The organism is Pseudomonas amygdali (genome assembly GCF_002699855.1).
GTDB lineage: Bacteria > Pseudomonadota > Gammaproteobacteria > Pseudomonadales > Pseudomonadaceae > Aquipseudomonas > Aquipseudomonas amygdali.
In genome coordinates this window covers 1-41271 of sequence record NZ_LKBW01000264.1, presented here as the reverse complement: position 1 = coordinate 41271, position 41271 = coordinate 1, and the positions used below count along the sequence as shown (strand labels likewise).

At 58.2% G+C, this 41271-nt stretch carries 35 protein-coding genes and 6 pseudogenes; 15 read left to right on the top strand and 26 right to left on the bottom strand.

The window, feature by feature from the left end; genetic code table 11:
- Both AO277_RS29230 and AO277_RS16875 read right to left on the bottom strand, forming a co-directional pair.
- A partial coding sequence (locus AO277_RS29230; protein ID WP_257214237.1) for an ABC transporter substrate-binding protein occupies window positions 1-262 on the bottom strand: 262 nt, incomplete at its 3' end.
- Window positions 262-1086 carry a dioxygenase gene (locus tag AO277_RS16875; RefSeq protein ID WP_044318375.1) on the bottom strand — a complete coding sequence of 275 codons (825 nt, stop codon included), beginning with the start codon at window positions 1084-1086 and terminating at the stop codon, window positions 262-264. The genes AO277_RS29230 and AO277_RS16875, both read right to left, overlap by 1 nt.
- A 174-nt stretch (window positions 1087-1260) precedes the next feature.
- On the opposite strand from AO277_RS16875, the gene AO277_RS16870 reads away from it, so the two are divergent.
- From AO277_RS16870 to AO277_RS16820, 12 genes and pseudogenes are all read left to right on the top strand, one after another.
- Window positions 1261-2175: a LysR family transcriptional regulator gene (locus AO277_RS16870; RefSeq protein ID WP_044318376.1), complete on the top strand. Its 915-nt coding sequence runs from the start codon at window positions 1261-1263 to the stop codon at window positions 2173-2175.
- An 11-nt stretch (window positions 2176-2186) separates the two neighbouring features.
- Window positions 2187-2429, top strand: a pseudogene (locus AO277_RS16865) (transposase); the annotation flags it as partial.
- A complete protein-coding gene (locus AO277_RS28800) occupies window positions 2425-2529 on the top strand; it encodes a carbohydrate porin (RefSeq protein WP_223282955.1) in 105 nt (34 codons plus the stop codon). The pseudogene AO277_RS16865 and the gene AO277_RS28800, both read left to right, overlap by 5 nt.
- Window positions 2530-2704: 175 nt before the next feature.
- A complete protein-coding gene (locus AO277_RS16860) occupies window positions 2705-4138 on the top strand; it encodes a sugar porter family MFS transporter (protein ID WP_044318397.1) in 1434 nt (477 codons plus the stop codon).
- 63 nt (window positions 4139-4201) lie between these two features.
- On the top strand, window positions 4202-5098 hold the full coding sequence (locus AO277_RS16855; RefSeq protein WP_044318377.1) for an intradiol ring-cleavage dioxygenase: 897 nt from the start codon (window positions 4202-4204) through the stop codon (window positions 5096-5098).
- Between the two features lie 44 nt (window positions 5099-5142).
- Complete coding sequence (locus AO277_RS16850) at window positions 5143-6015, top strand: sugar phosphate isomerase/epimerase family protein (protein ID WP_044318398.1); 873 nt, start codon at window positions 5143-5145, stop codon at window positions 6013-6015.
- 58 nt (window positions 6016-6073) lie between these two features.
- Window positions 6074-7069, top strand: coding sequence for an inositol 2-dehydrogenase (gene iolG, locus AO277_RS16845; RefSeq protein WP_031598260.1), 996 nt, complete (start codon window positions 6074-6076; stop codon window positions 7067-7069).
- A 36-nt stretch (window positions 7070-7105) separates the two neighbouring features.
- A complete protein-coding gene (locus AO277_RS16840; protein ID WP_044318378.1) occupies window positions 7106-8197 on the top strand; it encodes a Gfo/Idh/MocA family protein in 1092 nt (363 codons plus the stop codon).
- Window positions 8198-8301: 104 nt separating this feature from the next.
- The gene (locus AO277_RS16835; RefSeq protein WP_044318379.1) at window positions 8302-9372 is read left to right on the top strand and encodes a substrate-binding domain-containing protein; all 1071 of its coding nucleotides are present in this window, start codon (window positions 8302-8304) and stop codon (window positions 9370-9372) included.
- 53 nt (window positions 9373-9425) lie between these two features.
- Window positions 9426-10961 (top strand): multiple monosaccharide ABC transporter ATP-binding protein, encoded by a 1536-nt coding sequence (gene mmsA / locus AO277_RS16830; RefSeq protein WP_044318380.1) that lies wholly within the window; start codon window positions 9426-9428, stop codon window positions 10959-10961.
- On the top strand, window positions 10958-12148 hold the full coding sequence (mmsB, locus tag AO277_RS16825; RefSeq protein WP_044318381.1) for a multiple monosaccharide ABC transporter permease: 1191 nt from the start codon (window positions 10958-10960) through the stop codon (window positions 12146-12148). The genes mmsA and mmsB overlap by 4 nt, the downstream gene beginning before the upstream one ends.
- Before the next feature lie 36 nt (window positions 12149-12184).
- Window positions 12185-12487 (top strand): Dabb family protein, encoded by a 303-nt coding sequence (locus AO277_RS16820; protein ID WP_044318382.1) that lies wholly within the window; start codon window positions 12185-12187, stop codon window positions 12485-12487.
- Between the two features lie 504 nt (window positions 12488-12991).
- Here AO277_RS16820 and AO277_RS16815 read toward each other — a convergent pair.
- Window positions 12992-13084: pseudogene (locus AO277_RS16815) on the bottom strand (transposase domain-containing protein); the annotation flags it as partial.
- 100 nt (window positions 13085-13184) lie between these two features.
- Here AO277_RS16815 and AO277_RS16810 point away from each other — a divergent pair.
- Window positions 13185-13517 (top strand): annotated as a pseudogene (locus AO277_RS16810) (IS66 family transposase); the annotation flags it as partial.
- A 441-nt stretch (window positions 13518-13958) separates the two neighbouring features.
- Here the strand turns inward: AO277_RS16810 and AO277_RS16805 are convergent.
- From AO277_RS16805 to AO277_RS16785, 4 genes are all read right to left on the bottom strand, one after another.
- Window positions 13959-14765 (bottom strand): isocitrate lyase/PEP mutase family protein, encoded by an 807-nt coding sequence (locus AO277_RS16805; RefSeq protein WP_044318384.1) that lies wholly within the window; start codon window positions 14763-14765, stop codon window positions 13959-13961.
- A 97-nt stretch (window positions 14766-14862) separates the two neighbouring features.
- Complete coding sequence (locus AO277_RS16795) at window positions 14863-15588, bottom strand: NAD-dependent epimerase/dehydratase family protein (protein ID WP_044318385.1); 726 nt, start codon at window positions 15586-15588, stop codon at window positions 14863-14865.
- Between the two features lie 186 nt (window positions 15589-15774).
- On the bottom strand, window positions 15775-16671 hold the full coding sequence (locus AO277_RS16790; protein ID WP_010217114.1) for an EamA family transporter: 897 nt from the start codon (window positions 16669-16671) through the stop codon (window positions 15775-15777).
- Window positions 16672-16805: 134 nt separating this feature from the next.
- Window positions 16806-18062, bottom strand: coding sequence for an MFS transporter (locus AO277_RS16785; RefSeq protein WP_031597028.1), 1257 nt, complete (start codon window positions 18060-18062; stop codon window positions 16806-16808).
- Between the two features lie 149 nt (window positions 18063-18211).
- Between AO277_RS16785 and AO277_RS16780 the strand changes: the two genes are divergently transcribed.
- Window positions 18212-18679: a winged helix-turn-helix transcriptional regulator gene (locus AO277_RS16780; protein ID WP_031597027.1), complete on the top strand. Its 468-nt coding sequence runs from the start codon at window positions 18212-18214 to the stop codon at window positions 18677-18679.
- A gap of 87 nt (window positions 18680-18766) precedes the next feature.
- Here AO277_RS16780 and AO277_RS16775 read toward each other — a convergent pair whose 3' ends face one another.
- The 6 genes from AO277_RS16775 to AO277_RS16750 all read right to left on the bottom strand — a co-directional run bounded on the left by AO277_RS16775 (window position 18767) and on the right by AO277_RS16750 (window position 25608).
- A complete protein-coding gene (locus AO277_RS16775) occupies window positions 18767-19759 on the bottom strand; it encodes a LacI family DNA-binding transcriptional regulator (protein ID WP_044318386.1) in 993 nt (330 codons plus the stop codon).
- A gap of 67 nt (window positions 19760-19826) precedes the next feature.
- Window positions 19827-21341, bottom strand: coding sequence for a glycoside hydrolase family 32 protein (locus tag AO277_RS16770; protein WP_044318387.1), 1515 nt, complete (start codon window positions 21339-21341; stop codon window positions 19827-19829).
- Entirely contained in the window at window positions 21338-22483 is a 1146-nt protein-coding gene (locus AO277_RS16765) for an ABC transporter ATP-binding protein (RefSeq protein WP_269459977.1), read from the bottom strand. Before AO277_RS16765 ends, AO277_RS16770 begins: the two co-directional genes overlap by 4 nt.
- Before the next feature lie 27 nt (window positions 22484-22510).
- Window positions 22511-23353 (bottom strand): carbohydrate ABC transporter permease, encoded by an 843-nt coding sequence (locus tag AO277_RS16760; protein ID WP_003430791.1) that lies wholly within the window; start codon window positions 23351-23353, stop codon window positions 22511-22513.
- On the bottom strand, window positions 23350-24312 hold the full coding sequence (locus AO277_RS16755; protein WP_044318388.1) for a carbohydrate ABC transporter permease: 963 nt from the start codon (window positions 24310-24312) through the stop codon (window positions 23350-23352). The genes AO277_RS16760 and AO277_RS16755 overlap by 4 nt, the downstream gene beginning before the upstream one ends.
- 21 nt (window positions 24313-24333) lie before the next feature.
- The gene (locus AO277_RS16750) at window positions 24334-25608 is read right to left on the bottom strand and encodes an ABC transporter substrate-binding protein (RefSeq protein WP_044318389.1); all 1275 of its coding nucleotides are present in this window, start codon (window positions 25606-25608) and stop codon (window positions 24334-24336) included.
- A gap of 167 nt (window positions 25609-25775) precedes the next feature.
- On the opposite strand from AO277_RS16750, the gene AO277_RS16745 reads away from it, so the two are divergent.
- Window positions 25776-27353, top strand: a complete 1578-nt coding sequence (locus AO277_RS16745) for a carbohydrate porin (protein WP_042930958.1) — start codon at window positions 25776-25778, stop codon at window positions 27351-27353.
- A 54-nt stretch (window positions 27354-27407) separates the two neighbouring features.
- On the opposite strand, the gene AO277_RS16740 is transcribed toward AO277_RS16745, so the two are convergent.
- The 13 genes and pseudogenes from AO277_RS16740 to AO277_RS16680 all read right to left on the bottom strand — a co-directional run.
- Complete coding sequence (locus tag AO277_RS16740; protein WP_052834981.1) at window positions 27408-28412, bottom strand: SdiA-regulated domain-containing protein; 1005 nt, start codon at window positions 28410-28412, stop codon at window positions 27408-27410.
- A 41-nt stretch (window positions 28413-28453) separates the two neighbouring features.
- Window positions 28454-29983 carry an ArnT family glycosyltransferase gene (locus AO277_RS16735; RefSeq protein ID WP_044318390.1) on the bottom strand — a complete coding sequence of 510 codons (1530 nt, stop codon included), beginning with the start codon at window positions 29981-29983 and terminating at the stop codon, window positions 28454-28456.
- Window positions 29980-30264 carry a lipid-A-disaccharide synthase N-terminal domain-containing protein gene (locus tag AO277_RS16730; protein WP_044318391.1) on the bottom strand — a complete coding sequence of 95 codons (285 nt, stop codon included), beginning with the start codon at window positions 30262-30264 and terminating at the stop codon, window positions 29980-29982. Before AO277_RS16730 ends, AO277_RS16735 begins: the two co-directional genes overlap by 4 nt.
- Window positions 30261-31004, bottom strand: coding sequence for a glycosyltransferase family 2 protein (locus tag AO277_RS16725; protein ID WP_044318392.1), 744 nt, complete (start codon window positions 31002-31004; stop codon window positions 30261-30263). Before AO277_RS16725 ends, AO277_RS16730 begins: the two co-directional genes overlap by 4 nt.
- 11 nt (window positions 31005-31015) lie before the next feature.
- A pseudogene (locus AO277_RS16720) lies at window positions 31016-32019 on the bottom strand (NAD-dependent epimerase).
- Window positions 32016-33344: pseudogene (locus AO277_RS16715) on the bottom strand (UDP-glucose dehydrogenase family protein). Before AO277_RS16715 ends, AO277_RS16720 begins: the two co-directional pseudogenes overlap by 4 nt.
- Window positions 33345-33521: 177 nt before the next feature.
- Complete coding sequence (locus AO277_RS16710; RefSeq protein WP_044318393.1) at window positions 33522-34550, bottom strand: FecCD family ABC transporter permease; 1029 nt, start codon at window positions 34548-34550, stop codon at window positions 33522-33524.
- Window positions 34547-35506: an ABC transporter substrate-binding protein gene (locus AO277_RS16705; RefSeq protein WP_044318394.1), complete on the bottom strand. Its 960-nt coding sequence runs from the start codon at window positions 35504-35506 to the stop codon at window positions 34547-34549. Before AO277_RS16705 ends, AO277_RS16710 begins: the two co-directional genes overlap by 4 nt.
- 1 nt (window position 35507) lies before the next feature.
- The gene (locus AO277_RS16700) at window positions 35508-36287 is read right to left on the bottom strand and encodes an ABC transporter ATP-binding protein (RefSeq protein ID WP_044318395.1); all 780 of its coding nucleotides are present in this window, start codon (window positions 36285-36287) and stop codon (window positions 35508-35510) included.
- Window positions 36287-38431: a TonB-dependent receptor gene (locus tag AO277_RS16695; protein ID WP_236691224.1), complete on the bottom strand. Its 2145-nt coding sequence runs from the start codon at window positions 38429-38431 to the stop codon at window positions 36287-36289. The genes AO277_RS16700 and AO277_RS16695 overlap by 1 nt, the downstream gene beginning before the upstream one ends.
- A gap of 529 nt (window positions 38432-38960) precedes the next feature.
- Window positions 38961-39374, bottom strand: coding sequence for a VOC family protein (locus AO277_RS16690; protein WP_004660647.1), 414 nt, complete (start codon window positions 39372-39374; stop codon window positions 38961-38963).
- 174 nt (window positions 39375-39548) lie between these two features.
- The gene (locus AO277_RS16685; RefSeq protein ID WP_002555975.1) at window positions 39549-40493 is read right to left on the bottom strand and encodes a N5-glutamine methyltransferase family protein; all 945 of its coding nucleotides are present in this window, start codon (window positions 40491-40493) and stop codon (window positions 39549-39551) included.
- Window positions 40490-41271 (bottom strand): annotated as a pseudogene (locus AO277_RS16680) (iron-containing redox enzyme family protein); the annotation flags it as partial. The pseudogene AO277_RS16680 and the gene AO277_RS16685, both read right to left, overlap by 4 nt.

The window sequence follows — 41271 nt, the reverse complement described above, 5'->3', positions numbered from 1 at the left end:
CCGAGCTGGTAAAACAAGGGCCTGCCTGACGGCAGGCCCTAACCAGCCCGAACACAAAAAAACTGATACTCCCATTTTTTCCAGCCAGATAGCGCGCCAAGGCGTCCTGCACGCAGTTGGAATGTACGTACACAAGTGCGCACGGACGGGCGAATGCGTCTTGGTCGGCCTGCTGCATCGCGGCGTATCGCTGAGCCTGCAGGGAGCGGATGTGCGCCAAGGTAGATGCTTGCTGGATCATGGTTTCCTCGTGCACGACCATCAGGCGGGGGCCAGTACAAAATCGAAGTTCAGGATGTGAAACGGCTCTGCGCCAAGCATGCCGTCGGGCAAGCACCCCGGCGGCTGCAGCTGCCATTGAGCTATCAGCGATGCGCGCACGCCGAACAGCGCGTCGGTAGCTAGGTGCGGATCGCCTTCGCAAAATATCAGGGTGGTCAGCTCTCTAAAGCCCGTTGCATTGATCACGAATTCCAGATACGCCGGGCGCCAGGCCGGTCGATCCAATGCAGTGAGCAAAATATTGACCGGCCCCTGTTGTGCTACCTGATGGCTTTGCGGAAGCACCGTGCAAAAGCAAAACTGCCCGTTCGCATCGGCCTGCAGCAAGGCGGGACGCGTGCAATGGGTGCGGGAAGGCAACACCTGCAAGGTGGCGTAGGGGATGACCATGGCCTTCGTGTCGCGCACCGTGCCTTGCACCCAGCCATTGGCGCCTGTGTAGGCAACGTGCAGATCGACTCCCAGGTCATGGACATGCGCTTGGCCGTCTGATCGTTCTTCGGACACTGCAGGCTCGGTGCAGACTGGCGAACGTTTGCGATTTTGAGCGAGCACCATGGCCGGCAGGCCGAGTATGTGGGACAGCAGGGCATACTCGCGATGATTCGGCGAACCGGCCTGGCCCACTTGCTCAAGAAAGTCGATCCCGCGTTGCCACTCCTGCTCGGTCAGCTTGATGTCCCGAGCAAATCCGTGCAGGTGCTGTACCAGGCAGGTCATCACCTCGCTGAGCCGGGCGTCCGAAGCACTGCGACGGGTTGCCAGTACCGCCTGGGTAATAGTGGTTTCATCCAGATTGCGCACCGTGGCTCCCGAGCTTCTGCTGCCTGTGCAGGTGTTGTTGAGCAGGTGATCGATCAGGCACCGGCTATTTTCAGCATATAGCGCCGCACGTTATAGTTCCGAAGAGTGCAAAAAAAGTCTGGATATGGAATTCTTTATTTCACCTATGAAAAAATAAAAAAAACGGAGCAACCCATGGATCGCTTGACCGAGTTGGAGCTGTTTATTCTCACAGCCGAAGTCGGAACATTGAGCAAAGCGGCGGAAATATTGGGTCTGTCCAATGCAGCTGCCAGTCGCCATTTGGTGGCGCTGGAGCAACGGCTCAATGTGCGTTTGATCGAACGTAACACCCGGCGCCTGGCACTCACTCACTCCGGGCATCAGTTCTACACCAGTTGCAAAAGTCTGCTCGGTGAGCTCAAGGAGGCGGAGGCGTCGCTCAGTGAATCGCTGGTGCAGCCTGTAGGTACACTGACTATCACCTCGTCGATTTCGTTTTGCATGTTACACATAGCCCCCCTGATCCCGGCATTTCGCAAGCTGTATCCCCACATCAACATCAAGGTGCTGGGCGAGAATCGCTACTTCGATATCATCGACAGTGAGGTCGACCTGGCCATTCGTACCAAAGAGTACGAACCCGACTCCAATATCACTATTCGCCGCTTAGCTGAGACACGCCGGGTGCTGGCCGCTTCGCCAGGCTATCTCAAGCGCAAGGGCATCCCGCGCACCGTCGCCGACCTCGCCGAGCACGACCTGCTTATCTACAGTCACGCCAACAAGCCGCGGGTAATGCGCTTCACCCAAGGTGAGAACGAGGTGGCGTACAAAGTCGAACCAATTCTGGAAACTAACGATGGGCAAATTGTACGTGCGGCCGCATTGGCGGGCGGCGGTATTCTTGTGCAACCCAAGTACATTATTAACGCCGATCTTGTGGCCGGGCGGCTTATTCCGGTAATTGACGATTGGGACTTGCCGCGCCTGACAATTAACATGGCGTTTCAAAGTCGACGTTACATGCCCACTAAACTTCGGGTATTTATTGACTTTTTGTTAGCGGACTTCAACGAACATCAATATGAAGATCACTGGACGCGTTGAGGCAGATTCAGGATCGTCTGGTACTCCACGGAATCCTTTGGATTTTGTGCTCGGGTGCTGCCTGGCGTGATCTGCCGGAACGCTTTGGGCCTTGGTCGACGGTGTATCAGCGTTTTCGTGACTGGCGCGATAACGGCACATTCGACCGGATACTGGAACGCTTGCACATTCGACTCATCCAGGAAGGACTGATCGACCTGGACACCTGGATGATTGGCTCCACGGCGGTGCGTGCAACCCGAGCCGCAATTGGCTGACCGCGCGCCCAACCTGCAATTGGTTGAAAAAACCGGCGGTGTGCGTGACATCGATACAGCCGTAATTGCCGGCTTGAAGGTTCAGGCCACGTTCTAGGCTCGGGCGGTTGCGCGGTGAAGGGCTTGCCATTTGCCGTAATACGGCGGCGCTGAAGTCGGAAGTTTTCCAGCAGGCGGAAAACACATTTGCCATTCAGGCATTCTTTTTCCGATTCGATGCCAGTAGTCTCACTCCCACTGAGCGTACCAATAATTTCAATAAGGTTGACCTCATGTCTGACTCCCCGGCCACAGGTAATGCTTCATCGCGAATTCTCTGGCGAATTGCTGCTATCACCACCATGGGCTCCCTAGGCTTCGGCTACGACACTGGTGTCATTTCCGGCGCCTTGCCGTTCATGACCCTAGAGCCGGCTCGGGGTGGCCTGGGCCTGACCCCCATGTCCGAAGGTCTGGTGGCCTCAGCGCTGATTTTCGGTGGGGCGTTTGGGGCCTTGTTTGCGGGGCAACTGTCTGATCGCTACGGCCGCCTCAGTGTGCTCAAAGCGCTGGCGCTGCTATTCGCTATTGGCGCTTTGGGTACCGCTTGTTCTCCTGATCTCACCACTATGCTCATCACTCGTTTCATTCTTGGCATCGCCGTGGGCGGTGCCTCGTCGACCGTACCGGTGTTGATCGCCGAACTGGCAGCGCCCGAGCATCGCGGACGGCTTGTGTGCCACAGCGAGCTGATGATCGTGTCCGGGCAGTGCCTTGCGTACGTTGCCAGTGCGGTTTTGGCGCATCTGTTTGACAGTCCAATCATCTGGCGTTACATGCTGGCCATTGCCCTGATCCCCGCGCTGCTGCTGTACGTGGGCATGTACTTCGTCCCGGTCTCGCCTCGCTGGCTGGTCAGCAAGGGCCGTATTGACGACGCCAAGGCGACGCTGAGCGGCATCCGCGACACGCAGCGCGAGGTCGACCGCGAGATGAAAGAAATCATCGCCCAGCACAAGCTCGAAAAAAAGCACTCCGGTGTCTGGAGCAAGCTTAAGGAGCCTTGGATGCTCAAGCTGTTGGTCATGGGTATCGGCCTGGGTTTTGTCATTCAGTTTACCGGGGTCAACGCGTTCATGTACTACACGCCGATGATTCTCAAGGAAACCGGCATGGGCACCAATGCCGCCCTGATCGCTACCATCGGCAACGGTGTGGTGGCGGTGATCGCCACCTTGATCGGGATGTGGATCATCAATCGCATGGGGCGCCGCACCATGCTCCTACTGGGCCTGACAGTAGTGGTGTGCGCGCAAGTGTTTCTAGGTGTTGTGCTCAACTTCATGCCGCACTCACTGATGCAGAGCTACCTAGCGTTGTCGGGTGTGTTGGTGTTCCTGTTATTTATGCAGATGTGCATCGGACCGGTGTACTGGCTGCTGATGTCCGAGCTGTTCCCCACCCATGCCCGCGGCCTGATGAATGGGATTGCCGTAGGTATTTTCTGGATTTTCAACGCCATCGTCGCGCTGCTTTTCCCGATTTTGCTCGGTGTGATGGGCGGCATGACCTTCTTCTTGTTCGCCGTGATCAACATCGGCTCCATTGTGTTCTGCACCTTGTGGTTGCCTGAAACCAAGGGGCTGAGCTTGGAACAGATCGAGGAAATGATGGAGCAACGCTTGGGCGGTAGCCACCGAAAGCAGGTTCCGGCCCGTGCGTACTGAGAGACACCGATGGGCCATGCCGACGCGCCGGCCTGCAAGTATAAATAACAAGGAGTATATGGGATGACAGCACATCTGGATCCTGAAACGCCGATTGGCGGCCTGTTCGAAGAAGAGCGCTCGGCCGAGATCGTCAATGCCCGTATCACCGAGCACGCCAGCCCGAGGCTCAAGGAAGTAATGTCGGTACTGACGCGGCACCTGCATGAGGCCATTAAGGAAATCGAGCCCTCCCATGATGAGTGGTTTGCAGCCATCGAATTTTTAACCAGGACCGGCCAGATGTGCACCGACTGGCGCCAGGAATACATCCTGTTGTCTGACGTATTGGGCGCGACCATGCTGGTCGATGCCATCAATCACCGTCGGCCTAAGGGCGCCACGCCCAACACCATCTTGGGCCCGTTCTATGTTGCCAATGCGCCGCACTACGAGAACGGCGCCAACATCTGCAAGGACGGCAAAGGTGAGCCTACATTGGTCAGTGGTCGGGTGATGGATACCGCAGGCAATCCGATTGCCGGTGCGACCTTGGACATCTGGCAAACCAACGATGATGGCTTCTACGACGTCCAGCAGAAAGGCGTACAACCTGACTACAACCTACGCGGCTTGTTCACCAGCGACGCCAACGGATTCTACGCTTTTCGCACGGTCAAGCCCCGGCACTATCCGATTCCGGCCGACGGCCCGGTCGGCAAATTGCTTGGCAGTTTGGGGCGCCATCCCAATAGGGCGGCGCACCTGCACTTTATCGTTACGGCGCCCGGCTATGACCAGGTGATCACTCACATCTTCACCCCTGACTGCCCGTACCTGCACGAAGATACTGTGTTCGGGGTAAAGAAAGAGCTGATCGCGCAGTTTACCGCCGAGACCGATGCCGCCAAGGCCCGGCGCTATGACCTGCCAGTACCTTTTTTTGCCGTTGACTGGGACTTTGTGCTGACGTCTGCCTAATGTTCGATTACCCGCTTATTTAACCTGACTTATAAGTGATCGTCATGCCTAATAATAATGTAGAACTGCTGGCTGCTTATTGGACCCTAGCGGGCAACACCTACCCAGGTGCCCCCAGCGAAATCAGCCCGTTTTCGCTGCAGGCTCGTGTCGAAGCGGCCGCTAACGCAGGCTGGCGCGGCATGGGGTTTGTGCACGCGGACCTGCTGCACAACGTCGCGAAGCTGGGCTTGGCGACCATGCGCAGCTTGTTTAAAGACAATGGCATCAAGTTCCTGGAAGTCGAGTTTCTGACCGATTGGCACTTGCAGGGCGCGCCCCGCGCCGCCTCCAACCATGTGCGTGACGAGTTGCTGGAGATCGCTGGTGAGCTGGGCGCCCACAATATGAAAGTAGCTGGCGGCTTGTTTGAAGAGGGTCCCCCCGACATCGCTCTGATGCGTGACAGCTTCGCAACGCTGTGCGACCGCGCCCAGCCCTACGGCGTCAATGTGGCCATTGAGTTTCTGCCTTTTTCCAGCGTTAACACCATTGACCGGGCGATTGCCGTTACCGAAGGCGTTCGCACCAATGGCGGCCTGCTGGTTGACACTTGGCATGTGGCGCGTGGCGGCATGAGCTTCGACGAAATTGCCAAGTTGCCGGTGGAGTTAGTCAAGTCCATCGAGTTGGACGACGCCAACCATGCCATCGTCGAGTCGTTGTTCAATGATTCCACGCATCATCGCAAGTTTTGCGGCGACGGCCAGTTAGACGTGCCCGAGTTTATTCAGCAAATCGTTAACGTCGGTTATCGCGGGCCCTGGGGCGTGGAGTTGATCAGCGCCGAATGCCGCAAGTTGCCATTGGCGTTGGCGGCACAACGTGCCTTCGACACTACCATGTCGCAGTTTGAACGCATTAAGTTTCCTTCGTAACTTGCATCCCCTCTTGGCTGATTACAACAACTAATAATTGCATGCTGGAGAATTGGACATGGTAGGTATCGCAGTGCTTGGCGCGGGGCGTATTGGTAAAATCCACGCGGCCAACGTGGCCTTGAGCAAGTTTGCCACCTTGGTCGCAGTCGCGGACCCTTTTGCCGATGCCGCAGCGCGCTTGGCGGGGGAGTTAGGGGCCGAAGCCATGACCGACTGCGAGGCGGCCATCGACCGCCCCGACGTGGCCGCCATTGTTATTGGCACCCCGACCCACACGCATATCAACCTGATGCTGCGCGCCGTGCGCCAAGGCAAGGCAGTGCTGTGTGAGAAACCCATCGATCTGGACATGGCCAAGAGCGTTGCGGCGGTCGAGGAAGTCGAGCGCCTCAATGGCCGAGTGATGCTGGCGTTCAACCGCCGTTTCGAAAACACCTTTGCCCAAATGCGCGCTGCCATCGACGCTGGCGACATTGGCGAGGTGCGCCAGGTCATCATCAGCAGCCGTGACCCGGGCCTGGCTCCCGAAGACTACATTATGAGCTCAGGCGGCATCTTTCGCGACATGACCATCCATGATCTGGACATCGGTCGCTGGCTGTTGGGCGAAGAGCTGGTCGAGCTGTCGGCTGTCGGTAGTCGCCTCATCGACGCACCGCTGATGCAGCGCCATGACGACTACGACACCGCCATGGTGCAGATGCAGACCGCGTCAGGAAAGCAGTGCCACATCAACAACAGCCGCCACTGTGTGTATGGCTATGACCAGCGCATCGAGGTGTTCGGCTCCAAGGGCATGCTGCAAATGGATAACCTGCGCCCCACCACCATTCGTCGCTGGAGCGAAGACGTCACGGACGCCCGAGAGCCGTTGCTCAACTTTTTCCTGGAGCGTTATCAGCAGGCCTACAAAGCCGAACTCGATGCCTACATCGATGCCTTGGCCCATGGCAAGCCCATGCCAACCACGGTGCAGGACGGCCTTCAGGCTCTACGCCTGGCCGACGCGGCGGTTGAGTCGGTCAAGACCGGTCGCGCGGTACGGCTGTAATCGGCTCCACCCTCGACAGAACATCAGGAGAGCATCATGTCCTACAAACTTGAAAGTGGTACTAAAATCGGCGTCGCCTGCCTTGGCATCACCCATCCACATACATCTGGAAGAGTCAAAGCCTTCCAGCGTATTACCGATGCACATTTTCTTGGGGCCTACGATGAAAGCCCTTTGCTGGCGCCTTTCTGTGATGCGCTGGGCTTGGAGGCCCGGAGCAAGGAAGAGATTCTGGCCGACCCCAATGTGCACGTGGTGCTAGTACACCCCAAGAGCTATCTGATGGCCGACTGGGCCATCGAGGCGCTCAAGGCCGGCAAGGCGGTGCTGTGTGAGAAACCGGCCGGGCGTGGCAGCCACGACACCCAGCGAATCGTGGACGCGGTGCAAAGCACTGGCGGCCTGTTCCAGGTGGGTTACTGCTGGCGGTACGCACCGTCAGTGGAAAAAATGCAGCAGGTGTTGCAGAACGGTGAGATCGGCAAAGTGTTACAGGTGCGTGCCCATGCCGGCTGCTCCCACGACGAGGCCGACAGCAACCATATGAAACAGCCCGGTGATCGCGGCGGGGCGTTCTACGTGATTGGTTGCCACACTATCGACAGGATTCTCCTGCACTTCGGCAAGCCCAACTCGGTGAATGCACGTATCACCAAATTTGCCGGACAGATGAGCGATTCGGCGCGCGAGGATGCGGTCGGCGCGGTGCTCAACTATGACGACAAACTAGTCACCATCGACTTTATGTCGTGGGACCCGACGCCCTGGACCGAGAGCTGGGACATCACTGCCTATGGTACCAACGGCACTCTGCACTCCACGCCGATGCCGGCTTCGTACAAGCTTTATCACGATGGCAAGAACGGTCATCCCCAGGGCTGGACGCACTGGAGCGAGAACAGCTTCCCGGAGATCTGGGCGGTGCGCAAGACCGTCTACTCGCCAGAAGTCGCGGAGATTGGCAACCCGGTATACTTCGACCGGGAGGCGGCCGCGTTCGTCAAAGCGCTGCGCACTGGCGAGCCGTCGAATGTACCGGCTACCCAAGCGCACAACATCAACGTGATCCTCGAAGCACTGTTCGAGTCCGCTGATGCCAACGGCCAGGAAGTTCGCTTGGCCTGGTAACCACCTGCAGTCCTGACGGGTATCAACTTCTCTCTGACCCTAGCAAGGATTGGTCGGGATGTTGCGGCCCCGAGAAATGACAACAACAAAAAACCGGGGACATCATGCACAAAATCATCAAGCTGATCGCAACCGTGGCATTAGGGCTGGCCGTGGCGGCTTGCTCCAAACAAGACGCCAATACCAAAGGCACCATAGGTATCGCGCTGCCCTCTAAGACCGAGGCACGGTGGGTTTCGGACGGTAGCAGTATCGTTGACTCTCTAAAAAAACTCGGTTACGATACCGACCTTCAGTACGCCCAGTACGAAGCACCGACTCAGCTCTCGCAAATCGAAAACATGATGGTCAAGGGCGTGAAAGCGCTGATCATTGCGCCGATCGACGGCACGACCATGGCTGACGTGCTCAAACAGGCCAGAGATAAAGGTATCAAGGTCATTTCCTATGATCGCCTGATCCGTAACTCCAAGGACTTTGATTACTACGTCACTTTCGATAACTACCGCACGGGCGTGCTGCAGGGGCAGTCTATTGTCGACTCGCTGACGCTCAAGCAGGGTAAAGGCCCGTTCAATCTGGAAATTTTCGCGGGCTCCACCGACGACAATAACGCGCACGTGGTGTACGCCGGGGTGATGTCGCAGCTCAAGCCCTTTATCGACAGTGGCAAACTGGTGGTTCGCAGTGGTCAGATTGACATGGACAAGACCGCCACACCCAACTGGGATGGTGCCTTGGCTCAGTCGCGAATGGACAACCTGTTGAGCGCCTTCTATGGCAACGCGCACCTGGATGCGGTGCTGGCGATGAATGACCAGATCGCCAATGGCGTGGTTTCCTCGCTGCTCAGTGTGGGCTATGGCAGCGGCACCTCGGCCATGCCGATTGTGACAGGCCAGGACGCTGAAGTGTCCAGCGTCAAGTCGATCATCGCGGGCAATCAGTCCTCGACTATCTTCAAAGACACCCGTGCGCTGGCGTGTACGGCGGCACAGATGGTCGACGCCGAGCTAACGGGCAAGGCAGTAACGGTCAATGACTCCAAGTCCTACAACAACGGCTCAATGATCGTGCCCACCCAATTGCTCACCCCTCAGCTGGTGGATCGCAGCAACTGGCAAAAAATTCTTGTCGACGACGCTCACTTCTACACCCTGGAACAGTTGCGCTAGTTAAGTGTACAGAGCACGGTCGCTGACGACCGTGGTCGGGCGGGAGAACGATCATGACTAAAACAATTCTCGACATGCGCAACATCCAGAAGAGTTTCGGTGAGGTCAAAGCGCTGACCTGCGTGAGCCTCAAGGTGGATGAAGGCGACATCCATGCCATCTGTGGCGAAAACGGCGCAGGCAAGTCAACCTTGATGAAAATTCTCAGCGGCGTGTATCCGCACGGCAGCTTCGAGGGTGAGGTGCTCTTCGACGGTCAGGCGCGCACCTTCTACAATCTGCGCGACAGCGAGGCCCTGGGCATTTGCATCATTCACCAAGAGCTGGCCCTGGTGCCAATGTTGTCGGTGACCGAAAACCTTTTTCTGGGCAACGAGATAGCCACCCGCGGCGTGATCGACTGGGACAGGGCGCATCGGCGCGCCCGCGAACTGCTCAACCGCGTGGGGCTGAAAGTGCCGTCCCAGACGCTTGTGGCTAGCCTGAGTATCGGCCAGCAACAAATGGTCGAGATCGCCAAGGCGCTGGCCAAAGATGTGCGCCTGCTGATTCTTGACGAGCCCACAGCCAGCCTGAATGAACAGGACAGCGACACCCTGCTGGCACTGATGCTGGAGCTCAAGGGACGCGGCATCACCTCCATCATTATTTCGCACAAACTCAACGAGATCGGACGGGTAGCGGACGAAATCACGGTGATTCGCGACGGCAGGACGGTGGATGTCATCGACTGCCGTGCCGAACCCATCGACGAAACACGGGTGATCCGCTCCATGGTCGGGCGGGAGTTGTCGGACCGCTATCCCACACGAGTGCCAAATATCGGCGAGGTGTTGTTCGAGGTCGAAGGCTGGTCGGTCGGGGACCCCGACCAGCCCGGCCGTGATCGTATCCGCGATGTTCGTTTCCATGTACGGCGTGGCGAGGTCGTCGGCATTGCCGGGCTCATGGGGGCCGGCCGTACCGAACTGGCCATGAGCGTGTTCGGCCGCTCCTACGGTACTCACTTTCGCGGCACGGCGCGTTTGGAAGGCAGGGAAGTCGATGTGCGCACCGTGCGCAAGGCCATTGACCTTGGGCTGGCCTACGCCACCGAAGACCGCAAGGACGCCGGCTTGGTGTTGGGTGACAGCATTACCCGCAATACCAGCATGGCGAACTTGGCGGCTGTCTCCAAACGTTGGGTGATGAATGGTCTGGCCGAAACCGCCGTGGCCCAGGACTTTCGTTCGCGCCTGCACATTCGCAGTCCCAACGTTGAACAATCCGTGGAGACGCTCTCGGGCGGGAACCAACAGAAGGTCGTCTTAGGCAAATGGTTGTTCTCCGACCCCAAAGTGCTGATTCTCGATGAGCCCACCCGGGGTATAGATGTAGGCGCCAAATATGAAATCTATGCCGTGGTCAATCAAGTGGTCAGCGAGGGCAGGTGCGTTGTCATGATTTCTTCAGAAATGGCAGAACTGCTCGGCACCTGCGACCGCATCTATGTGTTGAATGAAGGCCGTTTCGTGGGCGAGTTTACGATTGCCGAGGCGTCCCAGGAAAAAATAATGCAAGCAATCATGAAAAACGAGGTGATCCAGTGAGCGAAGTCAGTTTGCCTCACTCATCCCAACCTGCGGCGATGGCCTCTTTCAAACGCGGCGCCCGTGAGTACGGACTGCTGGCGTCTTTGATCGTCATCATGATCTTCTTCCAGGTGGCTACCGACGGCGCCTTGATGCAGCCGTTAAACCTGACCAACCTACTGTTGCAAAACAGCTACATCGTGGTTATGGCGCTCGGCATGCTGATGGTGATTGTGTGCGGACACATCGACCTATCGGTCGGCTCGGTGGTGGGCGTGATCGGCTCCATTGCTGCGGTACTGATGGTGCAGTACAACATGGATTTCTTCAGCGTGACCGTCATCTGTCTGATTGCCGGTGGCCTGATCGGGGCTGCCCAAGGCTACTGGGTGGCCGTTTGGCGTATGCCGTCTTTTATCGTGACGTTGGCCGGAATGCTAATTTTCCGTGGAGCCACCATCGCTATTTCTCAAGGGCAATCCATTGGGCCGTTTCCACCGAGCTTTACCGCGCTGAGCTCGGGCTTTATTCCAGAGCTACTAGCCAATGACAGTTTGCGCCTGACATCGCTGCTGCTGGGCGCGGCGGTGGCCGCACTGTTCTGCGTCGTTGAATACCGTAGCCGCCGACGCACGGTACGTAGCGGTAGCGTGGTCGCGCCGTTGGCTGTGTTTGTGCTCAAGAATGGTGTAGTGACTGCTCTCATTCTGTACTTCTGCTACCTACTGTCGACCTACCGCGGCATTCCGACGGTTATGGTGATCATGAGCGTGCTGATTGGCGTCTACACCTTTGTAATGAACCGTACTGTCATCGGGCGCTGGGTCTACGCGGTGGGCGGCAACCTGAAGGCCTCCAAACTCTCGGGCATCAATGCCTCGCAGGTGACCTTCTTTGCCTTCGTCAACATGGGCGTGCTGGCTGCCGTGGCCGGACTGATCTTCGTCGCACGCCTCAACAGCGCGCCCCCCCGGGGGGGCACCGGTTTTGAACTGGACGTAATCGCTGCCGTGTTCATCGGCGGTGCATCGGCGTCGGGCGGTGTAGGCAAGGTGGTCGGTGTAGTGATCGGCGCCTTCATCATGGGCGTGCTCAACAACGGTATGTCGATCATGGGCATCGGCATCGACTACCAGCAAATGATTAAGGGCGCCGTGTTGCTCGCAGCGGTTTTCGTCGACGTCTATCAAAAAAACAAGGGTTGATATGCCAAGCCTGGACAGCACCGCAAGGAGGCCTCAATGATCAAGCACATCGTAATGTGGAATCTGGCGGGAGAAACCCCGCAAGCAAATCGTAAGGCCTGCATGTTTCTCAATGCTTGTTTCGAGGGCCTCGCAGGCCGGATTCCAGGCCTGATTAAAATCGAGGTGGGGGTGGACATTAGCCGTATTGATTACGCCTGTGATGTCGTGCTCTACACCGAGTTCGAGTCCGAACAGGCATTGGCCAATTACGCTGTACACCCGGAGCACTTGCGGGTGAAGCAAGAGCTGGGAGCGCTGCGGGTGGCGCGTCACCAAGTGGATTATGTGGTGCCATGAGGCAGTTGAGCGACCTTACTGAGCGGTGAGGTCTACGCCATTGGGCCGGAACGCATTTGGAATGCCTTTGACTGCCGCGGCGAACCGTGCATCGAGGATATGCGGGTGCGTAGCGCACGTGTTAGCCGGTAATATATCCCAAGAGCTTTCTAGGCACAGTGAATGGGTGACTGTTGCTCAAGGCATGTGTTGTTCGTGCCGCTACCGCCTGGTTGCGTGTGCCACGAATAGCTGGCGAGTCCACGGGCAACGGGTCGGCATAAATGCACCTCCGATTCTGGAGAGACCCGCTACCTACTCTTGTAGACGCTTTATCCAAGTAAATCTCATTCGTATTTCTGCAACTCCAGTAGTTGCCTTAGCAGTCCTTCCTGACGTCTCTTCAGGTTTCCGGCAAGCGCTGCAAGCTTGGCCTCACCGAATGCAACCGCATCAGCCTTCCTTGGAAAAAGCCCGTCAAAGGTATCCGTCCGGGCATCCCTTCTCGCGTAATTAAACCGGTTTTCAGTTATGCGGCAGTAACTGACCAATCTCACTCGCCCGATGCGTCGGCAGGCGCGTGAGAACATCTTTCATATACGCATACGGGTCATGGCCGCATCTGGTTGTAGGGTAGTCAGACGCAGTTGCTCGTGTCCAACCCCTAAGAACCTTGCATGGGAGTTTTCCAGCACACGGCTCAAGCTTCTGCAAAGGCACCCCTAGCCGCGCCGGAGAGCACGCTCGCAACTTCCTGAATGACTGGCCGGGCAAGCTGGTCTGCGATGATTTTGGCGATTACAAAGCCAGCTTCGAACTAGGCGTGACCGAGATTGGCTGCGTGGCTCATGCGCGGCGCAAGTTCTTCGAACTACACGCTACGAATAAAAGCAAGCTTGCTGAGCAAGCACTGCGTTACATCCAGTTGTTGTACGAAATCGAGAGCGAAGTCCGCGACCTGGAACTGGATTTACGGCGCCGAATACGGCAAGAAAAAGCCGTCTCGATCATGGACATGCTGCAAGCCTGGATGAGCGCCCAGCGCGATCTGGCGGCGACTAACTAGCCACCGTTGCTGACAAAACTACGTGAAAGCCGCGTCGTTACTGGCTGAGACAGTTTTAATTCTCTATCGTATCCGTCCGGATCGGCATTTTAGGTGGTCGCGACAGTTTTGCGATTCCTCTCAACGTGGCTGCAGGCCGCGAAAACCGTGACGCTCCCGCGAAAGTTTTAATTCTCTAAAATCAGTGTTTTTGTGAATTAAAACTTTCGCACGCCGCCGCTTTTCCCCCACGTGTTTCCCTTAAGCCACGAACATCGCTGGCTTAGGTCCCTGAAAAGCACCGGTCCGGAGTGTTCTGCATCCGCGGTGATGTTCATTAAATGGCCTATCACCGCGCCGCGTTACCTAAGTAGGGATGTCGCTGAAGACGTCATGGCCCCATGCTCCTGAGCACTTTTCGCTCAATCTGCCCATGTGCCTGTCGCTTTATCCACGCTCCGCCATCAAGCCATTCAACTTCCCATACGTAAAACCCGTGAGCGCCTGCGTATCCAGCTGTCCGCGCTCGATGAAAGAGCGGGCCAGCCCTTCCATCGCGCCGTACAGGAACTCCGCAATACTTGAACCGGCGCTCAAGCGTCTAACGCCTAGGAGCTGCAATTCTTCGGGTGCCGACAGCCCGTCGCGGGCAAGTAGGTTCACCGGTAGTGTGGAGGCGTTGCACAGTGTGGAAATCTCGGCGGGCGTGACTATACCTGCGGCGAAAAGGCCGTTGGCTCCTGCTTGTGCATAAAGCGCTGCACGCCGGATGATTTCATCGAGACGCTGGGAGGCGGGCACCAGGCTTTTCAGGTAGACGTCACTGCGTGCATTGATGAATAGGTTAACGCCGTGTTTGTTGGCGACTTCTCGGGCAACTTCGATTTTGCGCACAAGTACCTCCGGTGGTGCGGTACCGTCTTCGATGTTGATACCCACCGCACCTGAAGTGACAACTGCTTCGACAACCCTGACAACGTGCTGGAGGTCGTCGGAGTAACCGGCCTCAATGTCTACGGTCAGGGGGACGTGCAGTATTCGCGTCATGGATTCAACGCTGGCCGCCAGCCGCGTAAGGGGGAGCTGGTTGCCATCGGCGTAACCATGCGCCCATGCCATGCCCGCACTGCTGGTGGCGATCGCGGTGGCACCCAATGACTCTACGACTCTTGCGCCGCCTGCATCGCTGACATTGGCCAGGATCAAAAGGCCATTCTTGTGCAACTCATGAAAAACATTGTCCAGTGGTTTCATAACACTTCCTGTCTGAAAGTTGCCATCTGTTGACCTTGGCAGGCAAGCAACTGGAGATAGAAAGCCTGCCTTCGTACGGAATAGCTGCGTTGGCGCGTCAAGCCTCTTCGGTAGGCGACCACCCCAGTACGCGCTTGGCTTTTTCGTTGCTGACGGTCGGGCTGTCCTGGGTGATATTGAAAACACCACTTTGCTCTGTTTGCAACGCCAGCAGTGCTGCGCGGGCAGCGGCTTGTACGTGTACAGGGCTGGTGCCGGTCGGCTCGTCAGTGCCAGTGTCGGGCCCGTATAACTGGCCATAGCGCAAGATGGTTCCGTTCAATGCAGGCTCGCTCAGCACTTGCTGTTCCAAGGCCGCCACACCACCCACGCTGACGCCGCGACTGCCTTGTGCCTCCACGTCCAGAGGACAGGTTTCCAGATAAGGGGTTTCGCCTGGACGGTAGGCCCAGGCGATGCTTTGAGCTATCAGACGCGTAGCGCCAGCAGCCCGAGCGGCGGCTACCAGATTACGCGTTCCTTCTGTACGGATACGCGCGTTGTTCTCGACCGCTTTTGCCATCAATTCGGGACTCAGGCCACGAGGCAGATCTGTCAGTTGATGAATAACAGCCCATGGCTGTATGCGCACCAACTCTTGGTTTAAACGCTCGGCGTCATAGACATCGACCACCACTGCCGTAGCACCCGTGGCCTCAATGTCCTTCACTTTTTCGGCGCGACGGGTAGCGCCATATACGCTGTAGTCCGCAGCTACCAAGAGCTTGAGCAGGGCTTTGCCGATTACACCGGATGCGCCGGCTACGAAAACTTTACGCGACATTGCACTCATATCCTTGAGGTTTCATTGGGACGGAAGCAGGCCGGCGGCCAAGACTTCGCTCAAGCATCTTAGCCGCTGCGCTTGAATCCCCCAGGGGCCAAAAAGCATAAAACAGACCATGCCAAGAGTGCTGTGTCAGAACCGCTTTCTTGTCGTGTTCGAGTTGTTAAATCTTGCCCCTTGGGCTCACATTGAAGTGCGTGCACGACGCGCGAACATAGCATTGAACATACGCTGACCGTAGAGGCCGACTGCTAGGCCGAGTACGATCAACACCACCGCTAGTACTTTGCTCACCGGCACATTTTCGTTGAACACGAATACCGAGCCGAGCATGCCGAAGATAGGCACCAGCAGAGACAGCGGCGCCACTGTGGAAACCGGATAGGTTTTGAGCAGCGAGTTCCATATCCAGTAAGCGAACAGCGTGTTGGGATAGACCTGAAACAGGATCGACAACACGGCAGTCGTATTCACCTGACTGACAAACGCGGTGTAGCCGGCGCTGCCGTTCACCGCGTAATCGAGGGCGAACAGCGGAATCGGTGCAAACGCGCTGGACCAGACCAGAAAGCCGAAGACATCCTTGGTGCTGGCTTTCTTGTTGATGATGTTGGCAACGCTCCAGGACGCTGCGCCCATCAGCACCAGTAACACGCCGGTGAGGCTCACCGAACCGTCACTGATCTTGATGATGCACAACAGCCCCGCGAGGGCGATCAACATGCCCAGCACCTGGAAGCGGGTCAGCGCTTCCTTGAACACCCAACCGCCGAGCAGGATGGTGAAGAACGCGCTGAACTGCAGCACAAAGGACGCGATGCCCGCCGACAGCCCTGCCTTGATACCCAGGTTGACCACGCCCCACAGACCAATGCCGAACACCAGGCCATAGCCGATGATGTAGCGCCACGGCACGTCGGGTTTACGGATGAAGAAAATCGCCGGTAATGCACAGAGACTGAAGCGTATACCCGCCAGGATGAGCGGATCGACGGTGGCCAGTCCCAGTTTGATCACCGAGAAATTCACACCCCAGATTGCCGTTATCAATACAGCCAACACTACGTGCAGTGGTTTCATGGATTATTTGCCTTGGTGAAGGTGGTCGTCCCCGACGCGGCAGCCCAGCGGGATGATGTTCTTGCCACCGGCTTCCCACTGTTTCATGCCATCCGTTAACTGACGATCGCGAGAAGTTTATTAAGGGTTGAACGTTATGTGGACGTCAGTTCCAGGTAGGTCCAGTACAGCAGGGCAACTGCGCTGATGGCGGCACCCAAACTACAAACGGCGACCCAGCCAAAGTGTGCATATGTATAAGTCGCAGCGATGGCACCCAGACCACTGCCTACCGAGTAGAAACACATGTAAGCACCCACCAGTCGGCTTTGCGCATCGGGGCGTGCGGCAAAGATCAGGCTCTGATTGGTGACATGGACGGCTTGCACGGCGAAATCCAGTAACACCACACCCACCACCATGGCGAGTAATGAGTGTTCAACGAACGCCGTAGGCAACCAGGACAAGGTCAACAGTGCCAGCGCGACGCCCGTGGTGCGATTGCCGAGCCCTTGGTCGGCGAGCCGTCCGGCCCGTGCCGCTGCCAGCGCACCGGCCACACCGGCGAGTCCGAACAAACCAATCTGGGTGTGTGACAGCGACAACGGGGGGGCGCTGAGCGGCAGTACCATCGACGTCCATAACACACTGAATGCGGCGAAGATCAGCAGGGCGAAGGTGCCCCGGACACGCAATGCACGTTCGGTCAGGTACAACTGGAACACCGATCGCAGCAATTGCCAGTAGCCGCCTTTAGCTGGTGGCGTTGTGGAGGCAGGCATGGCGCGCATCAGCACCAGTGCCATGCCGGTCATCAGGGCGGCCGAGACAAAATAAACGCCGCGCCAGCCGGCCAGATCAGCCACTGCACCGGAGACGAAGCGGGCCAGCAGAATTCCCAGCACCACGCCAATGGTCACGGTGCCGACGGCTTCGCCACGCTGCTCGGGACTCGCCAGCGAAGCGGCGTAGGCAACCACCACCTGCACCACGACTGCCATCAGGCCCACGAGCACCATCGAGCCGAGCAACATGCCCCAATCCTGCGACAGACCAACTGCGCACAGGGCCAGAGCCGACAGCAGCATTTGTGTAAGGATAAGTTTCTTGCGATTGAGCAAATCACCCAGCGGAACGATGAACAACAATCCGACCGCATAACCCGCTTGCGTCGCGGTCACTACGATACCAATCGTGCCCGGCGAAACCGACAGGCTGGCAGCCATCGATTCCAGCAAAGGCTGGGCGAAGTAGACGTTTGCGACCGCCATGGCGCAGGTAATTGCAAAAAGAAAAGTTTGATAGCGACTAAGCTTGGGGGTGTCCCGGGGTTGGGGAGCTTGCGTGTACCCACCGCTGGATTTTTCGGCTTCGATTTCCATCTTTACCGGGGCACGAGACTTGAACGGCATCGCTCCATCCTTGGAATATGTGGTTGCAATAGAAAACCTTGTGTGAACTTTTAACAAACGAGGTTGTTAAATGCAACCACATGTGTAAAACATTTTCGTCTGACGTTAGAACTTTTTACATTTCCTGCTACCTCGCCTCCAGGAGCCCCATGGCCAAACAGCAATTATTGGCGCAGAGCGAATGCCCTGTCGCCCGCACGCTTGAAGCAATCGGAGATCGCTGGGTTTTAATGATCATCCGCGACGCGTTCGACGACGTTCGCCGCTTCAGTGAATTTCAGAAACGTCTTGGTCTCGCCAAGAACATCCTCACGGTCAAGCTCAAAATGCTCGTGGAGTTGGGCGTATTCGACATTCAGCCGGCCTCCGACGGCAGTGCCTACAAAGAATATGTGCTGACTGATATGGGCCGCGCGGTGTTCCCCATCGTCGTCAGCATGCGCCAGTGGGGGGAGCGCTACTTGTTCAACGCAGGGGAGAGCTACTCGGTGCTGCTCGACAATGAATTGTCGGAGTCAGTAGAAACCATCGCCGTACGTTCCAAGGCGGGCAAGGTGCTGACTCCGGCCGATTGTCATCGTCGGGTCGTCAAGCGCTGGGTTGACGCGAGTCGATAGCAACCGATCGCTGATCAAGTTGCTCTGTGATGATGTTGGCGGTTACAAAGCCAGCTTCGAACTGACGTTACCGAAACCGCAAGCCCTTCATAACGATTCCCTGACCACAAGCGGGCAATCTACCGGCTGGGCACCCGAGACTTCGAGGCCATCGATCAAGTACCGGGCGGCATTGCGACCGATCTCGTAATACGGCAGTTGCACCGTGGTCAGCGCGGGGATGAACAGTTCGGAAATGCCGATCATATTGTCATAGCCCAGCACGGCGACATCACCGGGGATTCTCAGGCCACGGCCCAGCAGCAGTTGGTAGGCACAAAAGGCTATGCGGTCATTGCCGCAGATCAGAATATCGAACTGCGGACGGCCATCAATCATGTGCCGTTCAAGGATGGCTGCGGTTTCCCCATAGGCGTCATGCTCGGAGAGGTCGTATTGCAAGAGTTCGCCGGTAGCCAGGCCGAATGCCTGGCAGGCACGCTGCATACCCGCCTGGCGAATTTTCCAGGCCAGGCTCTTTTTTGGCAGATTGATAAACAAAGGACGTCGGTAGCCCTGGCTGAACGCATGGTGCAAGGCGCGATACTGCCCTGTTTCGTCGTCCGGCACATAACTGACGAGGCTGCTGTCATCGGCTACGCAGTTGGCGAGCACCAGCGGTTTGCTTTTCAAGCGCTGGGGAATAGTCACTTCGCGCAACCCCATGGCGCTGAAGATCAACCCGTCAGGTCGGTGGGACAGCATCAGGTCGACGTTCTGGTCAGTGGGCGGGTTGCTTAGCAGGTTGAGGATAAATACGTTCCAGCCTGCCTGCTGTGCGGTCTGCTCGATGGACAGCAGCAGCTCTACCGCGAACGGCGTTGTCGCGGTGTCCAGCGCAAACACTCCGATGGTTCGTGTCTGCAAGTTGTCGCCGCGAATCCTGCGCGCTGACAGGCTGGGTACGAATTGAAGCTCGTCAATCGCGCTACGGACTCGCTGATACGTCTCGGGGCTCAGTTTTTCCGGATTATTGAGCGCCCGGGATACCGTCATCAGGGACACACCGGCCAATCGTGCAACGTCTTTAACTGAGGTCATGCAAGGCGGGGCCTGTCAGGTTGACTGATAATTATCATGCTACAGAGGCCTGATTTTTTTCGCGACTTCAATGATTTACCTGTAAGCATCCCGAAGAGAGTTCCCATGCGTTGGCAATGCACACCCGGCCTCCGGTTCCGTTGGCAATAAGCTTGACCCCCAGGCTGTCGGTCTTTGGATAAAGGCGACTACTGAAGCTGAAGCTGCCGTTTTGGTCAAACACCTCAATGGACGAGCGATCCAGGAAGACTCGCAGCTCAAGCCGGTCCTGTTGTGGATCTATTGCTACGCTGCGTTGACCGCTGACGTGGCTGCCCGACTGATCGCGGTCCAGTATCAAACGTTTTAGCGACGCATCGTAGTAAAGCAGAGTTTGCTCCTTGCCATCTGAACTGCAACGCAACGCCACTCCCAAGTGACCTTCGATGCAGTCGAGCAGGTCCAGGTGCACGTGGATTTCCAGCAGATCGCCGTGTACGTCATTCAGCCACTGAGTGCCCGCTTCGCTCCACCAGGGAGTGCCTGGCAATGACGCATTGCGCAGCGCTGTCAGTTCGCGTGCGGGGTGCACGCAAAGGCGATCGTCGCGCAGTTCGAGTTCGCGTGGCAGGCCGAGCATTCCGCGCCAGTGATGGGTTGCTGTGGGGGTCGGGCTTTCCCACATATCGAGCCACGCCCACACCAGACGTCTGCCATCGGCAGCCACGAGGGTCTGCGCAGCATAAAAGTCATGGCCGTTATCCAGTTCGATAAAAGGCCCGCCGTTGAACTGCCACTGGCTGTCGATTTGGCCCACTCGGTAGCCGGTATGAAACTTGTTCAGTCGCTCGTAGCCCTGGGCTGGCATGCCTTGGGGGGAGTAAAGCACTACATCGCGTCCATCAAGGCGAAACAGGTCAGGGCATTCCCACATATAACCATCGCCTTCGTTGCCGCTGGATACATAGCTCACGAATTCCCACGCGTGCAGGTCCACAGACCGATACAACGGCAGCAACGGCCTGTCGACCAGACGCGCACCGGCAATCAGGTACCAGTGGTCATCCTGCTGCCAGACCTTCGGATCACGGAAATGAATGATCGTGTCTTGCGGCGGGCTGTCGATGACGGCACCGTGTTTGACGAAGTTGATGCCGTCGAGACTGGTGGCCAGGCACTGCACCTGACGGATCAAAAGCTCGTCGCCTACCTCACCCAGCCAGGTGTGCCCGGTGTAGATCAGTGCCAGGGTGTCGCCACACACCACTGCGCTGCCGGAAAAACAACCGTCCCGGTCGAAGTCATCACCGGGTGCCAGGGCAATGGGCAGGTGCTGCCAATGGACCAGATCGGCACTCTTTGCATGGCCCCAGTACATCGGGCCCCATTTCGCGTCGAACGGGTGGTGCTGATAGAACACGTGATATTCGCCACGAAAGAACACCACCCCGTTAGGGTCGTTCATCCAGCCCGCAGGCGGGGCCAGGTGATAACCGGGTCGATAATCGTGGATTACCTGCGCCAGGCTATCCCTCAATGCATGGTGCGCGCGCTCAAGGGCGGTGGATATTGGACCGTTCATGGCATTCACAGAAAAACTCATAGGGAACCCGCTTGTACGAAGTGCGGCGTGGTGTCGTGTGTCAGGTGTTGGTCGGCGTCAGAGTGGCGTTTCAAGGCCAGGCCATCGGCGTCGAACACGTGCAGATTTTCGGTATCGAACTGCAGCGCGACCCGGTCGTCCACCTGCCATCCGGCTTTTGCCTCGCACCGGCAGATCAAGGGTTCGTTCTCGTCTGTAGCCAGATGCACATAGACCTCGCTACCCAGGTATTCGACACTGGTCACGGTGACGCCAGTGCCACTGTTCGCTGCACTTAGAGATATGTGTTCCGGACGGACACCCAGGGTCAATTGCGCGTCGTCGGCCAGGTTCGAGCTGTCGAAGGGCAGGGATGTCATGCCCAGTGCCGGGATATCGATCAGGCTGTTGCGGCTTGGTGCGTGCAAGCGGACTGGCAGAAAATTCATTCTTGGCGAGCCCAGAAAACCGGCGACGAAGAGGCTGGCGGGGCGCTCATAGAGTTCGCGTGGTGAGCCGACCTGTTCGACCTGACCGCCGTTGAGCACGACAATCTTGTCCGCCAGGGTCATCGCCTCGACCTGATCGTGGGTGACGTAGATCATCGTCGAGCCCAGCCGCTTGTGGAGCCGGGCGATTTCGTTGCGCATCTGGACCCGCAGCGAGGCGTCCAGGTTGGAAAGCGGTTCATCGAACAACAGGATGTCCGGTTCCCGCGCCATGGCTCTGCCCATGGCCACGCGCTGACGCTGCCCGCCGGACAATTCCCGGGGCTTGCGCTGCAGCAGTTTGTCCAGTTGCAGGATCTGCGCGGTTTTCAGCACGCGTTCGCGCAGGCTGCTTTTTTCCGTCTTGGCCAGCTTGAGGCCGAAACTGATGTTGTCGTAGACGCTCATGTGCGGGTACAGGGCGTAGGACTGAAAGACCATACCAACACCACGCTCGCGCGGTTCCAGGTCATTGACCCGTCGTCCGTCGATCAGCAGGTCGCCTGCACAGATCGAATCCAGTCCGGCGATCAAGCGCAGCAGCGTCGACTTTCCGCAGCCCGAAGGGCCGACGAACACAACGAACTCACCCGCAGCGATCTCCAGGCTGACATCGCGCAGAATGCGCGTGCCGCCCAATTGCTTGTTGATGTTGGCTAGCTTCAATTTCATCACGATGCTGTTCCTTGTCAGTTGTGTGCATCAACCTTTCAACGCGCCGGCAGTGAGGCCGGAAACGATGCGGCGCTGGAAGATCAGCACCAGAATCACCAGTGGGACGGTCACCAGCACCGACGCCGCCATCAACAGGCCCCAAGGCAATTCGTGGGAGCTGCCACCCGAAATCAGGGCGATGGCGACCGGGACCGTTCGTTGCGCGTCTGTCAGGGTGAAGGTCAGGGCAAACAGGAACTCGTTCCACGCGGCAATAAAAGCCAGCAGGCCGGTTGTGACCAGCGCGGGCCACAGCAGCGGCAACAGCACACGGGTGAGCGTGACCCAGGGCGATGCGCCATCCATGATTGCCGCTTCTTCCAGCTCATGCGGCAGTTGCCCCATGAACGTGGTCAGCACCCAGACGGTGAAGGGCAGGGTAAAAATCGTGTAGCTCAGGATCAGTGCCCATGAGGTGTTGTACAGACCCAGTGCGCGGATGACTTCAAACAGCCCCGACAGCACCGCGACCTGAGGAAACATCGAGACGCCGAGCACCATCATCAGCACCGTGCCGCGGCCTCGGAACTTGACCCTGCCCAGGGCGTAGGACGCCGTCAGGCCCAGGAACAGCGCCAGCACTACCACACTCAGCGCAACCACCAGCGAGTTGGCGATGGCCTGCAGGAATGACGCCTGACTGAGGACCGCTGCGTAATTGGAGAAGTCGGCTTCGGTGATCCAGTAGCTCACTTCAAACAAGGCACTGGACGGTTTCAGCGAGGTCAGGATGGCGTAATAGAAAGGGAAGATCGCGTACAGCAGCACGACCCCGACCAGGCCCCAGAAGGCCAGGCGCAGCAGCGCTTTCTTCAGTGGGCGCAGGTTCATGAGCGCACCTCCAGCTGGCGACGTCCGAGGTACAGATAAAGCATGGCAATCACTGCCACGACCAGAAACAGCAGGGTGGAGGCGGCGCTGCCGTAGCCGACGTCCTGGAACTCCACCAGGTGCTGGCGGGCATAGACCGACATGCTCATGGTGCTCGAAGAGTTGGAGGTCAGGACGTAGATGACGTCGAAGACCCGCAACGAATCGAGAATGCGAAAGATCGCGGCGACCAACAAGGCGGGCATCAGCAACGGCAGGGTGACTCGCCAGAACACCCGCACCGGATGAATGCCGTCGACCCGGGCGGCTTCGTAGCAATCGCTTGGCAGCATCTGCAGTGCCGCGAGCATCAGCAGGGTGACAAAGGGCACGGTCTTCCAGACGTCGACGATGATCACTGCCCACATCGACAGGTCCGCATCTGCCGTCCAGGCCAGCCGCGCGTCGATCAGGCCCAGGCTCAGCATCATATGGTTGATGATGCCGAACTGGTCATTGAGCATCCACGACCAGATCTTCGCCGAGACGATGGTCGGAATCGCCCAAGGGATCAGAATCAACGCACGGACCAGCGCGCGGCCGGTGAACTTGACGTTCAACAGCAACGCCACCATCAGTCCCAGGACCATTTCCAGCCCGACCGACACCACGGTGAAATGCAGGGTGTTGCGCACCGCGTTCCACCATTGCGGATCGACCAGCACGCCAGACCAGATGACGCCGTCGTAGAGCAGATAATTGCTCAGGCCCACGAATGAGCCACTGCCGGTATCCGACAGATCGGCATCGGTCAGGCTGAACCAGAATGTGCGCAGCAACGGCCAGGCCGCCACCAGGACCAGGCACACGAGCATCGGCGTCAGAAACAGCCAGGCGGCGCGTAGCCTGCGACGTTGTACAGGCGTTTCCCGGGTGACGAGTTCGTCGTCTCCGGGGAAGTCGGTAGAAGAGACGGGCATGTTGATTTCCTTACGTGTGGCTTACCAGTTCCGGCGTTTGATGCGGGTCAGTTCGCGTTCCAGTTCGACCAGTGCCTGATCGACCGGAATATCGCCCGCCAGCACGCTATGCACCCGATCGAAGAATGCGTTGGAGACGCGTGGGTAGCCGTTGGCCGTGATCGCGGCGGGGCGCATGACCCCATTGCTGAGGATGCTGTGCAGCTGCGGGTAGTAAGGCATCGCCGCGAGCAACTCGGGGTCGGCATACAGGGACTCGATGACCGGGTTGTAGGCACCTGCCAGGGCACGCTGTTTTTGCTGCTGGGCGCTGGTCAGGTAGGCAACCAGTTCTGCCGCCAGTTTGGGGTTGCGGCTGTAGCGCGAAACCGCCAGGCCCCAGCCTCCGAGCGTTGAAGCGTGGGTGCCGTTTGCGCCGCCACTGGGCAGGGGCGCGACGCCGACCTTGTCTTTTATCGCGCTGTCCTTGCTTTGCACCAAGGCCCAGACGTAAGGCCAGTTGCGCATGAACAGCGCATTTCCCGACTGGAATACGCCACGGCCTTCTTCCTCGGTGTAGTTAAGTACGCCGGGCGGTGAGATCTCGCCGATCCAGCTTTTTGCCAGGGTCAGCGCGACTCGTGAGGCCTGGCTGTTGACCACGATGTCTCCGCGCGGGTTGACCAGTCCGCCGTCCGGCTGGCTGCTGATCCATTCCAGGGCGTTGCACGTCAGGCCTTCATAGGCGCGCCCCTGGAACACGTAGCCCCACATAGTGGCATTCCCCGCATCGCGTTCGGCTTTTTGCACTTTTTTGGCGGTAGCGGTCATGTCCTCCCAGGTCTGGGGGACCGGCTGCTGGTACTTGTCGAGCAGATCCTTGCGGTAATACAGCAGCCCCGAGTCGGTAAACCAGGGCATCGACACCAGCCGGCCGTCGACGGTGGCGTTGTCCACCTGTGCCTGGAAATAGCCTTGTGTCGCATTTGCCGGAAGCAGTTCGCGCAGATCCGTCAGGTGTTTGGCGAGCATCCCCGGCCACACCATGTCGATTTGAATGATGTCGATGTCGGTGGACTTGGCACTGAGGATCTGCTGGTAGAACGACAGGCGTTCGGTTGCCGAGTTAGGCGTGGAAACCACTTGAACGTTGTTGCCGGTCTGTTTTGACCAGCTATCGACTGCATCCTTGCACAGTTGCAATTCAGCGCCGACGGCCCCGCACGAGATCGTTAGATCAGATGCGTTCGACAGCGTAGAAAACCCGGCAGACAGGGTGAGCAGCGCGGCGGGAAGAAGAGATTTCAGCTGTTTCATAGAGCCCTCTTTATTTTTGTTTTTATAAAAGTTAACGTTAACATCATCAATGTAACAGCGTATTTTCGATGTGGCACCCTTTTTTCTCCGATTTGCACAATTTTGTGCTGAAGGAAAAGGGCTCGGCCAACGTCACGAAAACAATAAAAACAAAACAGGAAGTCCACATGCAGAACGCATCAAGATGGCTACTCGCAGGGGTACTCGGCACCTCGACAACCGTCTCTCAGGCCGCGACTCTGGAAGAGCGGATGGCCGCATTCGAAGCCCGTGCCAGCGCTGCGGAAAAACGTGCAGCCGCAGCCGAACAGCAAACCCAGGCGCTCGCCAGGGAGCTTCAGCAACTCAAACTCTCGACCCCCGTTGCGCAGCCTGCCGCACCCACTTCTGCGTCCACCGTTGCGGCCAGTTCACAGCCGGCTCTGGATGATCGCGTGGCAAAACTCGAAGCCCGCCAGCAAAGCATGGAGAAGCCAGGCAGTGCCGGACACCTCACCGACGGGTTCAGCTTCAAGGGCTACGCTCGCTCCGGTCTGTTGATCAACGACGGTTTGGGCGGCGGTCGCGGTGGGCCTTATACAACCCCCGCAGGTTCAGTCGGTGGTGCGGTCGGGCGCCTGGGTAACGAAGACGACACCTACATGCGCTTCGATCTGTCGAAAGAGATCTACGCGCAGAACGGCACGCGCTCCAAGTTCACCGTCTCCATCGCCGACGGCGTTGAAAGCTATAACGACTGGACGGCCACCGAAAGCAGCCTGAACGTGCGTCAGGTATTTACCGAACTCGACCACATTGCCGCCTTCAAGGGGAATTCAGTGTTCGAAAACGCCACGCTGTGGGCCGGCAAGCGCTTCGACAGGGATAATTTCGATATCCACTGGCTGGACTCGGACGTGGTCTTTCTGGCCGGGACCGGTGGCGGTATCTACGATGTGCAGATGACCAAGGACTGGCGCTCGAACTACTCCCTGATCGGACGTAACTACGGCGATTTCAGTGAGGGCGGCGTCGATGCCGATGTGGAAAGCTACATCCTGACCTCCAACCAATTCTTCGACAATGGTCAGTGGCAGTGGATGTTCAATGCCATTGGCGCAAAGAAAAACGACGTCGGTACGCGCACTAATCAAGCGGGTTTTGCGCCAGCAGATTCAGGCCTGCACACCATGTTGGCCAATCACCAGAAAGACTTTTTCGGCAGGGAAGGCTTCTTCAAGACGGCGTTGCTCTATGGGCAGGGCCTGGGGGCTCAGGTCAAGGACATTGGCGCAGATGGTGAACTGATCGACGACGCCCGCGCGGTGCGTCTGGCGATGTACGGCGAGACGCCTATTGCGCCGGGATGGCGCATCGGCCCGAGCTTGCTGGCCGAGCAGAGCAAAGACCGCTACGTCAAAGGCGACGATTACCGCTGGCTCACTCTGAACATGCGCCTGGCCAACGAGATCAACAGTAACTTCGAGATGGCCTACGAGTTGAGTTGGCAAACCATGGACCTTGACCCCAAAGGCTACCTGCAACGCAATGCAGTCGACGGCAACTTCTGGAAGTTCACGGTTGCGCCGACCTTCAAGCCGGACATGGGTGACCTGCTAACGCGTCCCGAATTGCGAGTGTTCGCAAGCCTCATGAACTGGTCTTCGGATCTGGACCGCTACAGCACGACCGGCAACTTCGGCAAAAGTGATTTCAACTCCGGTGGTGTCTGGCAGTTCGGCATCCAGATGGAAACCTGGTTCTAGTGCGGTAGTTCAGATGTGCCAGTGAAAATTCAGGCTCTCAACTCATCGCTGAGCTCAGGGCCTGATTTCTTCAACGGGTTGTTTCGGCACTTTAGAGAACTTGTAAAACAGATTTGGCTCGCTGACGACGTACAGGTTGCCGTCGTGATCCATGGTCAGGCCTTCAGGTTGGGGAGCGCTGTTCTGGAGGTCGGAAAATGTACCCAGCAGTGATCGAATGCTGACGAAACGCCCTTTACCGTCCAGTTCTGTGATCGAGCGTGACTGATCGCTGAGCAGCAGTAAATGACCGGTACGCGGATCGAAGTAACCGTCTGAAAGGTCGCGTGCAGCGACGCTTTTCGTGATCCAGTCCAGCCGGTCGGCAATTTTGATCTGCAAACGGCCCTGATCAATGGAGCGCAGGACTCCGGAAACCTCGAACATCTGGCGCGGATCGCGTTCCTTGATCGCGAACAGGCGGTCGTTGGCAGGATCATAGGTCACGCCCTCGAATCCCTTGTTCTGGTTACTTGGGTTGATCAGTAGCGCAATGAACTGGGCTTCCTCGACGTGGATTGGGCGTGCTTGCGTCGGCAACGTGATGATGTCCAGTTGCTGGAGATCTTCATCGCACAGCACGATGCGACCGTTACCCAGATAAGCCACGCCTTCTGTGTCGTCGAAACCGATCAATGGGTAACGAGCGATTATGTCGCCGTTCGCGTCAAGCACCAGCAGTTGCATGGGGCCTTTGTTGGTCACTGCCAGCAGTCGATCATTGTCGTAGTCGTAGGTTATCCCGGAGATATTGGCGACGTCCGGGGCAAGTGGTTTGGCGTCGATAACCACATGGAAATCCGGCAACCAGATATTCTTTTCGGCTGCCGTATTGCCCTTCAACCAGGTGCGACCGTAGTGGTACAGCTGTTGGTGGACATGAAAGTGTGCCGACACGGCGTAAGCCAGCAGCAGAACCCCGAGAGCACCTGCACTCAGCACTATCTGTGCGAGTGATACCTGCCTTCGAGCGACATTCGACCACGTCAGCCGCTTTGCCTTGATCGTTTCCAACTGCATGGCTTCAGGCACTCCCGCGTGTCGGGCGGCTGGGCGGGTGATTAATCAACATTCTGCTGCCAGGCGAAGCGATAGGCTTTCATGAGCGGTTCCGGTTTACACAGGCCGTTGTCGGCATCGGCATCGACGATGAACCAGTCAGCTCTGGAGGTCTGACCCAGGGGCCGGGCTTTTTCCGGCAAGAAGCAATTGGCCAATTGTTCACCCGGGACCAGAGCAAAGGTGTCGGGATGTTCTCGTAGCCAACGGGCTGACTGTTCGATTGCCGACGGCTTGGCAAAACCGAAATGCACGATGGGTTGGCGTGCATACAGCCAGTGGCCCTCGCGCCAGTTGACCAGTACCAGGTCGGCTCCCTGGGTGACGCTGGCGGCTTGTTCCATCAGGCTCTTGTGTGGATTTTCTCCCTCTATGACGGGTTCGATGAACCCTCTGGCGAACCACAGGCTGAGCCAGACAACCACCACTGCGGGGACCAGTCGCCCAGCCCTGACGCGGTCGTGGAACCAGCGTTTCAACAACCAGGGCAGCAAGGGGGCAGCGACCAGTACCAGACCGGGCAGCGCCGGAAAGATGTAGATCTTGCGTTTGCCACTGGAGAGGCTGAAGAACAACAGCACCAGCAAGACCCAGCCGAGCAGTACCATAACCCGGCCATCCCGCTTGCTCAGTTGTCGGCGCCATGCCGGGATCAGCCAGGGCAGCACCAGCACCAATGGCAGCCAATACTGGGGGATGACTTTGACGAAGAAATACCAGAATGGCTCGCGATGGTCCCAGGCGCTGGCGTAGCGATTAGCCGTCTGGTGCAAGAGTATTTCCTGCACATAGGCGAAGCCTTCCGGCCCGCCATCACGCACGACCGAGATAACCATCGGCACCAGCCACACGCAGCATGCAAGTAATAACGCCAGTAGCCCCAGCGCCCAGCGGCCTATCTGTCCAGGCATGGCCACGACACCGGACCAGCCTTTACGCGCGGCATAGGCGTAAGGGATCAACATCAATGCGGGAACAAAACCGACGCCCTTGGTGATAATGCCCAGGCCCATGGCCGCACAGCTGAAATAAAACCAGCCCCAGGCCGGTCCGAGCAACAAGTGGCGAACCAGCCCATAGAAGCCCAGCGCAATCCATAAGCACAGGAAGCTATCGATTTGTCCGGTGCGCAGGATGCTGTAGGTCTGATAGGTCGCCAGGAACAGCAAGGCGGCGTACCGTCCGATACGTCGGTTCCACAGACGGCTGCCCAGATCGTAGAGGACTGCGGTGGTCGCGCCTGCAGAGAGCAGCCCGGGCAGGTAAAGCGCGATGTTCGGGCTGCCCGTCAACCAGATGAAGAATGCGGTACCCCACATGAACAGCGGCGGCTTGTCGGCATAAATCTCCCCGGCCCTGTGCGGGACGAACCACGAGCCGTTCTGCAGCATTTCCAGAGCAACGCCCAGAAAACGTTCTTCGTCCACGTTCTGCGGTAGACGCAGGCCCAGGCCGGCACCGACCAGTAAAACGGCCAGTGCGACCAGTAGCCATCCCTCGAGGCGATGCGAAAGTTGAGTTCGCAACGTCATTGCTCCTCGGGTGTCTTGGCCTGTCGGCTGATCAGCTGCAGGTTGCGCATGTACACCAGCAGACCAAAGGACTGGCCGGCAATGAAGACCGGGTCCTGTCGATAAATGGCGTAAGCCAGCAAGATAGTGCTGCCCAGCATCCTCAGGTACCAGAAGCCCACCGGAATGATGCTGCGCTTCTTGAATTCGCTGTACAGCCATTGCAGGACAAAGCGTCCGGTAAAGACGGCCTGCCCGACAAAGCCGAGGATCAGCCAGAAGGTTTCGTTGTCCGGTTTCATGACCGCAGTTCCTGTGCTTCAACATCCAGGCGGGTCCGGCGGATCAGCCACCAGACGCCGACCAGATCCAGAATGCCCACCAGTGCGCGGTCCAGATTGCCGTACTTGGACACGCCGGCCTGGCGATGGCGGTGGTTGACGGGGTGCGTGACCATACGGCCGTTATGCCGCTGAATCAGCGCTGGAATGAACCGGTGCATATGGTCGAAGTACGGCAGGCGCAGAAAAGCTGCTCGCTCAATCAGTTTCAGACCGCAACCGGTGTCTGGAGTCGAGTCTTTGAGAAGCCGGCTGCGCAGGCCGTTTGCGAAGCGCGAGGCCCAGCGTTTGCTGGCGGTATCGCGCCGATTCACTCGGTGGCCGGCCACCAGCTGGATCGCCTCGGGGCCTGCTTCGTGAGCGCGTACCAACGCCAGCATTCCTGGAATGTCCGCAGGGTCGTTCTGACCGTCACCGTCCAGGGTCGCCAGCCAGGTGCCGTTGGCCGCCAGTGCCGCGTGATAGACCGAGGTGCTCTGCCCGAGCGACTGCTCGTGGCGCAGGATCCGCAACACGGTCAGCCCGCTGTCCTTGAGGTGAGTCAGCACTTTCAAGGTGTCGTCTGTGCTGCCGTCATCAACGACCAGGATTTCGTAGCGCTCACCGTCCAGCGCTGTGCAAATCTCTTTTATAAGGCTGGGCAGGTTATCGGCTTCATTTTTGGCCGGTATCACGACGGAGAGAAAGGTGGGCGTGGTCATGGAAGTCCTGGTTATTGAAGTGGCACACAGAGCCGGGCCTGATAATGCTCCCGATACCAGTCGACGAAGGCCCTGACGCCGGTGTCGACCGAGACCTGTGGTTGAAAGTCGATCCATTGGCTCAGCGCACTGACGTCAGCCCAGGTTTGCAGCACGTCGCCTGCTTGCAAAGGCAGGTAGCGTCGTTCGGCGCGCAGGCCTAGCGCGGCCTCCAGGCAATCGACGAACTCCAGCAGCTTGACGGGCTGACCGCGGCCGATGTTGAAGAGTTGGTGAGGTGGCTCGCTGCCAACCGTGTCGGGCGGCAGCAAGCGCAGACGCAGGATGCTTTCGACAATATCGTCGATGTAAGTGAAGTCCCGGGCCATTTCGCCATGGTTGTAGATATCCACAGGCTGTCCGGCCAACATGGCTTTTGTGAACTTGAACAGCGCCATGTCAGGCCGGCCCCAAGGTCCGTAGACGGTGAAAAAACGCAGCCCTGCAGCCCTGTGGCGCGCAGGCCGTACAGGTGGGAATAGCTGTAGGCGGTGAGTTCATTGGCGCGCTTGGTGGCGGCATACAGGGACAGCGGCCGGTCGACGGCATCCTCAACCTGAAACGGCATGCGCGTATTGGCGCCGTAGACCGAGCTGCTCGACGCGTAGATCAGGTGCGCTGGTCTGTACTGCCGACAGGCCTCGAGCACGTTGATAAAGCCGACCAGATTGGATTGGGCGTAAACATTCGGTTGCTCAAGCGAATAACGCACACCGGCCTGGGCTGCCAGGTGGATGACCTGTTCGAATTCATTGTGCGAGAACAGGGCGGACAGGCCTTCGGCATCGGTGATGTCCAGCCTGGTGAACGTGAAACCAGGCAAGCGCTGGAGTATGGCCAGTCGCGATTGTTTAAGTTCGACGCTGTAATAGTCGTTGAGGTTGTCGATACCGACGACCTCTATACCGAGCTCGCACAGACGTTTGGCGACATGGAAGCCAATGAATCCGGCAGCACCTGTCACGAGCACCGTCATGGCTGGATCGCCTGGCCACGACCAATGCCATAGTAGGCAAATCCGGCATCACGCAATTGCGACGGGTCGAACAGGTTGCGGCCATCGAAAACCGCTCGATCCCGCAGTTTCTCGCCGAGCTGGTCCAGATCCAGAACCCGGTAGTCCTGCCATTCGGTCACCACTACCAGAGCGTCTGCACCTTCCAGAGCATCTTGCTTGCACTGCACCAGTTGCAGGTCATCACGCTCGCCATAATGATGCCTGATAGCTTCGATCGCCTGCGGGTCGTGGGCCTGAACCCTGGCACCGGCTGCCCAGAGTGCTTAAAGCAGGGCATGGCTGGATGCTTCGCGAATATCGTCGGTATTGGGTTTGAAGGCCAGCCCCCAGACAGCGAAGACCTTGCCCCTGAGTTCGCCGTGATAATGAGCGTGGATATTTTTAAACAGACGGTGCTTCTGGCGGCGATTGACCTGTTCGACAGCATTGAGCAGCGCTGTCTCCACCCCGTTCTCGCTGGCTGTGCCGATCAGCGCCTGCAAGTCCTTGGGAAAGCATGAGCCACCGAAGCCGCAGCCTGGGTAAATGAAGTCGTAGCCAATGCGAGGGTCGGAGCCAATGCCAAGCCGGACCTGTTCTATGTCGGCACCCACCTGTTCGGCCAGGTTGGCCATCTCGTTGATGAACGAAATCTTGGTCGCCAGCAGGCAGTTGGCAGCGTACTTGGCCAGTTCCGCGCTACGGGCATCCATGATCACAAACTTCTCGCGGTTGCGACTGAACGGCTGATACAACTCGCGCATCTGCTCCAGCGCTCGCGGGCTGGCCCCGCCGACGATAATGCGATCCGGACGCAGGCAATCACTGACCGCGCAGCCTTCCTTGAAAAACTCTGGGTTGCTGATCACTTCAAAGCCGTCATCGCGTCGTGGACTGGCAGCGATTTCAGCGAGCAGGCGGTCAACTGTCCCCACGGGCGAAGTGGACTTGTTGACAATGATCCGAGCACCGTCAGCGTGTCTGAGCACGGAGCGCAGCACGGCAAACACCTGGCTCAGGTCTGCTTTGCCGTCGGCTTGCGCTGGTGTGCCAACTGCGATGAATACCAACTCTGCAACGCGGCTGGCGTGCACTTCATCGATTGTGAAACTTAGTCTTTTGCAGTCCAGGCCGTTGCGGAGAAGTTCGCCAAGACCGGGCTCGAATATAGGGCATATGCCTTCGCGCAGCGCATCAATGCGTTTGCTGTCGACATCCATGCAGCATACGGTATGGCCCACTTCCGCCAGGCAGGCGGCAAGGGTAAGCCCCACATAACCGGTTCCGAACACTGTCACTTTCAAGTGCTGCTCCTTCTGCTCCATGAATTGAGGAGCCTGGTTTGTTTCAGGCGCCCGAACGCGTCTTGAACAACTAGCGCAAGATAAATGTCATAAATGTGTTAAGAAACGATGACATGAGTTTGTCATGTAGTGAAAAAGCCAAGGGCGGTCATACTTCAAGTGATCAGTTGGCAGCCTCTAGTTTCGCTTCATCATGAAAATAAAAAACAACCCTCCCAACAAAGCCGTCGCAATACCGATAGGCAGATCTTCTGGCGCGATAAGCGTGCGGGAAATGACATCCACCCAGATCATCAACAAAGCACCCAGAAGCGTGGCGACGGGCAGCAGTCGTCGATGCTCCGACCCCACCAGACGTCTGGCGATGTGCGGCACCATCAGGCCGACGAAACCTATGGAGCCGCACAGCGCGACCAGTACGCCTGTCATCAGTGAGGCGATCAGGAAAACTAGCAGGCGCACATTGCGTACTTGCAGACCAAGGCTTGTGGCGGTCTGATCGCCGCCCATCAGTGCGTTCAGGGAACGACCCAGCCCTTGCAAAAGAACCCAGCCAGACAGAACCGTGATCAGTGGCACAACAAGCAGCTCCCAGCGCGCCAGCCCCAGCCCGCCGAGCATCCAGAACAGCACTGAGGAGCTGGCGCGGTGATCGCCCAGAAACAACGACAGGTTAGCGATCGCCATCATTACAAAGGACACGGCCACGCCGCCGAGCAGCAGGCGTTGGCTGTCCAGTCGGCCTTTGTGGCTGGCCAGCCACAGCACCAGGCACAGGCTGAGCAGCGAGCCGACAAACGCAGCCAGTGGCAATGTCAGCGTGCCAAGCACTTCTCCTACATGCATGACCACGATAACCGCGCCAAGTGTCGCGCCCAGCAGGTGAGGGTCGGCCAGCGGGTTGCGCGTCGCTGCTTGCAGGACGCTGCCGATCAGAGCCAGTCCCGCGCCTGCCAGTACGCCCAGTAACACGCGGGGCGTGCGTATCAGCCAGACGATAGTTTCCTGTCCCGCGGTCCAGAGAGGTGGGTTTTCGCTGGCGCCGAACAGCTTGAACATCAGGATATCCATCACCCGGTTCAACGGCACAGGGGCCGCGCCGAAGGTGATGCACACCAGGCATGAGAGCAGCAGCACGAGCGTCAGAGTGATCAGCAAACCCGTGTACCGGCGAGGACGCTCGGTCAGCCACTGCGCCAGGGTCATCGCGTCACGTCATGAAATGCCGCTGCAAGCGTCTCGATGGCTGTGACGTTGTCGATGCCTGGCGTCACCGCCACGTAGGGCTGCACGACATAGCGTCGGTTGCGGATCGCGTCGACGGATTGCAGCGCCGGGTTGCTTTCAAGGAAGTGCTGTTTCTGCGCGGCGCTGACTTCGCCGTAGTCGACGATCACGATAACCTCGGGGTTGCTTTGCACAACCGACTCCCAGTTGACGTGGGTCCAGCTGGCCGCGACGTCGCCCATGACATTTTGCCCGCCCGCAGCGCTGATCAGTGCCTGGGGTATGGCCAGGCGCCCGGCGGTCATGGGCCGGTCTTCACCGCTGTCATACAGGAAAACCCTGGGCGACGATTTGCCTGCCACGCTTGCCTGAACCTCGCTCACGCTGCGGCGCATTTGCGTAAACAGCGCCTCTGCGCGGGCCTGCACGTCGAATATCCGGCCCAGGTTCAGCAAGTCGTTGTAGACATCCGCAAGTGTTGCTTCAGCGCGAGGCATTATCTGCGCGCAGGACTCGGTCAGTTCATAGGCCTGAATACCCAATGGGGCCAGGCTCTGCGGCGTGACGTCGCCACCCACCCGCATGCCATAGTTCCAGCCGGCAAAGTAGAAGTCGGCGTTGGCATTGAGCAGTGTTTCCAGAGACGGGTATTTGCTGGCCAGCTCGGGCAGGTTGCCAAGGTCGCGCAGCAGGGCCTGATCAGGTTTGTTCCAGCCGGTGATGCCGCTGTAGCCGACCATGTGTGATTGCAAACCCTGGGCAACCATCATTTTGGTGAGGTTTACATCGTTGCTGACTGCACGCTGCGGCGCAGCCGTGAAGGTCACCGAGCGGTCGCAGCTTTGCACGGTGACGGGGTAGGCGCTGGGTTGCGCTTGCACCATCGGACTGCACAACAAGGTGATCAAAGCCAGGCGGGTGAGCAGGGCGTTCATTTCAGGGTATCCAGGTAATGCGCGGGTAATCACGCAGAGGGTGGCTGTCGACCAGCGCCTTGGCGCCGAATACGTGGAGCAGCATTTCCGGGGTCAGCACTTCCTGGGGCGTGCCTTGCGCAATGAGCCTGCCGTGATGAATGACACACAGGCGATCACAGAATGCCGCCGCCAGATTCAGGTCATGGATACTGGCCAGCGTCGCCACGCCGAGCTGCTTGACCAGCCCCAGCAGTTCCAGTTGATGGCGCGGGTCCAGGTGATTGGTCGGCTCGTCCAGCACCATCAACCGAGGTTCTTGCACCAGTGCCCGCGCCAGCAGGCAACGCTGTTTCTCGCCGCCGGACAATGTGTCGAACCGATGCTGTTCATAGCCCGCCAGCCCTACGGCGTTCAAAGCGCTCTGCACAATCGCGCGGTCGTGGGCGCTGTCCGCAGCGAAGAAGCCCTGATGAGGCGCGCGGCCCATGCTCGTCACGTCCAGCAGCGTCAGGCCGAATGCATCGGGGAATTCCTGAGCGACCACTGCGACGTGCCGGGCGCACCAGCGCGGGCTGCGGGACCAGATATCGTGAGCGCTGATCGCAACCTTGCCACTGTGCGGACGACTGTAGCGGAATGCGCAACGCAGCAGGCTGGTCTTGCCGCTACCATTGGGACCGATCAGGCCGACAAACTCGCCGGCAGCGATCTGCAGATTGATATCTTTCAAGGCGAAGTGTTCGTGCGCGCAGACCGACGCCTGTTCCGGCGCCCACGCGATACGCTCTAGCGCAAGCATCAGAAACTCAGGTCCGCAGTCACGTACAGCGAGCGGGGTTCACCCAGAATCCATTGCTGGCCTTCGTTGTACTGACTCGCTGCGTATTGCCGATCAAACAGATTGCGCGCCTGCAAGCCGAGCGTGGTATTGCGCAGTGCTTTCCATGACAGGCTGGCGTCCGCCACGGTGTAGGCGGGCAGTTCGCGGGTGTTGGCGATATCGGCGTAACGGCTGTCGACGTAGCGCAGCCCGGCGCCGATCTGCACAGCGCTGCCGAGCTGTTTTTCGAGCCACAGGTTGGCCGTGCGCTTTGGCACATCGACGGGTGTATTGCCGTCACGCGAGACGGCCACGCCCGATACGCTCTGATCAAATTGGTCATAGCGCGCACGAACGAAGGCCGCGTTGGCGCTCAGGGCCCAGTCCTGCGGCAGTTGCATCTTCATGCTGGCCTCAAGCCCGTCGGAAGACTGCTGGCCTACCTGTTGGGTGAGGTCAGGATTGCCGGCATCGGTAGTGAGCAGCTTTTTCTTGAGGATATGGTAAGCCGCCAGCGTCCACTCCAGGCGCTGGTCCCACATGGCCTGTTTGAAACCCACCTCCGATTGCCTGGCGGTGGCGAGGTCGAATTGTTGCTGTGTGGGGTTGAGCGAGACAAGGCTGCCAACGCCATCGGTGCTGGTCGAGTATTGAGCGTAGACAGAGCTTTCAGGCGTCAGCGCGTAAACCAGTCCGATTTTCCAGTTGTTGCCGATCAGGTCCTTTTCTGTGCGGCTGTCGTCACGCAGGGCGTTGCGTTCGATATCCACGTAGTCACGGCGCACGCCTGTGATCACCGAGAGTTGGTCGCTTAGTTGCGTGCGGTTTTCCCCGAAGACCGACAGTTGTCGGGTCGTGCTTTTGAACAGCTCCGAATAGGGCGACGCACTCTGAAAATTGCCCGGTGCCGGATGTTCGATATCAATGGGGTCTCCCGCAGGATTCACATCGTTGTAGGGCGAATTGTTGGTCAGCTTGAAACGGATACGGTTGACGTCCATTCCCAGCACACTCTGGCTATCCAGCCCGCCCAGGCTGTGTTTTAAGGTGAACGTCTGCCGATCTCCCACCTGCTCCTGATTGTGCTTGATGCTGAAATAGCCGCTGCGCGACAGCTGCTGATTAGCAGCGTCCCAGTTGTAGTTTTCGGCGTTCTGCCAGCGTCGGTGCGAGGTCAGGTAGTAAAGCTCGTTGGATGAGGTGAGCCGGTCGGAGATCTTCCAGTCGGTGGTCAGCCGCGTCCATTGGTCGTCGTAATGTTGCTTGTCGTTCTCGATGTTGTAGTTCTTGTCTCGCAAGCCTTCGTGATAACGGCCATTGATCATCGGCACGCCGAAGTAGTTCATCGGGCGCTGATTGCCGCCGTCATGGGCGAGGGTGAACGTCAGGTCTTCGCTGGCCTGCCAGCGCAGGGCACCACTGAAGAACGTGCTTTGCGAGTCGCCGTCATCGATCCAGCCGTTGCTGCGCAGCTGATTGAGGTTCAAGCGGTAACTCAATTGATCGGTTAACGAGCCGCCGCTGTCCAGCGCGGTCTGCTGGCTATCGTACGAACCGTAGCCAAGGCGCAGGTGGTTTTCGATATCGCCTTCAAAAGGTTTCTTGGGAATGACATTGATCACTGCCCCGGTAGCGCCTTCGCCATAGAGCACGGAGGCCGGGCCGCGCAGCACTTCAATGCGGTCGATTGCCCAAGTATCCACCGGCATGGTGACGGTGCCCATGGCGCTGTACATGCGGCTGCCGTCATACAATTGCATCACCGAGCCCTGACCTGTGAAACCACGCGCGGACAACGCCGTGCCTCCGTCGCCGGGTGTACCGATCGCCGTGATACCGGGGCTGCGGGCCACAGCCTGCTGCACATTTTCGTCACCGCGACTGCGCACCTCGTCGCCATTCAGCGAGCTGGTGCTGGCCGGGGTCTGCAAGGCCGTCAATGACAGGCGAGAACCGGCATGGGTAACTGAATCTAGATGCTCTCCATCTTGCGACTGGGCCGTAGCCTTAATCGTGGACGGGGCAAGCTCGACCTGTTCGGAAGCGTTTGCGTAACCTGCGCTGCTGGCCAGCAGGCAGAGGGTTGTGACTACACGGCGGGACTGGAAAAGAGGGCTGATCATGGATTGGAGGGTCGCTTTGGAAGACTGCGCTTGATGATTTGTTAGTGTTATAACATAACATTTTTGCGGCGATATACACGTCTGTTTTTCTCCAAGGATGTGAGAAGACCTACGCTTATCACTAGTTAATCAAGAAAAAACGAGCACAGTCGCTCGAAGTCAGGATTTTCTTTGCTGAGTAAGAAAAACCTGGACGCGTAGACTGACAAAGGATTTTCCCATGCATCTGGCTGGATATGCCCGGCATCAGGAATCGCTAAAGCTCGCGGGCTTCCCTCTGCATCGACCGGCAAGGGTTCAGCCTGTCACGAGGATTGAGCAAACCGGCGAAACCCTGGCCGTGCCTCCAGGCGTTGCGCCCGATCCGGAGGATCTGCTGGGTCATTTACTGTCTCCAAAAACCACCGCGAGCATTACGTATATTCAGTGCAGGAAGAGGTGTTTGATTACATCGAAAAAATCACGAACGCCGTGCTCGCTGAGCAGCATGCGGCAAAGAAATATGCTGGGGTCACTGATCAATAACGACTCAATAAATCGCCCAGCACCCTGGCGTCAGCAACTCGACGAGATTTTCATCGGGGTCGCGGAAGTAAATGCTTGATCCGCCCTGGGGCCATTCAGTCCGGCCTTCGATGGCCACTTCGGCCTGAGCAAGGCGATCAGCCCAGGGTTGCATCTGGTCGGCGTTGATAGCGAAGCACACATGAATTCGCCCTTGCGCATCATGAGGCGGTATTTCTCCGCCGCTCAGATACTGCGTCTGCAGTGAAGCTCCGCATTTGAACAGCAGCAAGGTACTTACACCGCCCACATTGAATGCCACCAATGTCGGGCTTTCAAACATGACCTCCAGTTCAAGGGTGTCGGAATAAAAGTCCCTGGCCTTGGCGAGATTCTCTACATAGAGCGCCGTTTCGATAATTTTGTTGAGTCGTAGCATGTGGTGTCATCCCTTCCGTTTTGCGACAAGTCTTCCCTGATCAACGGCTTCTCGTTGATCAAGGACGTGTGGCAAGTTTTACCGGGAGGCCGACGGGCTGACCAATGCTCGGTTCTTATGTGCGTTATAAGCCTGAACTATTAAAGAACACCGAAGTGGGCCTGCGGGGCATTTCTATGCCCGCCTTGTCACCACCAGCTCCACCGCTGCAATGCGGTCCACGTCTTCGTAACCCTCTTCAAGCAACTCTTCGCCAAACACATCCGGGTCCAGTTCGCGATAGGTCCATGCCAGCGCCGCATGATCGATATCGCCGCGTACGGCCTCGAAGAACGGGTCGTGCTCGCCCACCATGGCCACGCCGGTATAGAGCACCAACGAGCCGCCCGGGGTAAGGCGATCCAGTGATTCGCGCAGGATGCGCACTGACAGGTCCGCGCCCAATGCGTCACCACCGTGGCGGTAGGCGCGGCGTTTGGCGTCTTTCATGTACGGCGGGTTGGCAACGATGAGGTCGAAGTTGCCCGTCAGACCCGAGAGGATGTCGCTGTGGCAGCATTGCATGTTTTCCAGCCCGGCCACCCTGGCGTTGGTCTGAGCGAAATGCAGGGCCTTGGGGTTTATGTCGACGGCGTATACCTGCGCCTGCGGGCGCGCAACTGCGATCAGCAGGGCACCAGCGCCGGTGCCACAGCCGATGTCGACAGCACGGCTGATCGAGTGTGAAGTGCCTTGCAGATGACGATTGATGGAGTGCGCAAAGCGATAGGTATCCGGACCGAAAAACACCGAGTCTTCATCGCCGGTAGGAAATGCGGAATGCACCAGTAACAAGTCATCCAGGCTTGAAAATCTCACCCGGCTCTTCAAGCCGTCTTCGCTGCGTTGAAGAATACCGGCTTCCAACAGCCCCTGAGCCTCTGCAACCGGAAGCATGGACTCCGGTATCGTACGGCTCCATCCGAAGACATCCCGCAGCGATACCGCAGTGCGGTTCTCCGGGCGTTGATTGACGTGTTGATGAGTCAACGGCGTGGGCGTGATGAAACGATAGCCACTGGTTTTGAGGCGCTGGGCGAGCGCAATCAGCGCGGCGCTGTCGGGCAGTGATTGAGTCATGGGCGGGCTCCTGTCACTCGTTCGGCCATGCTGCTGACAAACAGGCGAGTGGCATGCAGCCCGGCGGCTGTCGCGTGCCTTGCCGGAGACATGCTTTCGATCAACGTAGACATCTTCTCGGACGCTGCTGCCGACTCGAGTTTCATGTGCAGCTCGCGCACATCCGGGTCAGCATCCGCCGATGCAGGCACGGCAAGAACCGGCAATGGCTGAGCACCGCCTTGCAGATTGCGGAAACGGGATCGAAATGCTTCCGGCAGACGCTTGCCGACAGGCTGCTGAGCGCTGCCATCCGATAGCCATTCGCCGGCGATCCAGTCGTGCACCAATTGCTTTTCGTAGCCATTGAACACGCCGAACATCGGTGCACCGACCCCTTCGAACAGTTTCCAGAAGCGGCTATTGAGAGGGTCTTCGTGACGCTTGATCCAGCCCCTGTTTTGCAGCACGGCAAGAAACTCCGGGATCTGGTCGGGCTCGGCAAGCCACTCGTTGACTGTCTTGCCGTCCAGACGGCAATAGTCGGAATGCATGTGCTGACCGAAGGTCCGCTTGCGCTCCAGCATGGCGATCACCTCCTGCTCCAGATCGAACGACTGGATCACAGCAGTCGAGCCCATGCCCAACTCGTTCAGCCTGTAGCCATTGGCGACACGGCGATAAAATTCGTCGCGTTCCTGGCCCACAGGCAACAGCTCAAGAACGCTCTGCGCAGCCTTGCTGTCAACGCCAACTAAAAAGTGACCCCCTTCCGTGCTAAATCGCCAACTTAGTTTTG

What these genes read in the sequence shown, in the direction of transcription:
- AO277_RS16750 (WP_044318389.1), bottom strand. Translation starts at nt 25,608, where the DNA reads ATGAAACAGCTGAAATCTCTTCTTCCCGCCGCGCTGCTCACCCTGTCT.
- iolG (WP_031598260.1), top strand. Translation starts at nt 6,074, where the DNA reads ATGGTAGGTATCGCAGTGCTTGGCGCGGGGCGTATTGGTAAAATCCAC.
- AO277_RS16805 (WP_044318384.1), bottom strand. Translation starts at nt 14,765, where the DNA reads ATGAAACCACTGGACAATGTTTTTCATGAGTTGCACAAGAATGGCCTT.
- AO277_RS16850 (WP_044318398.1), top strand. Translation starts at nt 5,143, where the DNA reads ATGCCTAATAATAATGTAGAACTGCTGGCTGCTTATTGGACCCTAGCG.
- AO277_RS16770 (WP_044318387.1), bottom strand. Translation starts at nt 21,341, where the DNA reads ATGAGTTTTTCTGTGAATGCCATGAACGGTCCAATATCCACCGCCCTT.
- AO277_RS16725 (WP_044318392.1), bottom strand. Translation starts at nt 31,004, where the DNA reads ATGACCACGCCCACCTTTCTCTCCGTCGTGATACCGGCCAAAAATGAA.
- AO277_RS16730 (WP_044318391.1), bottom strand. Translation starts at nt 30,264, where the DNA reads ATGAAACCGGACAACGAAACCTTCTGGCTGATCCTCGGCTTTGTCGGG.
- AO277_RS16780 (WP_031597027.1), top strand. Translation starts at nt 18,212, where the DNA reads ATGGCCAAACAGCAATTATTGGCGCAGAGCGAATGCCCTGTCGCCCGC.
- AO277_RS16860 (WP_044318397.1), top strand. Translation starts at nt 2,705, where the DNA reads ATGTCTGACTCCCCGGCCACAGGTAATGCTTCATCGCGAATTCTCTGG.
- mmsA (WP_044318380.1), top strand. Translation starts at nt 9,426, where the DNA reads ATGACTAAAACAATTCTCGACATGCGCAACATCCAGAAGAGTTTCGGT.
- AO277_RS16835 (WP_044318379.1), top strand. Translation starts at nt 8,302, where the DNA reads ATGCACAAAATCATCAAGCTGATCGCAACCGTGGCATTAGGGCTGGCC.
- AO277_RS16760 (WP_003430791.1), bottom strand. Translation starts at nt 23,353, where the DNA reads ATGAACCTGCGCCCACTGAAGAAAGCGCTGCTGCGCCTGGCCTTCTGG.
- AO277_RS16740 (WP_052834981.1), bottom strand. Translation starts at nt 28,412, where the DNA reads ATGCAGTTGGAAACGATCAAGGCAAAGCGGCTGACGTGGTCGAATGTC.
- AO277_RS16855 (WP_044318377.1), top strand. Translation starts at nt 4,202, where the DNA reads ATGACAGCACATCTGGATCCTGAAACGCCGATTGGCGGCCTGTTCGAA.
- AO277_RS16755 (WP_044318388.1), bottom strand. Translation starts at nt 24,312, where the DNA reads ATGCCCGTCTCTTCTACCGACTTCCCCGGAGACGACGAACTCGTCACC.
- AO277_RS16775 (WP_044318386.1), bottom strand. Translation starts at nt 19,759, where the DNA reads ATGACCTCAGTTAAAGACGTTGCACGATTGGCCGGTGTGTCCCTGATG.
- AO277_RS16735 (WP_044318390.1), bottom strand. Translation starts at nt 29,983, where the DNA reads ATGACGTTGCGAACTCAACTTTCGCATCGCCTCGAGGGATGGCTACTG.
- AO277_RS16745 (WP_042930958.1), top strand. Translation starts at nt 25,776, where the DNA reads ATGCAGAACGCATCAAGATGGCTACTCGCAGGGGTACTCGGCACCTCG.
- AO277_RS16700 (WP_044318395.1), bottom strand. Translation starts at nt 36,287, where the DNA reads ATGCTTGCGCTAGAGCGTATCGCGTGGGCGCCGGAACAGGCGTCGGTC.
- AO277_RS16695 (WP_236691224.1), bottom strand. Translation starts at nt 38,431, where the DNA reads ATGATCAGCCCTCTTTTCCAGTCCCGCCGTGTAGTCACAACCCTCTGC.
- AO277_RS16790 (WP_010217114.1), bottom strand. Translation starts at nt 16,671, where the DNA reads ATGAAACCACTGCACGTAGTGTTGGCTGTATTGATAACGGCAATCTGG.
- AO277_RS16840 (WP_044318378.1), top strand. Translation starts at nt 7,106, where the DNA reads ATGTCCTACAAACTTGAAAGTGGTACTAAAATCGGCGTCGCCTGCCTT.
- AO277_RS16710 (WP_044318393.1), bottom strand. Translation starts at nt 34,550, where the DNA reads ATGACCCTGGCGCAGTGGCTGACCGAGCGTCCTCGCCGGTACACGGGT.
- AO277_RS16820 (WP_044318382.1), top strand. Translation starts at nt 12,185, where the DNA reads ATGATCAAGCACATCGTAATGTGGAATCTGGCGGGAGAAACCCCGCAA.
- AO277_RS16870 (WP_044318376.1), top strand. Translation starts at nt 1,261, where the DNA reads ATGGATCGCTTGACCGAGTTGGAGCTGTTTATTCTCACAGCCGAAGTC.
- AO277_RS16690 (WP_004660647.1), bottom strand. Translation starts at nt 39,374, where the DNA reads ATGCTACGACTCAACAAAATTATCGAAACGGCGCTCTATGTAGAGAAT.
- AO277_RS16705 (WP_044318394.1), bottom strand. Translation starts at nt 35,506, where the DNA reads ATGAACGCCCTGCTCACCCGCCTGGCTTTGATCACCTTGTTGTGCAGT.
- AO277_RS16795 (WP_044318385.1), bottom strand. Translation starts at nt 15,588, where the DNA reads ATGTCGCGTAAAGTTTTCGTAGCCGGCGCATCCGGTGTAATCGGCAAA.
- AO277_RS16685 (WP_002555975.1), bottom strand. Translation starts at nt 40,493, where the DNA reads ATGACTCAATCACTGCCCGACAGCGCCGCGCTGATTGCGCTCGCCCAG.
- AO277_RS16785 (WP_031597028.1), bottom strand. Translation starts at nt 18,062, where the DNA reads ATGCCGTTCAAGTCTCGTGCCCCGGTAAAGATGGAAATCGAAGCCGAA.